Genomic DNA, 57,671 nt, shown 5'->3' on the forward strand with positions numbered 1-57,671 from the left:
TTATACTTACTTTATGTTCAATTTTCTGTATTAAAAAAGTGCTTATGGTGTCACAATCTGTCTTAAATAGAAAAACACTTTTGTACTGGAACATGTTCCTCCTGGGCAAGTTGTAGAATTGGCAACTCCAGCAGGTGTTGTACTTGCCATCATAAATTCCATGGTGTAAAATGTTTTGTCTGTAGGATCTGCCTTACTCCAGTGGTAAAGTCTGTATTCTGGCATACCTCCGGCATATACCTCCGGATCCCACCAGTTTGGAAAGTTTGTTGAATTTTGTGCGGTTGCTATTACCAAACTTGCTGAACTTCCAGAATACCCTGCCCAGTTGTTTGCGGGTAATCTTGCCTGGTTGTTTTGAGAAGACCCAAGACCTCCCCAAAAATAGGCAGTGTTTGATATAATGTCAACTGTATTAGCAGTGTCATTATTTCTTATCTGAAGATTCACATTAGAAAAAAGCATTGCTTGCGGCACAAAGCATCTTACAGAAAACTTGCCATCCGGCGTGGTTGCATCTAAAGAGTATCCTACTCTACCATTATCAGAAGTCAACATCAAAGGTCCTGAAAATGCAATTGTATTAACATCTGCTGCTTGTAATTTCCCTACCGTAACAGTACAGCTTCCTGTATAAAAAGGAACTACTGTGGAGCTAATAGGAAAATCTGTAGGAGTAGGCGTACTTACCGTAGGTGTTCCTGTCACATTAAATATCAAGAAGCCATCACCAGCTTCCAATTGCCCTGATTGCAGAGTCAGAGTCAAACCATTAACAGTAATTGGTGCCCCTGAACTATAAATTCCACCATTACCTCCCGTATAAGGTATTCTTAATACTCCCACATATGGAGTTCCCTGGATATAGGTACCGGGACTTAATGTTGCAGCAGTACAATTAAGACCAGCTATAGCAGGCGGAGTTGCCGTTGTTGAGCTCACAATACGCCACTCTGAACCATTCCAAAAATAATATCCCTGAGATAAAGCTGTCCCTGTATTAAACACCAATAATCCAACCGCATTTGCACTAGTTCCCAACTGCATTGTTGCCGAAGTAAGATTTACCCTCGGTGCCAGCATCCCTTTATCCGAAGATGTCAAATCTAATATTGCAGAAGCATCAGGAGTAACAGTACCAATTCCTGTGCTACCAGTAGGCGTAATTACTAAATCATTTGCCTGCTGAGCTTGCGACGTACTTCCTGTTGCGGGATTATCTTTTGCGCCGTCTACATGGAAAATTCCTTGTGGGTTTGTTGTATTTATTCCTACCTGCCCAAAGTAAAGTGAACTGGACAATACTGTTAAAATTACTAGAATGTTTTTTTTCATTACTTACTTGTTTTAAAAATTTTAATTTGAAAAAGAGAGAAAAGGAAATTTATAACAATTCCTTTTCCCGAGTTATATACTAAATTTGTGTCCGTAAAAAATGTCGAAGTATCAATCTTATTTTGCTTTGGAAATATTATTGTTTCCATCTTTTTGATACTACGTGTATAAGTTATTTTGGGAATCCTGTATTCTGAAATGACTCTGGCAGAAGTCATTTTTCCTTTTTCCGTTTTTTAATTACTGATTCGTAATGGGCTCATTTCACAATCTATACAATGTACTTAGATATGAACCAATGTCTATATTTAAAATCAGTTATCCTAATTATTATTTTATTAAAAACTGTTTTTTCCAAGATGCTATCGTATTTTTACTTAAATTAAAATGGGTAGCAACTCGAATATTACTCGGATTTAATCCCTGTACAAAGATCTATAGATAAGCCGTAAGATAAAAGAAAACAGAGTATACATACTGTATGCAGTCTCAAAAAGCCAAGTATACATTAGGTATACAATTCAGCACAACAATATGATTAACAAATCTTAAATAAACGCAATAAGTTCAATCACTATTTGAAAAGTAATATTTCTCGTATTTTTGTAAGTGAAAAATGTAATCATTTTATAAATTAAAGAGCTATGTAAGGTCTTTATAAACCAATCACTCAAAAACCCATTCATAAAAATGATTTAGAAAAAGATCTTCTGAGGTGTATGGGAATTAGAGAACATATTGCTGATAATGGGGTGAACAAAAAGGATTTAAAAGGTAAGAAGAAAAATATTTCTTTAATGAATCTTAATCTCCAGTTAAATCTGAAAAAATACAGCAACTAAATTCCACTTAGCAATGTAGGACGCAGTTAGATAAGCCGGAAAAAGGCTAAAAAGGCTCCGGAGTTTTCCGGAGCCATACTTTATAAGGTGATCACAGGAAAAGTTATCCCTACTTTTATCCTATGTAGAATCAACTTCATCCGAATTAAATGCTTATTACTACAGGTCAAACTGTATCCCCAGATTAGCCATTGTTCCTGCCCCTTTGATGTAGTAGCGTCCCTCATTGGTTGCACCACGTACTTCAGCATGTATCGGGTAGTAATCGGCGTTAAATAAGTTATTAACGGAGAATAAGAAAGTAAAATTGTGATATTTGTATTTCGTCTGAAAGTCAACAAGATTGTATCCGGAAATCGGATATTTACCATAGTTATATGCATCTGTAGGAAAGACATCTCTTCCTCCTAAATGCAGGTACTGCAGATAAACATTCCATTGTTTTGTCAGCTTAAAATCAACATTCAGATTAATTTTGAAAGGAGAAATTATAGAATTGTCCAGCTTATCCCTAAAGGTACCTTCATTTTTCAAATCCTGACGTCCGTCCATGTACCCTAGTACCGTACCAATAGACAACCATTGAACCGGTTTTACATTTGCCACAAATTCGACACCATAAATACGTTGAGGAACCTGGAGTAGTTCATACTTACCGGGCACGGACGTCTCTGCAAAGTTGGTTCCTTTCTTAGACGTACTATAATAACCTGTAAGCTGGTAGTCCCAAAAAGATAGCTTGCCATTGATACCCAATTCAAAATTGTTGACAACAACAGGTTTGGGGTCAATCTGGCTCAAAGGCACACCGTTACGCAATATAAGTCCCACATCACCAATAGAATACCCTTGAGAAAAGGACGCAAAAGGTTGAAGATAGCTATATTTATTATATCTGGTCGCAAGGTTAAAAACAAAAGCATCAGAATTACTGTTTTCACCGACTGTAAGTTTGCCGTTTTTTGTCAGATCCCCGACCTTAAACCGGATATTCTCATAACGAATTCCTCCTTTTAGAATCCAGTATGTACCCATGTTTAACTTACTCTGCACATAAACAGCAAAATTGTTCATATTCATGTCCGGTGTTACCAGTTCCTCTTTGAGAGTTTTCTGTACTGTATGATCCTTCAGGAGATCCAGACCGTAGATAAGAGACATCTTAGAAGAACTGCCTAGTTGAAATGGTGTGTTGAAGTTAAGTCTTGCCCCTTTGTGATCAGAATAATTCTGATTATAGGTTTCAAAAACAGTGTTCATATCTTCATAATACAGACTTAAGTTCGCTGCCGTATTTCCGTATTGTCCATCATATTTTAAATGCAGGGCTTTGTTATAAGGAGTCCCACCATTGGCAACCACATCAGATGGAATGCCAATTGCCGGTGATTGCCCAAATATACCCGTTGTGCCTGCGTATTTGCTATCCTGTAAACTGCGATAATAGTTTCCCATTAATTCTATGTGATGATTCTGAGAAAGCTGATAGCCAATTTTAGCCAGCGCATTATAAGACTTTGTTTCACCCAGCCCATAAAACGGACTTACTATTACCCCATCAGCGCTGCGAACAACACCACTGTGTCCTATCTTCCCCTGGACAACATAGTCCCATTTGCCAACCTGTCCCGAAAAAAGTTGTGCAATATTATAACCATAAGTTGCACTCGGTTTCACAAGGCTCATAGAATTATTGAGGTAAGTTGAAGAGCTGAAATTTTTATTTTTTCTAGGCTTTTTTGTAATGTAGTTGATCACTCCGCCAGCAGCTCCGTTACCGTACATGGCTGTGGCTCCGTTGATCACCTCAATATGATCTATGGCACTGGCATCAATCGTACGAAGATCTCGTCCTCCATTACGTAAAGGTGTGGATTGTGGAATACCATCAATCAGCACCAGGAAATTACGTCCGCGGATCTTGGCAATAAAATTATTCTGACTTTCTTCACTTGGAGAAATGCTGGGAACTTTCTGCATCAGGATTGAAGGCAGATTGTCATTGATCTGCCTTTGTTGATCAAGTGCTTTACCTCCAATATAAGTAATTGACGAAGGCACTTCATCAATATGCTCTGCTAATCTGCTCGCTGTAACAACAACTTCATCCAAATTATGCCCTTTTTCAAGCATGACAAATGGACTGGAAAATATAAAGGACTCTTCTGTCAGCTCAACCTCTCTGGTAATACTTTCAAATCCCGCTGAACTAAGTACCAAGTTATATTTTCCATATTCTATCCCTTCGAATCTGAAATACCCATCTTTATCAGACCTTGTTTCTCCTGCTCCAATTAGCTGAATATTGACATTAAACAAAGGTTGCCCCTGTTCATTGACAACACGGCCAGCGACAACACCATTTTGCTGAAAATGAAACAAATAAAAAGATGAAGGAGTGGGTTGAACAAAAGGTACCGCAGCAGAAACTTTAGAGGATACGGAATAAGAACAATATAATAATACGGCTGTGATCTTAGCCATATTGTATTGATTAATTTTCATTGCTTGTACTGAATAGATTTTCGAATTTTGCTGATAAATCAGCGAATGCAAAGATATATTATTTTTATTAATTCTAAATAAATAACAGGGCAAAATTGGTGAAATTTAAATGTGACGAGGACATCTTTTAAAGATCAGCAGAAAACTTCGGATAAAGGTAAAAGAGGTATCAGTTGACCGATGGACTGCGAAAGATTTATCATCAGAATATTCCTAAATCTTTGGCTATGACTAAACTTGCCCATTGGTTCAAAAAGGTGGAAGAAGCAGATTTTAAATCTTTTTTCTACCTTAAGAAAAACAATAATGATTCATTACAGGGATATTTTAAACTATTTTCATCAAAGAAGCTCCAATGCAGCAGCTGAATCCTTCAATGCCAGAATCAAAAACTTTAGAATTCAGCTCAGAGGTGTGAAGGACAGAACATTTTTTCTCTTCAGATTAACAAAATTTTTGCCTAGTCCCCAACTTTTGCGCTTGATCCTTGATCCCGAATTGCTCTTTAGAATGATGAGCAATAAAAAAGCCTTGAATCATTTAATTCAAGGCTTTTTTTGCGGAGAGTGAGGGATTCGAACCCCCGGACCTGTTACAGTCAACAGTTTTCAAGACTGCCGCAATCGACCACTCTGCCAACTCTCCTTAAACTCCGGTAGTACCGTTGTTTTCAGTGGTGCAAATATAGAAAGTTTTTTATTACTGACAAAATATTTTTTCAATAAAATTCGTATTTCTGCAACTTTGCAGAAAACTCTATTTTTACAATTTTGTCAAACACGAACATTAAGAACTCACCATCAGCTATTTATCCTTAAACAGGAAGTATCAAGCTTTAAATACTATCCGTAGTAATATTCGGTGGTGATATCTCCACTAAAAGCTGGATGCATGTCCTGTTTCTGCATATTCAGTTCAAATAATCTTTCACCATTTTTATTTCCGCCCCTTATTTTTAAGGAATACCATCCGTTTTCAAGAGAAAGCGTGACACTGTTTTCTTCACTGATGGCAGCGATATCTTTAAGATATCCAATGCCGACAATTTTTACTTCATTATTCGCCGTCTGAAATATCCAGCCTTTTGATTCTACCTCTACTTCTTCGTCATTCAGAATCTTTTCATCATTCACAGAAACCCGGAATGCATAATAATCTTCTTCTACCCCTATTATCGGAATAGCGATTCCCGACTTTGTTATTTCATCGCCATGTTCATTTTCTACGAAATATTTTAAAATATTAGTACCTGGAAGATCATGATCCTGCAGATACTGCGCTAAAAGCTGTGGACTGAATATCACGAAACCTTTAAGTTCAGAGAATATTTTTTTCATAATATATTTGAATTGGATTTGGATTACATAGTTTATACAGTATTTTTTATTCTAATGATTTAATAAACTTTACAATACTTGTTTTTATAATGACTTTAAATTCAATTAATTCTCCTGTCACCAACTAACCTCTTCAAGCCAATCAAGATACCAACGTTCAAAAGATATTGCCAAGCCATTATCATATGTGAATCATAATGTTTCTTTATAATGTCTAAGGCTTCTTGTCTAATTTTACTTTATCCAAATTATTTATCAAATTCTTGTGGAATATAAAATTTGCAGAGCCTGAATTTTATCTTTTATCGTATCTATAAATTAAATAACTGAGATATTTTTTAATCCTAACAACTCAATTCCTTCCAGGTCTACATTTTTACATTTTTCTAAAAGCAAATTTTCAATACTCTTCATTTGCTTAATGGTTTCTTTTACATGAATTAAAGAATTACAACTTTGAATAAATACTGTTTTTAATTTACTACATTTTTCAATTCCTTTAACAGAGATAAAAGTTCCCCGTATGATACGTAAAAATTCTAAGTTAACAGTTTCGCTTAGAAAAGATAAATCCTCAGTTTTTACATTTCCAATTAATAAACGATTTAGTGACTTTAAGTTTTCCCAACCTTCTAAACCTTTATAGTAGCCAATGTTAAGAATTTTCAAATTAGGTATCTTTGATAAATCAAGATTAAAATCTGTACCAGCACTCCAACGGAAATCTTCCAATCCTGACAAATTATACAAACCTGTAATGTTAGATTTTTTAGCTAAGGGAACCAGCCAATGAAAAGTTGTAATAAAATTCCTTCCCTTTAAAAAATCAAAATTTACCACTTGTTTTGTATCAATATCATCAGTCGATATACATACCTCATTAATATTATTTTTTTGGGCAAAGTCCAGACCTTCCTCAATGTGATCATAAGAAATCGTTATTCCTTTAAAATGAGATGTTTCACCAAAATCTACTTTATATTTTTCCATATAATATACTAAAATCAATTATAATTTACTTTTGCTCTTGCTTTTACATCAGCATCATAATCAGCTTGTAATTTATCTGCCAATTCTGTTGCTCTTGCTTGTAATTGAGGGTTTGCATCCCAAGTAGATTTACCACTCATATGATTATTTAAATAATCCGCCGGTACTCCAGCTCCACCAGGTCTGAAACCTGCATCTTTCATTGTTTTATACTCAACCATTTTTCCAAGATCATTATTTCCTCCTGTACTAACATGTGCTTTTCCAATAAGAGTATTATCTCCACCCATTTTACCAACTTGTGAAGTTCTTGTAGAAATGGATTGATTCATTCTTCCAATTTCACCTTTTCCTATATACTTATCCCCACTTGCAAATCCAAACAGATAAGCTCCCCCAGATCCCGCTAGACCAAAAATATCAACCCACCAGTTTATATCTTTTATATAGTTATAAAGGCTTAATCCTCCTTTTAATCCAATTGGGTCTTTAGAAATATAATTTCCACTTTCTATATCATAATAACGAAACCTGTTATAGTATAACCAAGTATCTTGGTCTTCATATTGTCCAAGCTGTCTGAAAGGAATAAAATATCTATTTCCTTTTAAGTTTTTAAGGTTTCCATAGGCATCATATTCTGTACTCCATACGGTTTGCCCTCCTTCATCAAAAGCCTGAACAGGTCTGCCTATATAGTCAGAAACAATGCAGTAACTTTCTCCATTGATAATTTTGGCACATGGTATATATGAATTTCGCTCATACACCCATGTCACCACATTCTCCACAGGTTCTTTTCCAACGCTGACATTCCCGTCATCATCTACAACCGTTACAGGAACTTCTTCTGCCTCATAGCTCCATTCATGCAGGAGAACGTTACCATCCCAAATATAACGAGTTATTTTCTTCAGACCAATTTTTGAGGTTCTTCTTCCGAGGGCATCATACTCAAAGCTTACTTCTTTGCCGTCGGGGCGTTTTACTTTGGCCAGCATTCCGTTGGCATTCCAGGAATATGCCCAGTCTCCGGCGGACCATTCCGGGTTTTGAATTTCTGTTGGAGAGTCTTCGGTTACATTGGGTAAATCGGCTCCATCCGGCAGTTTCGGGCTGTTCATCCAATCTGAAGCAATGGTTTTATAATAAGGATGCGTATTCTCCTGTTCTTCTTTACGCTCAGGTCTGGCATCGTTGATTGGCCGTTTACTTTTTAACAATAAATTTCCTTCTTCATCGTAATGGTAGAACCAGTTTTTATCACGCATCAGCTTTCCTCCTTTGTCATAGACGCGGTCAGTCTGCCGGGCACTTTCATATAAACATCCCGTAGCATCCGGATTTTTGTACTGCACTTCTCCGCTTGAATATTCTGCAGCAACAAGGCTTCCGAAAGCATCGTAATCAAATCTTGTTCTTCCGCCCGTCACCCTGTCCAGGGTATGAAGCAAGCGGTTTCCGGCTCCCCAGCCGTAGTCTTTATGGAAGGTAGTATTGGTTTTATTCACTGTTACTTTCTGACTTACCGGCATTCCGATATGGTCAAATTCAAAAATGCTTTCCACCCCGCCGGTCATTTCACGGGAATGCATCTGCCCGTTTCGGCTGATCTCAAGATTCATCTGCCAGGGTGCATGCACTTCCGGAGTAGCGGCAGTTACCGATGTAAGCTGTCCAAGATCATTATAAGAATAGTCTACTTCGGCTCCCAGACTGCTTTTCAAACCGATCAGATTTGCCAGACTGTCATATTCATACTGAATGATATGTTCACCCTGTTTTTCACTGGTGACCTGCCCTAATTTATTTCTCTGAAAAGCGACACTGCTGTTTTCATTATCTGCTTTAACCAATAATCCTGAAGTGTCATACTGATAGGCTTCCCAGGTTCCGTCGGGATAATGGGTCTGTGTTAATCTTCCGCCCAGATCATATTCATGAAAAATATCTTTTCCCTGAGGAGTCCTGGTTTGGGTAACCATTCCGTCTTTATCTCTTACAAAGAACTTTTTCTGGCCGTCAAACCCTATTTCACCAATGATATCATTATTATTATTTCTTTCAAAAGAATAGACTTCTCCTTTCTCATTGGTAATGCTCATTAAATTTTCATAAGCATCATACCCAAAAAACAACGTTTCTTCTTTTTTATGGGAAAGAGCATTCCTGCGGACCTGGCGTTTTAGGCTTCCCATCGGCGTATAGCTCATGAGCCATTCTGCACGCCCGTCGGTAGCGTACACCGGAAGATCATAGGCATCGTAACGGAGTTTTAACGGGAATTGCCCCTGCTCGTTCACTTCAACCACTCTTCCCATTTTATCCCTGTTCCAGAGGGTTCTGTTCAAAGGCCCCGGGCTGAACACCGTCAGCCTTCCATACTCATCATATTTCCAGTACTGCTCGGCTCCGGCAGTGTTGGTGAGCTGAGTAAGCTGGCCTCTCTGGTTATATTTATAATAAGTAACAATCTCTTCTCTGCTGCTGCTTTCAGGAATTCTTTCGCCGTCTGCATATTCATAGTATACCGTTTCTTCGGCAGGGTCGGTATAGCTGATCAGTTTTCCCTCTTCATCATAGCTCCATGTTTCCGAAGCTCCCGAAGGAGAGAAACGGGCAATTACCTGTCCGAATTCATTGTACTGATAATGGTATTCTTCTCCATCCGGGGTATGGAAAATTTTAATATTTCCCATTTCATCATAGGTATATCCCTGAACTCTTCCTTCAGGGGACCCCATCATTTTCAACTCGTTGTGGGCTGTATAATCGTACCAGGTTTCTCCACCTTCTCCATTTACATTTTTGTAAACCAGAAAGTTTTCATCATAATGATATTCCTCGGTTTTATTATTTTGTTTTGGATAGATAACTTCTGTGTAACCTTCCTCATCATGGTAATGAAGTCTTCCTTCCATATATCCATCCGTACCTTTGGTATGAACTACTCTTCCGTTTTTATCATATTCCCATTGATAGCTCATCCCGTTCCGGTTAGTTCTTTTCACAACATGGTTTTCTCCATCATAGTCAAACACAATGGCCTTTTTGTGAATATCCCAGACATGGGTAAGGTTGCCACGTTCATCATAATTGTATTTAACCTGCAAATCTCTTTGTTTTTTATAACAAAAGTAAACTTCTGTCACCTTTTTATATTCCGGATGAATCACAGTTTCTATACTGCAGCCACTTTTTACATCTTTTATACTTTTCAGTACAATATTCCGGGCTTCATACTCATATTCCCTGATAGTTCCGTCTCCATATTCAATACGGGTTACCTTATAAATAACTCCTTCCGAAATATGATGGAAACGTTGATATGTATAGACATCAGTTCCTTTACGAACGATCCAGATACTGTTATTGGGCCTGTACTGCCATATCTTCTGATCTCTGAAATAAGTCATTTCTTCTCCGATCTCAGGTGCAGGAATCAGCATTGCCATATTTTCGTCCGGATGCATCCAGCCTGCAAACTTATTATCCTCATCAGGAAGAATAAACAGATCATGATTATTAAAAACACCATTTCCAAGAGGTCCGAAATCATAAGGCCTGTCGCTGTGCCAGATATTTTTCCAGCTTAAAGGTGTACTGCCCTGAATTATAAAATCATCCCATTCAAAAACCATGGCACCGGTTGCAAAATTTACAGGTTCAAGGCCGTAATGACATAATTTTTTAGATAAGGCATTGGCTAATTTGAATTTATTGAAAGGTGCTTTTTTAAGAACACTGTTGTTTAGCTTTTTTAAACCGTTAGCACCAAGTTTTCCTAATTTCTTGGTTAAACTTCTCATTAAAAACATCCCGGCAAGACGCATCAGCATTTCTCCGGGTGTATAAACATGGGGTACAAAAGCGCCTCCTACCAAAACCGGTCCACCCGTATTGATCTGAATATACATGCTTGAAAAGTTATTATAGAAAGCAAAATAGGCCAGTGGATTTTTCTTTGGCTTATCAGGCATTGCGGGCAGCATTGTCATTCCGAAAGGAAATCCCATACAGGTTAATACCTGCTGAGGCTGGTTACCGCTCATTTTACTTCCCTGCGCCAGAACGGTCTGCGAACCGTAATACACTTCTCCTTCATGTGGAGCTTCCTGAGGAAAAGGAATGATGTATACCGGAATAAGCGATGTGACATGTCTGAAAGGAATGACCACTCCCATCACACTGGTTGTGGTGGTTGCTTTGTGCCTTCCATGAACATATATAGAGCCACCCAGCGGAATATTTTCAGGAAGAGAAGGCATCAGGTTTCTGGCAAATTGCGGAATCGGAATTTTAATGGTAATATAATCCATAATATCAAAAACAATCCCGATAAACGGATGAGGCAGCGGCAATGGAATAAACATGAATGAAGGTGGCGGCGGAATGAGAGTCCAGTGGATATCAATGGCCAGTACAATATCAAAATGTTTACTTGTATGCTGAATGGCTGTGGAAGGCATTGCAGGATTATTGACCTTAATCAGTTTCACTTTGCTTTCCGGAGCGGCCTTTTCTACTGTCACGGCACTGTCGCCACCTCCGCCTCCACTGCTTTTTTCCGGCTGTCCGGCATCTCCTCCCACTATAGATTTAGCCATGGAAACGGGATTCAGGGAATCGAAATTATTTTTCATTCCGTTCTTCCATCCCTGTTTGGTTTTATCCCAGCTTACCGAAGTAACATCTGTATTTACCTTCCATGAGCGGTCTGGGTTCATGTCCGGTTTTGCTACTTTAATGGGTTTTACTGTTTTTTTATTCAGATCTGCCATGATTCTTTTAATTTGAGATTACCCTGCTTTTGGTTTTTCCACGCTCACCTTCCAGTCATCACCAAAATAAGTCTTCATTTCACTGTCCAGTTTTGTTTTTTTATCAGTATCGCCTTCATATTTAAGAATAAGCATTGAGGCAACAAACCTCAGACTGCTCTGTTCTCTTGCTGAAGCATCCATCAGTTTTGCTATATCCAGACATTTTTCAAAATACCGGATCATTTTATCTTTTGTCAGCACTGTATCATTCAATGTAGCGATGATCCTGTAACACTCAATCGCCATTGCATATTCTCCTATTTTATGAGCCGTCTCTGCGGCTTTTTCAAATGCTTTTTCTGCCCTGGACTTTTTGGAGTTGCCTAACAAATGGCTTCCATAATTCATATACATCTGAACTTCCAGAGGAGTATCAGGTTCTACTTTTTCAAATATTGTCCGATAGGTATCTTCTGCCCTGTCCTTCTTCCTGTCCGCTATATATGCCTGGGTAAGCATAAAATAGGCAGAAATTTCGCCCTGTTTATTTTTTTGTTCTCCGGCGAGCTTCACCGCCTTTTTCAAGGCGTGCTCTGCTTCTTTAAATCTTTCTTTGCTTAAATGATTACTCGCTATAAGAATCTGCTGCTGGAAGTCTGTATCCGGGCTGTTCTTCTTACGGTTGGTATGAGCGGCAGTATTCTGCATTAACTGATGAATGTCTACCTCTATTCTGAAGCTGTGTGCTGAAGAGATGCCGGACAAAGTCCTGTAATGGTGATGTTCCGCCCAAACCAGTTTAATATCTTTATTTCCCGTTGCTTCACAGATCCTGCACCATTCTTTCACCCATAAAGAAAGTTCTTCGGTATCATTAATCCTGAGCGGGGCAATGTAGATATAGATTTTAGAATCCTTAATATTCGGGAAGTTTTTCTTCAATTCCAGCAAAGGATAAAAAGCTTTGTAAGCATCTGTTTTAAAACTTTCTTCCGGTTTTTTGAGATCCCATTGGGGAATATCCTCCTCACTTTTCTTCAGCATTTCATAGAACTCAGTCCATTCATCCAATAAGGTTTGTCCGAAGGAGTTCATCCCGTTAAATTCCTGATAATGGAGCAAAAAAACATCGTCTCCTTCTTCATCTTCAGAAAGCTTCGATTTGATAAATCCATCAAAAAGATCGGTTTCATGTTTTTCTCCCAAACAGATCAGCATAGGCTTTTCTTCGTTTTTTGAAACCACTTTCTGCCATTGTCTTTTTAATTTAACCAGCTCCAGATCTACGGGATTCATTAATTCAGTTTTACAGTTCCACTTACAATATTCGTCTCGCTTCCTCCACCGACATTGATTTTTCCTCCACTGCTGAGATTGGCTTCAGTATCACCTCTCATGGAAAGCGTATTGGTTCCGATATCCAGTGTATCGGATTTGATTCCGACACCTGAAGTAGGCTCACCGTCTTCAGGCCCTACTCCAACTCCGATACTCGTTGTGCCACCAACACCAATATTGACTCCCTGTACGAATATTTCTTTTCCTTTAATCTGAATATTTCCCTCTTTATCCATATAAATCGAGCTGCTTCCGCAATTCAGCGTAATGGAAATTTTGCTGTCTATGCTTATATTTCCCGCTCCATCCAGAAAAACAGAATTCTGATCTTTATCTTTTACGGTAATTCCTCCTGCATCATCCAGACTCATGGTATGTCCGCTTTTACTGCTTAAGCTTTTAATATTATTTCCGGCACCGCCGCCACCGCCAACTCCGCCATGGAACATTCCTCCCATCACAAACGGACGGTCAGGATGCTGGTGTGCAAAATTGACCACTACCTGATCTCCTTCCTCCGGAATCGCCATAAATCCACGATTTTTACTCACTTTTTCGCTGCCTCCGCCATCGGGAGTCATTACTCTGATATATTCTGTGGTAGTAGAACCATTCTGCCAGTCGAACTGCACTTTCACCCTTCCCTGGTTTAAAGGATCTGCATTGGAAATCACTTTGGCAAACTGGGCATCTGCTTTTGGAGTATGAAACTCCGGGCGGGGAATGAATCCGGTATCAGAAGCTATAGCCTCAAAAGTTCCGGTATAATATCCTCTGGCATCTACCTCATGATACATATCTGTAATCATTAATTTGGTAAAATAGGTTGTTTCGCTGCTTTCGGCTTTTCTCATTTCAATATCAGCGATACAGCCGGGATAAAGGAATGGCACTGTTGTAACTCCTGAAATAACGAAGACTTCAGCGGCTTTACTTCCGGCAGTTCCTTTCTGGGAAGTTTCCACATCCATGAAAGACACCGCTTTTATAGGCGCTACCCTCAGCGATGGAGTGGTAAATGTTTTTTCTGAAATTTCGTAGGCTCTCTTCGCAATATCTGAGGTATGATTAATCTTTGAGCTTCCTGCCGTTAATTTTTCATTTTTACTGCTGTTGTAACCGTAAAATGACGGATTCACGTGCTGTGCCTTCATTTTTATCTTGACATCACTCACACTGCTGCCATAGGTTAGCTTTACAGGTTTTTCCTGAGGTGGAAGTTTCCCGAAATGCAGTACTTCGCCATCGTAATAAAACTGTTCACCGTAGGCTTCCGCAATCCGGGCCAGATAGTTATAATGAGTTTCTTCATATTGTGAGCTGTAAGAAACATTTCCATGGGCCGCATCTACTCTGAAATCGAACGTATTTTGTCCCAGACCTTCTTTGATCACCTGGTCTGCGATACTGTTCAGGCTGATTTCCTGGGCTCCGCCAAAACTTTGAATATGGGGTGCTGCATCTAAAAGAACCGTAGGGCTGGATCCTGTAAGAACGATATTTCCCAGGCTTCCTTTTTCCTGGCTGAAACCTACTTCTGTGATGACTCCAACGAAATTTCTTTCCGGACCGTCTTCAACATCTTTATATCTGAAAATAACAGTAATTCTTTTTCCCAGAAAGTTCTGAGCTTCTTCCAGATTGTGGTTTTCGGAATTTCCCAAACTATCGTGAGCCAGCATCAGATCAAATTCATGATGTTTTACAGCACTTTGTTTTAATTGAAAATGCTTGAAATGTTTAATGACCTTTCCGTCAATTACGATTTCAAGTTTTACCACACGGTTAATTCCGGCTACCTGATTTCCGGGTATCGTACTGGCATTATAAATTCCTGAAGTTGGCTGCTTAGACCATACTTTATCTTCTACCAGTGTGGGAGGGTTGGATTGTTTAACCTGGTTCATAAACATTTGGGACCCGTTTTGAGCCATCCCTGTATAGGCCTGGGCCTGAGCCATTTTTTCTGAAGCTTTTTTAATGGTTCCACTCGATTTTTCCTGTACTTCCTGAGCAGCTTTATGAACTGCCTCATCCGTCAATGTCTGTTTAACATTCTTTACAGCTGAAATTTTATCTTTGGAAACAGGCAATTTGGGTGAATGATCGTCCTGAAACATAATGGTAATATTTGATTGATTGGGTGTCAGATTTTTTTAAGCTGAAAGTGATCCGGACCATAAAGTTCAGATCATTTCACTATCCGTGCTTCATCTGTAAAGAGGAATCCGGATATTAAGGTCGTAACAGGGTGTTAAAAGGAAAAGCACAACTATAAGTTTACTTTGTATCCCTGTTGAAATTCAGGATTTCGCCTGATTTTATTGTTGTAATATGCAGATTGTAATCATTATTAATTTTTTGTCGTTGGATTGGTGGTATTACAAAGATAAAGCGGTAATTGCTATTCAGGAAATTTTCGATGGATAATCTGAAATTTTGTCGTAGTTCTACGACTTTTCATCAATAATTCCAAAATAAATGATTAAAAAAAAGAAATAAATACCTCTATATCAAATAAATATTTAACATTTTTTAATAAATGAAAAGTATAAATTTATCACTTAAAATAGAAATAACCTAAAATATTATAATAAAAAACCAGCTGCAAAAAATAAATTTACAGCTGGCTTTATAGGTGTGAAAAACTTTTTATTGTTTTCTAAGTTCTGCTACTTTTTTCAGATAAACATCGGCCTGATCAAGAAATTCCTGATCGGTCTGCTGTATTGTCACGTGAGGAATAATCCCCTGCCCTCTCTTCTGATCAGGAAGATTTTGAGCATCCTGGATGACGTGAACAATAGAAAATCCGGTCTGGATTCCGGTATTGGGAAGTTCATACACCAATGGAAGATGGCCATTATGTTCATAATAGCCTCCTACCGTTTCTTTTCCAATCACAACAGCATTGGTATAGGATTTAATAAGGGAAGCAAGGTGTGAAGCTGCAGAAGCTACCCTTTGATCAACAAGCAGATAAAGCTGTCCTTTAAAAGTTCTTTCATTAGGCAAAACGGATGGATTCTTATCATCTGTCCAGTAATATTTTCCTTGAACACTTTTAGGATAAAGCTGTTTCAGATAGGCATTAAGGCCATGTTTATCCTGTACTCCGTTAGAGAGAAAAAGAGGAGTTATAATGAGTTTTTCCTCCAAAGGGACTTCATTGAATTGGGTGTAAGCATAGTGACTGTCACGGAAAGGTCTTTGTGCAAGATAAGAGAATACTTTTTCATAAAGAGCTCCTGTGCCTCCTGTATTTCCTCTGAGATCAATGATCAGATTCTGTATTTTTTCCTTTTCCAGAGTATCCATCATCTGATCAAGAAAAACACTGAATTTTTTATAGGCCGGATCTTCTTTTCCGGTGGCAAAATCGAATCCTCTCAAAGATAATCTGTAAATTCCTTCTCCTTCTTTGCTGAAGCTATATTTTTCAGACAGCATTTTTTTGTCAAAGGCAAGCGAATATCTTGATTCCTGAAGTTTTTTTAAACTTTCCAATGGAATTCCTTCCAGAGAAACTTCTTTTACGGCTCCATTCCATTTATATCGGATCACATAATTTTTGTGGTTTCCGAATTCCATATAAAATTTATCCAGCATTCCTCTTTCAAAACCTGTTGTTTCCTTGTAAGGCATGGAATAGCCGTCAGAAAAATAGTATTGCGAAAAACGGCTGATCATTTCTTTTGCAGGAACTCCGTTGATGGAAAGAATTTCGGCACCAAGAGGTATTGGTGCCTCTTTTGAATCCTGAAGCAGGCGTCCGTCAATATTCTTCAGAGTGATAGGCAGATATTCAGGTTTCTGGGTGAGATAATAGGAGACATGATTGGGTAAATCCGTATAATTATGGCAGCTTCCTTCAAATCCGGTAAGTCTGGCAATGATTTTATAGAAATCAAAAATATTTTTACTGTTTCTGGCTTCTGCTTCCGCCTGCTGGTAGATGCTGTCTATCTGCTTTTTGCTTCTGTACACATAGAGTCCGGAATTTGCTTTTTCCCTAATCAGACGGAATGTTCTGAGATCTTCCACAAACTGATCGGAACTGAACTGGCCGTTCAGAACAGGTACGCTTTTAGATTCAGCAATAGATACTTTTGCAATTTTACTTTTTTCAAGATAAGATTTAGCCCAGATCTTTACTTCATATTTCTTTCCTTTTTCAGGAGTAAAATACAGGCGCTCGATACTTTTTATTCCTCTGGAATCATCCTGTTCTTTCAGTTTTTTTCCATCCATGAACAAAGCAATTCCCAGATTAGCATCAGCCGACTGTACCGAAATCCATGATGGTTTGTGAGATTGTGGCGGATATTTGAGGGTGTCTCCCGGTTTAAGCTCCAGAAGAGTCTGTGCATATGCACTGTTTAAGAATAGCAAAAGAGGGAGGATAAGAGGTCTGGCCATTATTATTTTTTTGAATGGGCTAATATACAAATTAACCTCAACCGATTGAATATGCTCCGGCTATTCCCTTTCAGCACTATAGTTTCACACTCATATCCTGTACTTCTTCAGCAGAAAATCCATAGATCTGCGGGGTTTTTACATCCAGAAGGTTCAGATAGATATATAATTCTGCCCTGTGGTGGATTTCATGTTCTATCATGGCACGAAGCCATTTCCATACGGAAATTTCCTGATTGGCAGGAGTAAGGCATTTCCTGGTAAGATCCTCATCTGAAAGTCCTGCGATGATTTCAAGAGTCTGCCTGTGCATTTCATTAAAAAACTTAACGGTATCCGCATAGCCGTCAGCAAGGTCTTTACCACAACCCGGATAAGCACTTTTCTTTCCTGATATAGTTTCCCCGTACATATACCTTTCGATGGCTGCAATATGTCTTATCTGATCTCCAATGGTAAATTTTCCCGGTTTATAAGAAAAATCAATATGCTCAGGAGGAACAACTTCAATAATGCGGTTGGTTCTCTCTCTTATTTTTTCATAATAATCAATGAATGACTGTACAGTTTTTATTTCCATATCTTTTGCCTGATTTTTATATAAAGTGAATATAAGAAATCTGACTTAGTGTTTCATCATAAACCATTCAGAATAAAAAAATCCCCGATAAGTGAGACTAAAATTTGGATCCCTGGTAAATAACCTATATTTTAGTTAAAAATAACCATGATGAAAAGAGGAATCTGCTTGTGTATTATTCTATTAAGCTTTAAAAATCTTACTGCCCAGTCTGCAAAAATTGATACTGAAAAACTTCTTGAGTATTACGAAACACAACGTTATGCTGATGCAGCTACTTATCTTCAGAGTATATATCCCGGAGATACACAGGATATAAAAGCTCTGTCGCAAATAGCCTATTGTAATATGATGGCCGGAAAACTACCGGAAGCAGAAAAAAATTATCTGAAGATCAACACCATTCAACCCGACAGTGTACCCACCTTATTCAGTTTGGCCAGTATCAATTCCAGACGGGGAAATGTTTCCAATGCCAAAACGTATCTTCAACAGATTATCCGGCTGGACAGTATTAACTTCAGTGCTTATAAACAGCTTGCAGCTTATGCAGAAACTCCTGAATCCAGACTTTCTTACCTTAAAAAAGCCAATAGCCTTAATTCTGCAGATCCCGATGTTGCTTTTGATCTTTCTGCAACTTACATCAGCCTCAAACAATACCAATCAGCGTATGAGGTATTGAAAACAGCCATTGCAGCCGATACTGAGAACTTTACTTTACTGCAGGCTCTACTGCCGGCTGCCAACCAACTCCAAAAATATCCGGAAGTGATTGAAAAAGGTGAAAAGCTCCTGAAAAACCATGCTGATGTTAATGTAATGAATGATCTCGGACAGGCCTATTTTTATGTAAAGGATTATCAGAAATGTATCACGCTTTATAAAACACTGGAAGATATGGGAGTACAAAATGAAGGTACATTATATTTTATGGCCCTGAGCTATCGTGAACTGAAAGATTATAACAATGCAGCCCTCTATGCACAAAAGACTATTGACGAAGCTGTTTCAGATCACACCAACCTTTATTATGCTGCACTTGCAGGCATTTATGAAGCTAAAAACCAGTATAATGATGCTGTGACAGCTTATAAAAGAGGATTAACTTTTGGTACCAGCAATATTATTTATTACCGTTTGGGGCTTCTTTATGATCTCAATCTAAAGCAGCCTAAGAATGCCGCAACATATTATCAGATGTACCTTAAAAACAATCCTGATCAGGACAAGGAAAAAGAGCAGATTGCCTATGCAAAAGGAAGAATTCTTGCTTTAAAACAGATAGGCTCTTTATGATTATAGTCACAAGAAGAATCTCCGGTGATCCGTTAATTTTGTATAGGCAATAAACAGAATATTATGGACAATACAACGCAAAACACAGCAGAACGATTTATCCAATATCTAAACGAAGAAAATTTCGATAAGGCAGAAAGCTGTCTTGATCCTGATTTTAAATTTATAGGGGTAATGGGAAAGAGAGAAGGAGCCTCTGTTTACATCAAAGATATGAAGCAGATGAAGTTTAAGTATGAGATTCTTAAGACTTTTACTTCCGGTGAAGATGTTTGTTTCTGGTACAATATTGATATGGGAGAAAAAACAATAGAATCTTCGGGATGGTATCACATCAAGTGATGGAAAGATCCGTACTTTAAAAGTTCTGTTTGATCCGAGACCTTTATTAAAAGAGTCTTAAATCCATCCTGTTTTTTTCCTCCATGCGGTATATTCAGCGTCTTTGCTATCAATTTCCGGAATGTCCTGGACCTCGGGGATTTTATTGATATCTGATTCGGAAAGGACCCGCAGATTTACCTTTTCGCGTTCTGTATTTAACTTTTCTTTGTTTTCTACGGGATACATTATTCCGTCAGAGGTCAGCTGAGTACCATACTTTTGAGGTTTACCCTGAAAAACCTGAATTCTGTCGTATAAATAGGCTGTATGGATAGGATTAATATCATTACAATGCTTTTCCATCATAGCGTAGCTTGTTTTCATAAATTCGGGTTCGCCGATAGCATGCTGGATGATCAGCCATGCTGCATCACTAGCTTCCTCACCTACTTTTGAGATGGTAGGATAACCGATTTCTGCAATAATTTCCCGCAGCCGTTGTGCATTGGCTCTATGGATCTTTTCCATTTCGGGATGATAGCCTCCGGATAATTCTCCAGCCAGCAATAGTTTTTCTCTTACGGACAGGTCTTTGTCAGCCATTTCGATCAGTTCTTTTTCAAAAGGAAGATGGTTCATAGTTGATAATTGATAATTGATGAGTGATAATTGATGAGTGATAATTAATAGGTGATGATGATACTTTATATGAGCCTGTCAAGGATAAAACGGGCTCTGTTTTCTACTGAAATTTTCGGGACTTCTATGATATTGTAACCATATTCCTGATAAATTTCATTCATACATTCAAAGGTAAGCATAGATTTCTCGAAGGTTTGTTTTCTTTCAGGGTCATTTTCGTAAATCTCTTTCCATGGCGGCAGAATGAAAACATTGTTATGATACATCATTTCTCTTGCTTTAACCTCCATAGATTCCGGAACAGCAATATTTTCAAGTTTCATATAACCAAGTGTATCCAGTATTCCACGGTCAAAGAAAACAGGTTTTGCAGAAGTTGTCTGACTTATTCTCAGGTAGGTTTTTACGGATTCTTCGAACATCAGTTCTGCAAAAAGTTCTTTGTTAAGCCATGGAAGCCCTTCTCCACCGGAATTCATCTGTTCTTTAATGATTCTCCTTCCTTCTTCAGGTACAGTTATCATTTCACGGCGGCTTAATTCATCCAGCAAAGTTGTTTTTCCTGCTCCGGGACCTCCGGTAATGATATAGAATGTTGAAATATTCTGTTTCATGGGTTTGAATTATAGTATAAAACTTCATCATACAGCAGAATTTCATACTGCGGAGTTTATCTGTTATTTTTAATGATACTTTTATACGTGTTGATGCGGTCTTCTTCCCGGTACATATTACACAATATCAGGAGATCATCGGTATTGTACTTTTGGGCAATTTCATCTAATCTCTGGTTAACAGATTCCGGTGTTTCTATAATAATTCTGTTCAAAACTGTAAAGAATTCTTCTTCATTCTTTGTTCCCAGAATCTTCTGTTCTACCACTTCCGGAGAAAGAACCACGTTGGGGCTTTCTAATTTCCGGGACTGTAAAAACTGATAGGCCATTCCGTAAGCATTCCGTCTGGCATCTTCTATTGTATCTGCTACCGATACCGCTATGGCAACCTGCAGAGAAGGCTGGGAAAAATATTGTGTTCTGTCAAATTCTCTGAGATAAGCATCTGTATTTTCCTTTCCGTTCTCACTATTCATAAAAGCAGCGAATGAATATCCAACTCCATGCTTTGCAGCTTCCCGGGCGGAGGTCATTCCTGAGCCCAGCCACATAATTTCCGGAATATGCTGTACATGAGTCGGCTGTGCAATAAGTCCATTATAAACTCCTTCTTCGTCCTTTATGAATTGAATGATCTCTTCCAGTTTGGTTTCCATATTGGATAACACTACCGGTTTATGATTGTTCAGTGCCATGACAGCATCTTTTAATCCTCCGGGAGCTTTTCCAAGTCCAAGAATAAAACGTTCAGGATATAAAGTTGACAACATTTTGGTCCATTCCGCAATCTTATAGGCAGAATAGTTTCTCATCATGATTCCGGCAGTTCCTATTTTGATCCGGTTCGTTTTACTGAGAGCAATTGCAGCTAAAAGCTCGGGACTGGAACTTCCATAAGCTTCTACTCCATGATGTTCGGAATACATGATGCTGTGAAACCCTGTTTCTTCAGCCATTACAGCAAGCTTAAGACTGTTTTTCAATGCAGATGCCGCACTGCCGCCCATGGTGGCGGGTGACTGATCTAATATCCCTAATTTCAGCTTCATACTGTTGGATCAATTTTATGGTGAAGGTATGAAAAAAGCTTTATGTAACAGAAAATGAAGTGATATCATTCTTTAGGCGGAAAAACAATTCCCTCATCCTTAATCAGATCGTAACCAAATTTCATGATAGTTTCAATAACCGGAATGGCTTTCTCTCCTTTCTTTGTAAGACTATACTCTACTTTTGGAGGAATTACGGGAAATACTTCCCTGTGAATCATCTCTTTAGCTTCCAGCTCACGCAGCTGACTGGTGAGCATTTTATCTGTAATATGAGGAATATCCTTTTTAAGCTCGCTAAAACGGAGTGGCTTCTCCTGCAGTCTCCACAAAATCGGCATCTTCCATGTTCCGCCGATATGACTTAATGCAAATTCAATAGGAGTATAATACAGTCTTTTATCATGGAAAAATTCAGGCATAACAACGTTTTTTAGATTGACACTTTCAAAAAGGTAAGTATAGAACTAAAAGGTAAGTATATAGTTTCCTGATAGTCTATTCTGCAAATTTGCAAAAAAAATAATGAATATGAACAGAAATCTTTATGTACTGGCACTAGGTGTTTTCGGAATTACCACTACAGAGTTCGGAGTGATTGGAGTATTACCCGAACTTGCTTCCGCATTCCGGGTTTCCATTGAAAAAGCGGGATGGCTGCTGAGTGCATTTGCATTGATCGTTGCTGTTTTCGGGCCCTTCATGCTTCTTATATTGTCTTCTTTCAAAAGGAAAAGCTTATTAATTTTTTCTTTATCGGTTTTTGTTGCTGCCAATATCCTGTCTGCATTTATTACCAATTTTTATCTCCTTCTCATCGTTAGAATGATTCCTGCATTTTTTCATCCGGTATATTGGTCCATTGCTTTATCTGTCGCCGGGCAAACCTCAGATCCTGCAGAGAAATCCAGGGCTGTTAGTATTATTTTTTCCGGGCTTACACTGGCAACGGTTTTAGGAGTGCCATTGGGAACATTTATATCTGGCCTGCTTTCCTGGCAGTCCTCTTTTTTACTTACCGCTTCCATTAATGGAGTTGCTCTGGCGGGAGTATGGTTTTATCTGCCATCCATTCAGAATACGAGAGCATCTTCAGATAAATTTCCCATTAAAATATTCCGGAATAAACATCTATGGAACGGGCTTTTTCTGGCATTCTTCATCATTGCAGCCATGTATTCAACTTATGGTTATATGGCAGATTTTTTTAAGAATGTCACCCAAATGAACGGGAAACAGATCAGTATACTATTTTTTCTGTTTGGAACCGCAGGAATTGCAGGAAACAGAATTGCAGGAAAATATATGAGCAGGTTTCCGTTTCAGACTACTTTTGTGTTCCTGATTTTATTATCCGGAATCCACCTTCTGATTGGGCATTACGGAAGTTATTTTATACCGATGATTTTGATTGTAACCTTTTGGGGGCTTATTCATTCCGGAGGTTTTCTGATCAGCAATATCAATGTAACGTCCTCCTCATCAGAGACCTCTGAGTTCATCAACAGTATTTTTACTTCCTGCGGGAATTTTGCGGTTACTGCAGGTACTCTTTTGGGAGGTTTTTGGATTGACCGTTATGGTATAGAAAATGTAATGTGGTCAAGTATTGCCGGTCTTGTTCTTGCCATTATTGTACTGCTTGTTAAAAGGAACAGACATTAAGTTGTAATAAAAAGCAAAGCTTTCCATGAAATGGAAGTTTTTTTAAAACGAATAAAAATATAATAGTCTGGGAAAAATGGAAATAATATACCCCCGCTGTCCAGCAAGGGTATATTATTGTTGTATCATTGAAAAGCTTCCATATTACTCCTGCATGATCTTTTGAACTTCATTGAATTCGCTTTCAATGACAGGATCAGGCTTATAGGTTGATAACGAAACAATCACATTGGTCAACAGAGAAAGCGTAAACCCAGGAATAATTTCATACCAGTCTTTCAGCGGATGTTGCAGATAAACCCAGGCTAATACTGTGATTCCTCCTACCATCATTCCGGCAAAACCTCCCTGCCATGTTGCTTTTTTCCATAAAAGCGACAGCAGGATGAGTGGCCCGAATGCAGAACCAAAACCTGCCCATGCATTTCCCACCAGATTGAGAATACTATCCTTTGGATCCAGGGATAAAAGTACCGCAATGACGGCTACCAGTAAAACAGAAAGCCTGCTTGCTATTAATAATTGCTTAGGAGTTGCTTTTTTATTCAGAAAAGCTTTGTAAATATCTTCTGTTAATGAGCTTGAAGTCACCAATAACTGAGAGGAAATCGTACTCATTACCGCTGCAAGAATGGCTGTAAGTAGAAATCCTGCAATGAACGGATGAAATAATATACGGGAGAAATAAATGAAAATAGTTTCTGCTTCCGTCTTTGATCCGTCAAACTTCATCATGGTATTCATATCGAACTTTTGCAGATAAGCGATTCCTACCAATCCAATGGCCAAAGCTCCTGCAACAGTAAATATCATCCATGTAATCCCGATGCGTCTTGCTTTGATCAGATCTTTCGGCTTATCAATGGCCATAAAACGTACCAGAATATGCGGCTGACCGCAATATCCTAATCCCCATGCCAGTAAAGAAACAATACTTACAGTCGTTGTTCCTCTGAACAGATCCAGATATTTTGGATTTTTTGCTTCAATCAGAGAAAACGTTTCGCCCACACTTCCGATCTGGGTAATGGCTACAATCGGAACAATCACCAATGCCAAGACCATGATGGTGCCCTGCACGAAATCTGTAAGACTTACAGCCAGAAATCCACCTAAAAATGTATACAGCACTACCACCAGACTTGTCAGAAGTAAGCCCGCTGTATAATCCATTCCGAAAGCAGATTCGAATAATTTTCCTCCCGATACCATTCCCGCAGAAGTGTACAGGGTAAAAAATACCAGAATGAAAATAGACGATGTAATTTTCAGGAGCTGATTTTTATTTTTAAACCTGTTTTCAAAAAATACAGGTAACGTAATGGCATTCTGTGCCACTTCGGTATAAATTCTGAGTCTTGGGGCTACAATAATATAATTGAGGTAAGCTCCAATGGTTAGCCCTATCGCAATCCAGGAGCTTGAAATTCCGGACAAATACATCGCCCCCGGTACTCCCATCAAAAGCCATCCGCTCATATCGGCTGCGCCCGCAGACAATGCTGTTACGGCAGCTCCCATTTTCCGGCCGCCAATTAAAAATTCTTCTGAATTACTTGTTGATTTTCTATAAGAATATATGCCTATACCTATCATTAATAACAGGTACAACCCCACAGAAATCCCTTCATATACTTGCATATCATTATTTTTACGAAGCCGAATATAATGATTTTCTAATGAATGGAAAGATTTCTTCTACAGAGAGAACCCATGAATAGAGAGAGCAAAACAGCTTTTATTTTTGAACCTTTTTCCGAATCGTTCTTATTATAAAATATAGCACGAGTACAAGCATCTGAATTCCACAGAAGACAAGCATAAAGAACCACCATACCAATCCAGCTCCACCACTGCTGTCAAACAACAAATGATAATATAAGACTGAACCCCATAAACAGAAAAGGATTACATTTACTGTCCCAAACTTTCTGTTATACCTGAAAGAAGTAACAATAAGCAAAAAGCAAACTATTAAAGCTGTACGTAAAATCTGGTTATCACTCATTTGTAATCCAACTATTTTTCCCTCGTTTTAAATTTTATAACCAAGTTTTCATCTTTCAGAGGGTATCCTTCTTTAGACCTGAAACTTTTATTGGTGAGTATAAATTCATATTCTTTGCCAGGCTTTACATCTACTCCCAAGACCAACGTTTTATCATTATTTTCCATTCCTTTCACTTTGGTCATCGGCATATATTCTTTTCCTTTATCAGAAAGATTGAATGAATAGTATCCGGGAACCATTTCCTGTGAAAAAGTAATTCGGAGTTCTTTTGTATCGGCACTTACGCTCGCAGAGCCATTTTCAGGATCTATTTTTACAACATATGGCTGCTTCTTACGATATTCTTTCAAAAGATCAGCGGTTTTTTCCTTGAAAAATTTTGATTTGCTCAGGAAATCTTCAACAGCTTTATTATCATCATAATTCAGCTCAATAATATCTTTGATGGCCTGCTTTTTATCTTTTGCATTCTGGTAATACATTTTACTGATTTCATACCCCACATAATACCCTAAATCGGCTCCTTCTCCTTTTTGTCTTCCATTATAAAACCAGTTCGGAAGATTACCGCTAAACATTTCTTTTTTAAACTGAGCTTTAATTTCAGCTTCGTGAGCCATTCCGTATGAAATATATTTCCTTTTCAAAGGTTCATTCATCACAAGTTCGGCAATCAGATCACATGATCCTTCCCTGATAGCCTGATTTAAAACCCTGTTCTGATATCCGGCCTGCTGGGTATGGATGTATTCATGAATATTCAGGGAAACGATATTATCCAGAGACTGGTTGGCAAAAACCCCCTTCAACCATTCATCTTCAAATTCTGAGACCTCTGTAGTCCCTGTTCCGGTGGCAAGTTCTGCACCTACCAATACCATATTTCCGCTCACAGTTCCGCCAGAGTTAAGTGCCCCAATTGTAAAATACATTTCAGCATCTTTAAGTTCAGGATACAATTGCTTCAACCTGGCAACACCTGCTTCCAGCTCTTGGGTTTTGGTTTTTATTGTTAAGGTATTGGGTCTGACTGAATTCCAGAATTTAGGATACTTCTCAATAACTTTTACATACATACTATCGTTATAATCTCTGGCATCCATAAAAGCTTTTAAGCCCTTTGTTGCTTTACCAGTATAGAGTCGTTTGATAAGATCAAGCTTTCCGGAATAATCATTTGTTTTTTGAATACTGTCATAAGCCATCCAAAAATTATCAATATCTGAAGTAAAAATCCTTGTTGATTTCTGTGAAAAAGCACTTGCAAATACAAGCGAAAGAATAATGGTCGAAATACGCTTCATGACTGTTTTTAATACAACAATGATACATACAATTATTGTATTCTACAAATATCGCCTATCGTTTGCACACAATAGAATTAAAAGAATAACAGAAACATCCTCATCATAATAACTCCAAAAAAGTAAGGTGTAAATCTACATTTTACTCTTTATTTATATTAATTCCAAATAATTTTAATTCTTTCCATCTTTTTATCACAAATATTTAATACTTTAGCTTAATAATTTGAACGAATGGGAATAATCCTTAAACCAATTGATATTGTAGATGACATTTCACAAGAAGATTTCCGTGAAAAATATCTAAAGCCATGTAAGCCGGTGGTAATCAGAAATATGGCAAGAAAGTGGCCCGCTTATCAGAAATGGACGATGGATTACATGAAAGAAGTAGTAGGCGATGTTGAAGTTCCCCTTTATGATAGTTCCAAAGCAGATCCTGCCGCTCCTATCAATACTCCGACTACAAAAATGCCTTTTCGTGATTATGTTGATCTTATCCAGAGAGAGCCTACAGATCTGAGAATTTTCTTCTTTGATCCTATAAAATTTGCTCCGAAACTGTTAGACGATTATGTTCCGCCAAAGAATCTTATGGGTGGATTTTTAGATAAATATCCCAGTATGTTTTTCGGAGGCAAAGGGTCTGTGACTTTCCTTCACTACGATATCGACATGCCGCATATTTTCCACACCCATTTCAACGGAAGAAAGCATGTACTTCTGTTTGAATACAAATGGAAAACACGTCTGTATAAGCTTCCTTATGCTACCTATGCACTGGAAGATTATGATATTGCCAATCCTGACTTTGAAAAGTTTCCGGCTTTGAACGGTATAGAAGGCATTGAATGTTTTCTGGAACACGGAGATACATTGTTCATGCCTACAGGCTGGTGGCACTGGATGAAATATCTGGACGGATCTTTCTCTATTTCCCTGCGTGCCTGGGATAAAAGCTGGGCTGTAAAAGCACATTCCCTATGGAATCTTGCTGTTCAGCGTAATTTTGATAACTTCATGAAAGCCAGATACAAAAAAAGGTATATGGACTGGAAAGAAAGAAAAGCAGTAGAAAAAGCCCATATCGCTTTGAAAAAAGGACTGCCAAAATAAAATAAAGGTGGATGATTCGTTCAGAATCATCCACTTTTTTTATTCACTTTTGAGATGTATTGCAAAAAATAATTAAATTGCAAAACGTTCCCTTAATACAAATACACATATATGTTTGAAAAATTAATCGATAGCTTTGAGAAGCTGTGCCTGCAAATTATTATTGAAATCTTATTGGTTCCGGTAACCATATTCAAATTGTTTCAGGATCCCCGCCGATGTTATGACCTGTCTGCTCACGAGATGGAAAAAGAAGAAACTGAACGTTTTCACGATTACCTTTCTCCTATCAAACTGTCTGTTTATACCTCTGTGATTGTCTCTGTTCTTTTAATGGATTATGGTGGTGAGCATAATATTATTTCAAAGATCAAAGGGCTCAGTATGGTAGAAAAAGCGCTCTTTATATTTTTGATGAATAATATTACTGCGGTAGTATTCACCGTTGCCATATTATGGTACAAAAAAGAAAAAGTGAATACCGTCACCTTCCGGACCTTATTATTTTCTTTTATTTATACAACCGTATATACCTCTACTCCTTTTTTTATATTAATCAGCTCGGCTATGTTTCTGGGACAAACTTTGAATGTAAATGCTTACATACAAAGCCTGGACAAGATAAGTAATTATGGAACAAGAGAATATTTGTTCTTTTTCGCTTTTCTGGTTTTTATTATCATTGGAATTATCGGAATTTTCAAGCTTTTCAAAGCGTTGCATTATATTCTGAAAAATAACTTCACTTATCATCCTTATATCGTATGGTTTTTTACCTTACTTTTCTTTGTTATTCAGTTATATTATACAAAAGGATTTATTTAAAAACCAACACCTACCAGTCTGTTCATATTTTATTTACATTTGTAAAAATTTTACATTATGCCTAAGCCTCGCGAAAGAATAATAAGCACTGCTATGGTTCTCTTCCATAGACAAGGTTATAACAATACGGGCATCAATCAAATCATTGAGGAGTCTAATGTATCCAAGGCAAGCTTTTACCAGCATTTTAAATCTAAAGATGATCTTTGTATAGAATTTCTTAATAAAAGATATGATTACTGGGTGTCCGAACTTGAAAAATTCACATCTGAAGCAGAAACACTGCAGGAAAAATTCCGGAAATCCTTTGATTTTCTGATCCATATGAATGAAAGAGAAGACTTCAGGGGATGCAGCTTTCTGAATATTTTGTCGGAAATTCCTGCAGATAAGGAAGATATCCACAAGGTAATCCGGGATCATAAAATTAAACTGAGAGAATCCTTCAATGAAGATATCCAAAACGATATGATTTCAGCCCATATCTATCTTCTTTTTGAAAGTTCAATACTGACCAGCCAGCTTTACAGATCGAATGAACTGATTGAAAAATCTAAAATGATCGTAGAGGATCTCCTGAACGACTCCCATTAATCCTTCGGCCATGCATATTCCGGATCTTCATTCTTTTTTGAAAGCTGACCTTCATTTATCCACTGAAGTTACTTATCCTGCTAAAACGATCCTGCTTGAAGAGGGGAAAATTTCTGATAAGATGTTCCTGGTAAAAAAAGGAGCATTGAGAGTATTCTTCTATCAGGATGGAAAAGAACTTACCCTGGAATTTATAACAGAAAACCAGGCTGTTTCATCGTTTGACAGCTTCCTGAATAGCAATCCCAGCGATTTTGTTATTGAAACTCTGGAATCAACCACTGTTTATGAATTACACGCTGAAACTTTTCATAAACTCATGGAAAATGAGGAATTCCAGCACACTTTCCAGCCGCTTTTTTACAAACGTTTCAGTGAAATTAATAAACGGCTGATTTCTTTTATCAGAGATTCACCTCAGGAAAGGTATCAGCAGCTTCTCAAAAACAGACCGGAGCTTCTTCTACGCTTTCCACAGCATTATATTGCCTCTTATCTCGGAATCACAAGTGTTTCATTAAGCAGAATACGCAACCGTAGGTAATTTCTTTACAATTGTTATCGTTCAGTCATGAGTCTGTAAGGTAATTTTGCTTCAAAATAATAAAATTATGAAGCATTTTATCCGGCAGTTATTCAACGATGTACTGGAAAATCCGGTATTTGACGAATTATTAATTGAGAAATATTTTTCAAAAGAATACATTCAGATTGTTGATCATTCTCAGCTTACTTATGATGAATTTGTTCTTCACATCAGAAAACTGAAAGAAAAAGTGGCTGAACAAAAGCTTGATATCATCAGTCACGCTGAAAATGGGAATATCATATTTACCCACCACATAGCAAAATCCACCCTAAAAGATGGAAGTAAGGTGGTACATAAAGTATTGGCAGAATTTACCATCCGGAACCATCAGATTATACGATGTAATGAATTGACTTTGCTCGTAGAGGGAAATGCTGTTGAGAAGAATTTAGGTTCTGAAAGATAGATAAGCTCTATCCCACTATATTAACAATTCTTAAGATATTCTTAATTTTCTCTTCAACGCATTTACCAAACAGACGTTTAATTTTGCTGTTATTTTTATCTAAAATATTAAAAGTGAAGAAAATTTTTACGTCTGTTTTGTTTTGTGCCTCTATTTTTTTCTATGCGCAAAACGGTTCTTTGTCCGGAAATATCAATGATGATTCAAAGATAGCCCTGCCTGGAGCCAAGATCTCATTAAGCCCGGGAAATATATATACCACTTCGGATGAGCACGGAAACTTTGTATTTTTGAATGTTCCTCCGGGAAGTTATACCATGAAAATCGACTACCTGGGTTATGGCGTGCATGAGTATACTGTAACGGTAGAACCTGAAAAAAACACCCGTCAGAATATTATTTTTGACAAGAAAGAGACATCAATTGCAGCCATTGTAGTTTCGGGAGCGACTCTGAAAAATCAGGCAAGAGCCTTGAATAAACAAAGAAATAACGCCAATATTACCAATGTGATTTCTTCTGATCAGATCGGACGCTTTCCGGATGCCAATATCGGAGATGCTTTGAAACGTGTTCCGGGAATTACGATACAAAATGATCAGGGTGAAGCCAGAAATCTTATTATCAGAGGGCTTGCTCCCAATCTGAACTCCGTTACGCTGAATGGTGACAGGATTCCGTCTGCTGAAGGAGATAACCGTAATGTACAGATGGATCTGATTCCTTCTGATATGATTTCTACTATAGAAGTTAATAAGACTTTAACTCCGGATATGGATGCCGATGCCATCGGAGGTTCTGTCAACCTGATTACCAGAGCTTCCCCGAACGGCCAGAGAATTTCCGCAACCGTTGCCGGAGGATACAATCCCATCCGTGAAAAAGGAAATTATACCGCCGGATTTGTGTATGGAAACCGTTTTCTGGATAAGAAATTAGGTGCTGTATTCAGTTTTTCCTATAACAACAACAATTTTGGTTCGGATAATATAGAACCCGTATGGAGCCAGGCCAATGATCTTGCCCAAACGGTTTATGTAAGCAAAATGGGAGTTCGCTATTATAATGAACACCGTATCAGACACAGTTTTGATCTTAATATGGATTATGAATTCAATTCCAAAAACAAGATCTACGCTTCTGCCATGTACAACTTCAGGAATGATAAGGAAACCAGATTTGCTTTAGGATATAAAATAAAACCTGTTTATAATGCTGATGAAACTGAGATTACAGACTGGAAAGGAAGTATCACAAGACAGAATAAAGGAGGTGATGCCGATAATGATAATACCCGTCTGGAAAAACAAAAAGTTCAGAACTATGCTTTAAGAGGAGAACATTTATTAGGAGCTAAAGTGGATCTCGACTGGGCTGTCAATTACGCCATCGCCAGTGAAGATAAGCCTCATCAGCGTTATATTGAGTTTGAAAACAGCAAGATGAACTTCTCTCCGGACCTTAGCAATCCTGAGAAACCTGTGATCAACCTTCTCGCAGCAGACAATCTGGGAAGCTATAAACTGAGTGATCTCTCGGATGCCAATAACTTTACCCAGGAAAAAGAGTTGGGAGCAAAAGTGAATGTACGTTTTCCGTTTTCCGTGATTGATGGGCAAAAAGGACGTCTTCGTACCGGTTTCCGCATGCGTTTGAAGAAAAAGGAAAGAGAAAATGATTTCTATGCTTTTACACCTGTAAACAATATGGGAAGCCTTTTATCGGTGCCAACCATACACCTTAATGGTGAAAACTTCCAGCCGGGAAATTATGTTCCGGGAACATTTGTTGATCCTTCTTTCCTTGGCGGATTGGATTTATTCAATCCAACCTTATTTAACGGTAAGCTGAAACCTGAAAAGTATCTTTCCAGCAACTACAATGCAAAGGAGCAGATCTATGCAGGTTATATCCGTTGGGATCAGGACTTTAATGATAAACTATCGATGATCGTTGGAGCCCGTATTGAAACAACCCAGATTGATTACACCGGAAATTATGTCATGAATGAGAAGGATTTGGTAGGGCAAATCAATAATACCAATACATATACCAATGTCCTTCCGAATATTTCCTTCAAATATGTTCCGGTGCAGGATCTTGTACTTCGTGCAGCATTTACTACCGCTCTTGCCCGCCCTAACTATTATTCTTTAGTTCCTTATCTGAATGTTATTTCGGAAGATGAAATTGTTGCAGCAGGAAATCCGAATCTGAAGGCAACCTATGCCTACAATTTTGATTTCATGGCAGAGAAATATTTCAAGTCTGTAGGGATTCTTTCCGGAGGTGTTTTCTATAAAAATCTTAACGATTTCATTTATACGTATTCCAAAAGAAATTATACCGCGAACGACTTTGCCAATGATTTTGCGGGACAAACCAACCCAATTCCGGCCGGAGAAAGCAACTGGAAATTTACCCAGCAGCGTAATGGTGACAATGTAGATATTTATGGGTTTGAAGTTGCTCTACAAAGACAGCTTGATTTCATTCCCGGAGCTTTCTGGAAAGGACTTGGAGTGTATGTCAACTATACTTACACTAAATCCAAAGCAAAAGGAATTACTAATGAAGAAGGCATTGAAAGAACAGATGTAGGGTTTCCTGGAGCTGCCCCTCATATGTTCAACGGATCTTTATCATGGGAAAACAAACGTTTTTCAGCAAGAATCTCCATGAATTATGCTTCTCATTATATTGATGAGCTTGGTGGCAAGGCATTTGATGACCGTTATTATGACAAACAGTTTTTCCTTGATGCCAATGCTTCCTACAAGATTACCAGCCAGATCAGAGTTTTTGCAGAAGCCAATAATCTGACGAACCAGCCGTTAAGATACTACCAGGGAATCCCAAGCAGAACCGCACAGGCTGAATATTACAGACCAAGGTTTACAATGGGAGTGAAATTTGATTTTTAAAATAAACATGAAAAACCTACATTATATACTGGCTCTTTCAGTTCTTCCTTTTGTGATCAGCTGCAAAGGGCAGAAAGAAGCCATAGAAAAATTAAAACCTGCTGTTATCACAGAAACAGTGGTTCATGATACGGACGATCCTGCCATATGGATCAATCCTCAGGATGCTTCAAAAAGTATAATCATCGGCACAGATAAAGATACGGATGGAGGTTTGTACGCCTTTGATCTTAACGGGAAAATCATCCATAAAGTATTAGGATTGAAGCGCCCCAACAATGTTGATCTTGAATATGGTTTTATTTTAAATGGAAAGAAAACAGACATCGCTGCCGTAACGGAAAGGGAAACGAACAAAGTAAAATTATATTCGCTTCCTGAACTGAAAGAAGTGGGAGAAATCTCTGTATTTGAAGGAGAAACGGAACGTGGTCCGATGGGAGTTTCCATGTATAAAAATCCGCAGACAGAAGAAATATTTGTCATTGCCGGAAGAAAATCTGGTCCAGGTGATGGCTACCTTTGGCAATATAAACTTTCTGAGAAAAATGGGTCTGTCACAGGAGAAGTTGTCCGTAAATTTGGAAAATACAGCGGTTTGAAAGAGATTGAAAGCATTGCTGTAGATGATGAAATGGGCTATATCTATTATTCTGATGAACAGTTTGGAGTTCATAAATATTATGCTGATCCGGGTAAAGGTAATGAGGAATTAGCTGTTTTCGGAAAAGGCGATTTTAAATCTGATGTGGAAGGAATTTCCATCTATCCCACTGATAAAGGAAAAGGTTATATTCTGGTTTCGAACCAGCAAAATGATACCTTCAATGTCTACTTAAGAGAAGACCAATCAAAGGGCAGAATTGCAGAAATTCCTGTTTCTACATTAGAAAGTGATGGTTCTGAAGTGACCCATGTTAACTTGGGTCCAAAATTCCCGAAAGGCGTTTTTGTTGCGATGAGCAATGGCCGAGTATTTCATTATTATGACTGGAGAGTGATTGAAAAAGCCATTAAATCTGCGGTAAAGGCTGGAAAATAAAAGAATTTTGAACCATTAAGGCTGATGGTTTTAAGAGTATTAAGTTGAGTTACAAGTATGAGATTGCTTCACTTTTGGTTCGCAATGACAGGTTGCCCATCTTGATACTCTTCATTTTTTCATTCTTCTTAATGGTTTATCATCTTAAAAGTTTTTCAACGCAAAGTTGATTCTAAAGGTAGCAATATTTTAGGAAGCTAAGAAAGAGTTGATTTGCAATCAACCGATGAAGCTGGTGTTTATCTATAAGCTTTTTAAGCAGCTTGCTGCAGCTCTTTGCTGCCTTAGAAATAAGAAAGCTTAATTTTTTAACTTTGCGTTTTAAAAAAATCCATCTAAGTAAAGCCCATCTTTTTTCATTATTCTTAATAGTTTATCATCTTAAAAGTTTTTCAACGCAAAGCTGATTTTAAGGGTAGCAATATTTTAGGAAGCTAAGAAAGAGTTGATTTGCAATCAACCGATGAAGCTGGTGTTTATCTATAAGCTTTTTAAGCAGCTTGCTGCAGCTCTTTGATACCTTAGAAATAAGAAAGCTTAATTTTTTAACTTTGCGTTTTAAAAAAATCCATCTAAGTAAAGCCCATCTTTTTTCAGTTTTCTTAATGGTTTATCATCTTAAAAGTTTTTTAACGCAAAGTTGATTCTAAGGGTAGCAATATTTTAGGAAGCTAAGAAAGAGTTGATTTGCAATCAACCGATGAAGCTGTGGTGTTTATCTATAAGCTTTTTAAGCAGCTTGCTGCAGCTCTTTGATACCTTAGAAATAAGAAAGCTTAATTTTTTAACTTTGCGTTTTAAAAAAATCCATCAAAGTAGAGCCCATCTTTTTTCATTCTTCTCAATGGTTTATCATCTTAAAAGTTTTTCAACCAAAAGTTGATTCTAAAGGTAGCAATATTTTAGGAAGCTAAGAAAGAGTTGATTTGCAATCAACCGATGAAGCTGTGGTGTTTATCTATAAGCTTTTTAAGCAGCTTGCTGCAGCTCTTTGCTGCCTTAGAAATAAGAAAGCTTAATTTTTTAACTTTGCGTTTTAAAAAAATCCATCTAAGTAAAGCCCATCTTTTTTCATTATTCTTAATAGTTTATCATCTTAAAAGTTTTTCAACCAAAAGTTGATTCTAAAGGTAGCAATATTTTAGGAAGCTAAGAAAGAGTTGATTTGCAATCAACCGATGAAGCTGGTGTTTATCTATAAGCTTTTTAAGCAGCTTGCTGAAGCTCTTTGCTACCTTAGAAATAAGAAAGCTTAATTTTTTAACTTTGCGTTTTAAAAAAATCCATCAAAGTAAAGCCCATCTTTTTTCAGTTTTCTTAATGGTTTATCATCTTAAAAGTTTTTCAACGCAAAGTTGATTCTAAGGGTAGCAATATTTTAGGAAGCTAAGAAAGAGTTGATTTGCAATCAACCGATGAAGCTGGTGTTTATCTATAAGCTTTTTAAGCAGCTTGCTACAGCTCTTTGCTACCTTAAAAGTAAAAAATTATCTCTTAAACTTTGCGTTAAAATTTAATTCCATTCTTATAAACTAAAGCTCATTCTAATACGCTTTATTTTTCATTCCTTTCACTGAATATGTTTCCTCAAAAACTCTGCAGTGAATGATGTTTTATTTTTCAAAAGATCCACCGGAGTTCCTTCAAACAATACTTCACCTCCAAATTTTCCTGCGCCCGGTCCCATATCAATAATCCAGTCTGCCTGGGAAATAATATCAAGATTGTGTTCGATAACAATCAGCGTATTATTCTGATCTGCAAGACCATTAAAAAACGCAAGCAGTTTTTGGGTATCGCTTGGATGTAGCCCTGTGCTCGGTTCATCAAGAATAATGATCTGATTGGTATTTTTCAGTTCTCTTGTGAGTTTCAGGCGCTGTCTTTCGCCTCCGGAAAAGCTGTCCAGTCTTTGCCCCAATGTCAGATAATCAAGACCTAATTGTATCAGCAGATCAAAATTTCTGAGCACCAATTCTTCCTTAAAAAAATCAGCAGCCTCAGAAACCGTCATGCTCATGACTTCTGCAATTGTTTTTCCGTTGTAGGCATATTGCAGTACATCAGGATCAAATCCCGATCCGCCGCAAACCTCGCATGGCTGCTCAATATCATCCATAAAAGCCAGATCAATCTTTTCTATTCCCAAACCTTTACAATTTTTACAGGCTCCATCACTGTTTCTGCTGAACAGTCTATCAGAAACATGATTGGATTGTGCAAAAAGCTTACGTACACTATCTGATATTCCGAGATAAGTAAGCAAATTGGAGCGGGCACTTGCAGCGAACAAAGATTGATCAATAATAGTTACATCCGGATAGAGTTCCGGGAGCATACGATTTATCAGGGTACTTTTGCCGGATCCTGCAACACCGGTTACGACTGTTATTATCCCGGTGGGAATATTTACCGTCACATTTTTAAGATTATATCTGTTGGCATTTTTAATTTCCAGATAGCCATCAGGTTTTCTGAATTCTTGTTTGATGGAAGGTTTCTTTGCGAAATAAGAACCTGTTTTACCTTTCGATTTTTTTAAATCTTTAAATGTCCCGTCATAGATCACTTCTCCTCCATTTCTTCCTGAACCAGGGCCTATATCAATCACCCTGTCCGCCATTCTGATCAGATCCGGATCATGCTCAACGATTAAAACAGAGTTTCCTTTGTCTCTGATCTGCTGAATAATAGTGATGATATTCTGCAGATCCTTCGGATGAAGTCCAATACTGGGTTCATCAAAAATATACAACAGATCTACCAGGCTGTTTCCCAGACTCCGAACCATTTTTATACGCTGAGATTCTCCTCCGGAAAGCGTATTGGTACTTCTGTCAAGAGTCAGATACTGTAATCCGATCGTGATGATATTCTGCAGCTTTACGGAAAGCTCCTTAATAATAACTTCATAGGCACCGGAGTCCAGAGAACTGATAAATTCCAGCAATTCATCTACAGAAAGCGCCATACAGTCTGCGATATTCATTCCCTGAATTTTACAGGACAGGATTTTTTCATTCAGACGTTTTCCCTGGCAAGACGGGCACGTTTTGGTAATCACAATATTCTTCAGAGCATCTTTTCTTGTAATGTTTTCTTTAGAATCTTTTTTTAAAAATGCTTTTTCAATTCTTGGAACAATGCCTTCGTATTTTACCGTTTTTCCCCATTCTTTATGTGGATGTTGAGGTTTGTGCTCCGGTGCATACAGCAAAGTTTCCCATTCTTTATCGGTGAAATCCTTTAATTTTTTATCATTATCGAAATAACCGGACAAAGTATATCTTGTTAAACGCCATCCACCAGGCTGGAAAGTCGGAAACCGGATGGCGCCTTCATGTAAGGATTTTTCACGATCAATCAAAGTATTTACATTCAAAGTCTGAACAAATCCCAATCCTTCACATTCAGGACACATTCCCTGCGGGTGATTGAATGAAAATACATTGGAATATCCTACAAACGGCTCTCCCATTCTGGAAAACAAAAGTCTTAAAGAAGCAGACACATCCGCTGCCGTTCCTACCGTAGATCTGGCATTTCCGCCTAACTGTTTTTGATTGATAATGATTGGAACATTAAGGTTTTCAATTTTATCGACATCCGGAAGGCCATAATGCTGCAATCGGTTTCTGATAAAGCTGTTCTGGGTCTCGTTAATCTGTCTTTGTGCTTCAGCCCCAATCGTTTCAAAGACCAAAGATGATTTTCCCGATCCCGATACTCCCGTAAAAACCACGATCCTGTACTTTGGAATTTTTATGGAAATATTTTTGAGATTATTCTGACGGGCGTTCGTAATTTCTATATTTTCCATGATAAAAATACTTAACTTTGTTAATATTTAACTAAGTTAAGCATATTTGTAATGAAACCCATTGAAAAAGAATTTTTTAACACATTTACTGATTTCCAATGCCTTATTCTGGCTCACATGAACCGGGGTGATATTAACGGAGTCACCGCAGCCCATTATAATATTATTGAATTTATTTTAAGAAAAGGAACAGCCACAGGGGGAGAAATATCGTCAGCATTTAATATCAGTCAGGCTGCCATTTCGAAACAGTTGAAATTTTTGATCACTCATGATTTTATTATCAGAAAACAGGAGGAAAAAGATCACAGGAAATTTAATCTTTCGGTCACCGACAAAGGACGATTTATCATAGAAAATTCGGAAACATTCCGTAAGAATATTACACGGCAGACAGCTTCTATACTCACTTCTAAAGAACTCGAAAATTTTAATTATCTGCTGGGTAAAGTTTTGAATAATATAAAACTGTAGTATCCATAGTTACTTATACGTCCCGAATAACCTGTCCCAGATTGAAGTATAAAATCCAAAGTTTTTACTTTCATCCAAATGGTGCTGGTTATGAAACCTGGTTGTTCCCACAAAAAAGCGGTCAAAAGACACCGGAAAAAATTCTCTGTTCAGATGCCCTATCGTTCCCCAGATCAGATTAAGCAAAAGATAGATGGAAATCGAAATGACAGAGAAATCATATCCTATGAGTATAACCAGCATCATTAGTCCAAACCTTATGGTTTCCAAAGGATCCAGAACAAAAAGGCTCAAAAAATTGGTACTGACATGCTGATGATGTTTTCCATGGAGCATTTTATAGATGAAGGGTAAATGTGCCGTAAAATGGAAGAGATACATCAAAAAATCCATCAAAAGAAGTAAAACAGCAACTTCCGCTGTTATGCCAATTACTGATTCTGTATGTCCCAGCACAATCCATCCTTTTTTCCATAAAAAAGCTCCGAGTAACATGACAAAGCTGTTACACAATATTGTAAGCAGACTAAGATAAAAATCGGATCCGGTGACAGGATGATTCTTCTCCTGCAGCTGACTTTTACGACAAGTCTTCTCGATAAAAATATATAAACCTATGGAAAACAGGTAGAGGAAAATATTGGCAATCAGGCTGAATATCATCCATTGCAGCCAGGAAAACTGCCAAAATACCTGTAAATAACCGGAAAGTTCTGTCTGAGTAAAATTCATAAGTCTTTCATCCTTCTGCTTGATGTCATAAAGGTATGAATTTCACCGTAAAATCAACCGATAAAGTACATTCCGGGCTTTATTTCTGTCTTGCCTTTCTTCTGAGCTCCCTCAGTCTTGACGTGAGCTTTTTTCTCAAATCGTTATGATAGGCCCGGTAGTTTTTGATGCTGTTTTCCAGATTTTTCTTGTTAAGCAAATACTCTTCGTACAGATGTCCCAGTTCTGAAATTTGGGTAATCACCTCCGAAGGCTGGCTTTCAGGATCTTCCGCAGCTTCTATCAGCAGACGGTAATATTCAATACGGCTGGTCAGGTTCATGTGAAGTTTTGGTTCTATTCCCTGCATGATTTTATGATTTTATTGTGTTTTTAAATAGATAAAAGGCAAAATATCTTATTCTTTTACTATTCGATATATTATTTTTTTACTATTAAATAAATCTTTTAAATTTTTTCTTGAACCATTAAGATGGTATTAAGGTGTTAAGATTATGAAGACAAGCTTCGTATTAACTTTACTTTATTTCTTCAAGCTTCTTAATGGTTTAAAATATTGACATTCATTTTCTTTCTTTGTCTTTTCCATTCAAATTATTTTTCCATCATTACGGGAGGTACATCACTTTGAAATAAAATTTTGATATTTCCATTCTTTTCATGACCCGCTGATTTGAAATAACCACCGTTAAGTGCAGAAGAAATAAGGGTTTCATTGGGATCTCCCAAAGGTAATAATGGCAGTCCGGCAAATTCATTGACATTGCTCTGCGGGGAAATTCCACTACTGTATTCTCCGGCTCCGCTGGCATTAAAGACTTTATAGATCACCGGATGAATCTGCCAGGAAATTTTTCTGGGTTTACGCTTGTCTTCCACTACAAATCCGGCCATATCTTTCCCCAGCGTAATATCCCCTATCTGAATCACCTGCATATAAGGTTTGAGATTATTCACAACAATCTCAGCAGCAGATGCCGTACTGTTCGATGTGAGGATATATACTTTCTGTAATCCCAGCGCATTCGCACGCAACGTTGCAAAGTCCAACGCTTTGGGATCATAGGCAATTTGCTGGGCAAATGTTCTTTTTACTTCCCCTCCGTTTTTATTTCCTTTAAAAATGATGAACGGCGAGGCGGATGATAGTCCTGAAGGAATCAGTGAACACAGTGCTGCGGCAGATGACACCGAGCCTCCATAATTGTATCGAAGATCCAGAATTAATTCCTTTACTCCGGCGGCCTTCAATTCCCCAAACTTTTGATATAGCGTCTGCGTCATTCCGTCAGGGAAATCATAGATGTAGAGATAGCCCACTTTTTTTCCGTTTTTCTCAAAAATTTTCGATAAAACAGGCTGTTCAAAAGAGAAACCATAATAAACGGTAATATTTTTTTCATCCGTAACGCCTCCGTTTTGCCACTTTCCAACGGTAAGCTCTACAACGGTCTGATCTTTAATGGATGAAGCCATTGCTTCGGCATTTGCGGCTGTCATTGCTATTCCATTCACTTTGGTAATGATCATTCCCCTTTCCAGCCCTGCATTGAAAGCCGGGGAATTTTGAAGCACCAGCTTCACTACAGTAACCACTTCATTATTAGCAAGCTGAACAATGGTATAATCAAAACCGTACATATTCCTTATCGAACGTGGATAAGAAGAAGAATCTTCCGTATTCACCATGAAAGAAAACCGGTCCTTTGAAGACAATAGGCTTTTAAAAAAATCTTTTACAGGAAGCTTATAATCCGGCTTTGCAGGCATCTCATCTGCCCAGTAATAGTATCTTTTCATACTGTCCTGAACCCACAGATTCACGGATTCTGTACTTCCTTCCGGAAATACGGGTGCGCTTTCGTCGTTATTATTGGTACACGAAATAAGAAGGACTGCGGCCGCAATACATTGAAGTTTTAAAAAGCTTTTCATACGCAAATCACAGATATTCTGCTATATCGATATCTCCTTTTACCACCCATTCTCCATTTTCCATTTTTTCCTGAAGAACAATCATATTAGCGCCTGTATGTTGTTTTAATTTCACCTGAATCATTTTTGATCCCGCATAAGGCTCTGTCGTTCCCGGTTTGTATAATTCAAGATATATGGGAGCTGTCGAGCTGAAAAAACTATAGATTTTCACTGCCGTAAAGTTGTCTTTTCCAATATTGTCAAACTCGGCAAGCACGACTCCGTTTTCTCTTTTCAAAATACCTTTTGTCTCTTTCAGAGAGGTTCCGGAAAATTCACCCAGGTTGGGAAAAATAAATTCAAAACCTACTTTTCCCAGATTTACCTGGGGTTTTACGGCATAGGTCTGCAGATAGATTCCGGGGAGATTAAAGAAATACAGGTTTTTATAATCATTTATATTGTCATAGGTAATATTGTATTTTGCAATTTCAGCGCCTGTTTCATAATTATAGACAGACAATTTATTGATTTCTCCCTGATCCAGTACAAACTGAAGCCGGGTTTCTATTTTATTGGTGTAAGATGTTTTTCCATCAATAGATACAGGCTGTCCGTTCAACCTCAGCTGAAGTACATCAGGTTTGGAAAATCCCTTGATATTAACGTCTCCTGGTTTCTGTACTTTATCATACAGCTCCATCGTATTATTGTCCGTACATGAAAACAGTACAGTGAAAAACAGTAGTAATGCGAAGATTTTGTTCATCTTTCTTCAATTATTTCTTGTAAAACTTTAAAATATTGCCCGGCCCATGGGCCGGGCAATATATAATTATAAAAAAACTAGTTGGATATGTTCCGGATAGCTTTTTTCAAAGACTCTCCGTTATTTATTTAAAATTTCATGGTGTTCCTAAAATCAGATTCCAAGGGGATAGAATGATTATTTTTTAATAAACTTCAGCCTTTCCGTAATCTTTCCATCTGTAATTTCTGCGATATACGCTCCCGATATAAGGATTGCTGTATTAATCGCTTTAGAATACTGAGTGGTTAATACTTTTTGTCCCGCTGCATTGTAAATATTCACTACAGTTGTATTTTCTTTCAATGCCGGATTAAGCTGCATCTGTAAAGATTCTCTAACCGGATTTTCTGCTATTTGTGTTACAATTTTGTTTCTTTTTACATCCTTAGTTCCCAAAGATGGTGTATTAAAAATTCCTATTTCATCAATATTGATGTTCTGGACATTATTTCCGCTCGTTTTTCTGTTTGACCACATTCCGATATAAATCTTTTTCCCTGCAAAAGCAGAAAGATCTACAAGGGATTCTACAAACTGGGTAAGATCTGCCGGAAAAGGATTTGCTGAGTCACCTACCTGTATTTTATAGATACTCTGAACATCATTTCCGTCTGCATCTACGGTCATCGCCTGAAAGTCTGATAATGTCGGAACTTCTTTCTGCGGTGTGCTTACATAGATAAAAAGTTCTCTGGCAACAATCGTGTGAGTAGATCTCTGTCTCCCGATATAAGCGGCCAGCGTAATGGTTCCTGCAATATTGGTAAGGTCAATCTGAGGAGAAATAATCCAGTCATTTTCTGTGGTAAATCCGTTAGCATTTCCAGTTGGAACCAAATTGATAGAATGGCGTAGAACACCTGCAGTTCCATAGGCCAAGGTAGTTCCGTTGTGATAAATGTTCTGCCCCTGTACCCATCCGTTGCCATTGTTGTTCAGGTCATGAAAAGTCCAGCCCTGAAGATCGGCAGGAGTATCAAACGAATTTCCCCATACCAGAGACTGTGCTGCAGCCAGGTGGGATAAAAACAGAACAGATGATAAAATTATTTTTTTCATAATGCTGATGATTAAAATTTTTGAAGTAAAAGCAAGGAATCAGCATGTGCTGTTCCCTGCTTTTTAAAGTTTTTATTATTCTACAATGGAGAAGTTGTATTTTGTCCAAAGTCCCTGGAAGTTTCCACAGTTTCTTGGAGAAACATTCCAACCACCTTCGTTGAAGAAAGGCTGGCTCATACCCCATAGAGATGCTGGAGTACCAGTCGCCAGGTTAGCTGCAGGAATTCCTGCTGTACCTGTACCTGTAACTGAAGTAGTAAATCCGTGAACCTGGATGGTGCTGTATGCTGAAGCTGAAGAAAGTTCAGAACCTGTACCTTCTACTTTGATACCCACAGGGTAACCTGTAACGACAGCGTTATTTAATGTTAATCTTCCGTGTCTTCTGATGTGGATACCGTTTTCATATAAAACGCCTTTAGAAGAGTTCTTGGCACCGATAATAGTAAGATTGTTGATCACCGGATGAGTCAACAATGTTGTAGAAGAACCTTCTGCGTTGTTATCAAGCTCGATCCCGTTAGAATCCGGGCTTGCTCCGCTAAGACTGTGTGTAGAGTTGTAATCTGCCAAAGCTAATGCACAAGTAATTGTTCCTGTATATCCGTTATCGAAGTCGAAGTTATCGTCATCAGCAGCAAAAGAAACAAGGTTTGAAGCGTTTACAGTTCCTCCGAAGAATTCAAAAGAGTCATCTTTTCCAAAAGAAACCTGAATATGATCTAAAGTAGTTCCGTTTCCAACTCCTCCTAACGTAAGACCGTTGATTTCGTTACCTGAATTCGGAGCTAAAAGATCATATCCTGCAAACTCGATACGAACATATTTTAATGTTCCTCCGTTGTGAGAAGCATTGGTACCTCCGTAATAGAAATCAGGACCGGATAATCCTTCAATTGTTTTTGTGAATGGAGTGTTTGTAGGCGCATCACCCAATATAACAACACCTCCGAAGTCACCAGGAGCAGCAGTTGTATCTTCGTTTCCGTCTAACAATTTGTAGCTGGTGAAAATAATGGGCTGAGCTTCTGTACCCGCTGCATTGATTTTTCCTGTTTTAGCAATTACCAAAACTCCGGTAGCTGTATTGTTTGCGCTTGGCTTGGCTTTAATGAATGTACCAGGCTGAATGGTTAATGTAGCACCATTTTTTACAGTTACAATTCCATCTAATTCAACTACTCCACTCCATGTAGTATTTGAAGTAATAGCACCACTTACGGTAGTTACCGGAAGAGCAGAAGCTGTAAGGTACTCAGCAGAAGTAGATTTCATTTCGAACGGAGAAGATGAATCTGCCAGTTGATCATTTTGACAAGCTGTAAGAGATAATGCTGCCACTGCAATTAGAGTTAGTCTTTTCATTGTTATAATTTTTAATAAATCCGGTTGTGTTATTTTTATACCAGATCAGTTTTTTATTCAGGAATATCCTCCTCTCTATTCCTTCGATTTGTTTTTTGGTGTTCATCCCATCGCTGCAGGAGGAGCTGCATTGCGGGCGTTCCCATGAAAATCGTTAATGCCTGGGAAAAGCTGTTAACGTCCGGTTTTCTCAGAACTGTACTGCTGTGCGCATCATCAGTATTCTTCAGTTTTTGATCAGGTTCCCGAAACCTGTACGTTTCTATCATTAAGATATCTTTCTATTGTTGTACTGGGCATATTCACTTTCTAAAACATATAGTTTACACTTAGGCTGAACATTCTTCCGCTGTAAGCCCGAAACATAATCTTATCAATATTCTTATCGTATCTGTCTGTTGCACCGGGTAAAAGTCCCCAGGCTTCTCGTTCCGTTCCGATGGCACTACCCAATCCAAGCGGTATTGAGTAGGAATTGTAATTGTTATAGTATTCTTTCACCCTGTTGAATAAGTTTCTTGCATTGAATTTTAATTCAAGGTTTTTATTGCGAAGAAATTTATAGGAGATCTGTGCGTCTGCTACAGCATAAGGACGCTGTATTTCTTCTCCCTTGTAAGCATACCCGACGGTAATGTACTGGTCACCTTTTGCATTGTATAAAAAGCTCAGTCCCAAGCGGTCGCCATCATAGGTCAATCCAAGGTTATAGGCATATGGAGTCTGCCCGTACAACGGACGTTTTACTTCATAGGTTTCATCATTGTCCCCTGTTTTATAGATATCCTTAAAAGCTATTACTTTCGTATGATTATAGGTAAAGTTTCCGCTTATGAAAAGTTTTTCCAGAAAAGTTCCTTCTGCAATAAATCCTAAATTCTTTCTGACTTCTGCTTCAACTCCGGCCAGCTTTGCATTTTTTGAATTACCGTTATAGAGATACAGATTTCCTTCACTGGAAATATGCCCTTCACGTTCTATGGGTCTGTCTATATTTTTATAGTAAAGTCCTGCGGAAAATATTTCTCCAAGGCCGGGAAACCATTCAAATTTGAAATCATAATTATTAATAACAGAAGAGGTCATTTCTGTATTATAAATCAAACCGTTGGCCACCGGATCGAAATAAGGAAGCCCCGTTCTTTCATTAAACTGCGGACGGATAACAGATTTATTATAGGCAAGCCTGAAATTGATTTTATTGGTAGGGCTGTAGGTAAAATTTGCAGAAGGCATCCATTGCCATGGTTTATCCTCAATGGCTGCTCTTTCAACATTCTTTGTATCAGTTGGGTCCAATTGCTGTGAGATAAGATCATATTTAAAGTATTCTGCACGAAGTCCCCAAACTAATCTTAATTTCTTCCAACGGTTATCAAACATCACAAAAACCGCATGCTGTTTTACTTCTCCTTCATATTGATCATTTTTATACAATGCCTTGGTTTCCCATCCGATACCTCCCGGTACATATTGAGATCCATTGAACCAATCCGCAAGGGTACCATACATCGTCAGGTAATTTTTTTCGCTATTCGGAACATCCCGGTTCTCATCTACCCTTAAGAAGAACTTCTGCTGCTGGTTGGTGTTATTCTTTAATGTTCCTGCATATCCTGTCTTCACCGTATTTTTAAAATTTCCTGTATCCAGATCCCATTTCACTGAAGCTCCGTAATTGTAATCGGTTTCTTTGTTGGCGATATATCCTCTGTAGAAATTTCCGCCGGTATTATAAATTTTATGATAGGTCAGAATTTCACTTCCAATAAAATCATAAAGGGTCAGATATTGGGTATAATCTTTCGTATCAGACGTTATGCCCGTTCTTGCTGCAAACCAGCTGACTTCAGTATTGCCTATTTTGTGATTCCCTTCCAGTTTATTTTGCAAAAGGGTCTGAAAGATGGGATAATTGGTATTATCAGTATAAGGTCTGTCTAAGTTTTTGATCTGAGCCGGATCATTATTGGGGATGACACCGTTATAAAAATAATTATAGGCTAGTTCTGCATTGGATGCCATGGCACTACCAGTGGTATATTCATTCCAACCTGTAACTCTTGTTAATGTATTATCAAAAATATGGGTATATGAATTCCGGAATGAAATTCTGTTTTTTCCCAGCTGGAGTCCAAAATTGAGCATCCCTGCCAACGTAGAGTTATAATTATAGGAAGCTCCTTTGTTTTTGAAATTATAAAATGGTATCGGAGCTACTCCCTTTGTTTCCCAATCCGCGACATAAGGTCCGGTAGTATCCAGCCAGTTTCCTCTTCCCGTATGGTCAATATCCAGTTTATTCTGTTCATTTCTGATGACAAATGCTCCGGCAAATCCCCATTTATTATTGTTTTTAAGAGCATATGTTCTTCCTAATGCCAGCTGTATATTAGATCCCATATCACCTCTGGTTTTATAGGTGCTGAAATTGTCATTGGTAAACTGCCTGGACTGTTCAAAAAACCTTGGATCTGTCCAGTTCATCGGCTCCAGTCCTTTGGGAAAATCTCTTGTTCCGTCATCATATCCGAAATAATCGTACTTTCCCCGCTTGCGGGTCAGAAATTCTTTGAAGGCCGACTGATCGTTATATGAAGTTCCTAATGTAACGGTTGTAAAGTTTTCATTGGGAATATCCTTGGTTCTCACTTCTACGTAACCTCCGGCAAAGCTGGCATTCATATCAGGAGTGGCAGATTTGCTTACCACCACACTTTCTACCATTGCCGTAGGAATGATATCAAATGAAAAGTTCTGATTATACGCTTCCGTGCTGGGTAGGTTGATTCCGTCCATGGCCGCGGTGTTCCAACGTTCTCCCATGGATCTTACCACTACATATTTATTATCAATGGTGGTAATTCCTGTTACCCTTTTCAAAGTTCCTCCCACATCGCTGTCGGGTGTCTTGGAAATCTGTTCCGCTGAAATACCATCACTCATCTGGGCTGCTTTCTTCTGCTGGGCAAGAAGTCCCGCCTGAGTATCTGCTTTACGGGCTGCCGTAATCACAACTTCTTTGATATCTGTAATTTTATCGGAAGCTTTGTTTAAAGCAAATGAGACAGAACTGGTTTCGTTATTGATAACAGACAATTTTTCAACTCTCAGCGTATTATATCTGGGAGCTTTTATGGTCAGATTATAAGTTCCGGAAGGAAGATCTATGGTAAAATCTCCGTTATTGTCTGTTACCACAGTTTTCTGAGCAATATTAACTTGTGCTCCGGTAACGGGATTTCCCACCTCATCCACTATTTTACCGGAAATACGTCCCTTTCCCGGTACGGAAATATTTGAACTTTCATATTTTATCGAAATAAGATCACCATGCAGTCGGTATATAACGGGAAGCCCGTTGGTAATGTCCTTCAGACAGTTGTTGACAGAAGTATTTTCGCATTTCACTCCTTTTACCTTCAGCTCTTTAATATCCACTTTGGAATAAGCCAGTCTCATCCCCGTTTTTCCTGCAAATTCTTCTAAAACTTCAATCAACGGTCTGTTGGCAGGTACAGAAAATGTCACTTTCTGAACCAGCTCCTGAGCTTCTGCGGCTACAGTAAAAAATAAGGCTGCTATGGTAATCCCACATTTCAAACTTTTCATACTTAATAGTGTTCTCTTGATTATGATTATTTATTTTTTATAATGATTTATTTCTTAAGGATATAGGTGTTTTCTTTTTTCTGTACTTCCAGTCCCAGGATGAAAGCCAGCGATTCAATATTTTCTCCGACCGTCCCTCCCGTGAAATCAGCAGTAATCTTTTTATCTTCAGCTTCCTTAGGATATTGAACCTTTGTATGATAATTGCTTTCCAGGACTGCTACTACTTCCTTTAAAGGAACATCGTTAAAACTCAGAGACAATATTGACGCAATTCTGCCTGCTGAATTTTTTACAGGTTTCAGTGAAATAACTGCCGTAGTATGAGCAACTCCGAAGTTGGTCCACTTCTGATTAGGCTTAAGGAAAGAAACCGGAACCCCGGGAGTGGATACAGCCACCTTTCCTTCGTAAAGATCAACCGCTTTTTTCTTACCTGACTGTGAAATCTTAAATACCGTTCCCAATACTTTGGTACTGAAGCCATCCGCACGAACGATGAATGGATGTTTTTTAGATTTTGCCACAGAGAATATCGCATCTCCTTTTAAATCCACGACTCTGGTGGACGCAGGAAAAGATTTTTCGACAGTAAGTTCTGCACCTGGTAAGAGCGTAACTACAGATCCATCTTCAAGGTGAACAATACGGTTTCCGGATTTTGCAAGATACACATCTGGCTTAATAAATAAGGTGTACGTAAAAACTCCGCCCAATGACAAAAGCAGAATAATAACTGCTGCAATTTTATAAAGATGTGTTCTAAAACTTTTTGCTGACGGGATAGACACAATATCTTTTTGAGAAAAGTAATTTTCCAGTCCGGATAATACCCTTTCTCTGGATTCTTTAAGATGCACAATATCCAGATCTTTTTCTGCAAGATTTTTCCACTGTTTTAAAAGTTCATTTTCTTTTTCAGAAATTGAGTCTTCCGAAACTTCCCGTTCCCAAAGTCTGAAAACAAAGGCTTCAATATTTTTATATGGTAAAAGTTTTTTCATAGGGGTCTTTCATGTATTCACAGATACTTCTATCTATAAGACAGTGAAAATGAAAAACTTCCCCGGGGCATTCTTAACGTTATATTCACATTACAATCAAATTGTTAATAATTTTCGTCATATTTCACATTTACTCAACATTAACGTTCAATTTTCGGCCTGTTTTTCAGAAATATTTAATCTTATCACACCCAAAGTTCACAAAAAGTTAATTTTCCTTTAGGTAATTTTGTATCACAATATGAGCCCAACAGACTATATATTATTAAAGAAAATAAAATCAGGCGACCGCCCTGCATTTATGCTGCTGTATGACCGGTATTGGGATAGTCTGTACCGCTTTGTTTATGTACGGACACGGGATAAGGAAGTTTCTGAAGAAATCCTCCAGAACCTGTGGATGAAGATTCTTGAGAATACGGATGCCATACAAACCGATGATACAGAAAGTGCCAAAGGCTACCTTCTCCGTCATCTTCATTACCGGATTATTGATTTTTATAACAGCTACAAAAAAGCGCCACCTACGCTGAGTATTGACGAGTTTGATATTCCGAATGAAATAGAAATAGCAGATTCCGAGTATTTTGAAATTCTTGAAGAAAATGAGATCAGTGCTTTATTGACTATGATTGATGAAGTCGTTTCCCAGCTTCCCCCAACGGAACAGCAGGTATACGATATGAGAATCAGGAAAAATATGTCTGTGAATGAAACAGCAGAAGCGCTGGGACTCAGCAATAAAACAGTAAGTAATAAATTAAGCAAAGCTTTGGGAGAAATCCGTGAACAGCTTAATCCGGAGTATAAGTCGTCTAAAAAGCTGGTTTCTATTCTGTTGTTGATGGAGGTTTTGACGAGGTATTGAGGTTGAGATACGGGGTTATGAGGTTCGGGATACGAGATACGAGATGCGGAGGTTCCTCAATAGTCAATTTGCTGCGTAGTCAATGGTCAATTTTTATACCACCTTTTAAATTCACAGCGGAGCGGATTCACCATTCACCTTTCACTTTAATGTCAATAGTAAATTTGCTACGCAGTCAATAGTCCATTTTGTAACATCATTTAACATTCACAGCGAAGCGGATTGACTATTCACTATTGACTACTCATCAAATAACGGCAGAAAAACTGTATTAAAATCCAGGATTTTAAAATCGGCAAGGTTTGAATCTATACTTTCATCATTATTGGTAAAAATGATGGTCTGCATTCCGGCTTCTTTTGCCGCCTTTAATCCTGACTGACTGTCTTCAATAGCAATACAGTGTTCCGGGGAAACTCCAAGATTTTTTGCAGAAGTAAGATATACGGCAGGATGAGGTTTTCCCTGAGTTTCAAACTCTGATGAGTGAATGGTATCAAACAGGTCATGAACCTGAAGCTTTTCAAGCACCGCATGGGCTACCCGTAAAGGAGCATTGGTAGCCAGCCCTATTTTGTAGTCTTTGTTCTTAAGATTTTTAATAAACTTCTCTACACCAGACATGGTACAGTTTTCAATTTGTATCATTTCGATTACTCTTGTAACCACTTTATTTTCCAGATCACAGGCATCAAAATTTTCCCAGGGAAATCTTTTATACCAGAATTCGGTTACTTCCTGAGTCGTCATATATTTGGTTTGTGCCGCAAGATCATCCGTAACCTGCACTCCATAGGATGAAAATACATCCAGTTCTGCCTGGGTCCAGAATTTTTCTGAGTCTACCAGAACACCGTCCATATCAAATATTACTGCTTTTAAAGCCATTTTGAATGATAAATTATAAGCGATGAATGATTAATTATTGGCTGATTTTATACACACAACGCTGCCCTCCGGAAATAATATGATCTATTCTTTCCACTGTATACTTCTTTCCTATCAGGGATTGGAAATTGGATAGCTCTGCACGGCAGAAACCCTGGCATTCTGTTGCTGCAGCGCATATCGGACAATGATTTTCAATCAGATAATAGTCTTCCCCTTCTTTTTTCCATTCCGCCATATAGCCTTCATCACTACGTACTTTTGAAAGAGATTCGAGGCGCTGTTCCAGTGATTCTGCCTTTGAAAGTACTTTTTCATAACGCTCATGGGTATTTTTTTCCCGGTCACTGATTAATAAATCCAGAGCATTTTCACCCAACAGGTTTTTTACGGATTTCAAAATCTGAACCGTAACATCCGCATGGGTATCCGGAAACTGAGCCAATCCTTTCTCTGTTAGAGTATAGTACGTAGATGGACGCCCAACCCCTTCGCTCTTCACCGAAGACCGGATCAATCCTTCCTGAGCAAGATTCAGTAAATGTTTTCTTGCCCCTTCTTTGGTGATCGACAATTCTTCAGCAATAAGAAGTGATGTAGCCTCACCTCTCATCTTTAAAAACATCAGAATACGATCCGCAGCCGGCTTCTTCATTTGACAATATTTAGGTTGTTTTATTTTTCAACAACAAATATAGTCATTTTCTATAACCTTATAAAATCAAGGATAAAATAAAGATTTACAACATTTTACTTCTACTCACCAGAAAATAAATAAAACAACCATAAAGTTGTTTTATTTAAATATATTTCTACCTTTGTGAGACATTAATCAAAAAAATAAATACAATGACTCCATTTACATTACCACAGTTACCTTATGCTTACGATGCTTTGGCGCCTTATATAGATAAAGAAACGATGACCATTCACCATCAGAAACATCATCAGGCTTATGTAGATAATCTGAATGCAGCACTGGCACAAACCAATGAAACCAATCCCGACCTTGATTCATTACTGCAAAGAATAAGTGAATACAGTCCTGCTGTCAGAAATAATGGTGGCGGCCACTATAACCATTCTTTATTCTGGGAAATTATTTCTCCACAACCCAAGCTGAATCCTGAAGGCATGCTTCATGACGATATCACAGCCACTTTCGGAAGCCTCGACAATCTAAAAGCAGAAATGAAGAAGACAGGTTTGTCGCAATTTGGTTCAGGATGGGTATGGCTTTTTGTAAAATTCAACGGCTCATTGGCCATCAGTTCTACTCCTAATCAGGATAATCCGATGATGGATATTCTTTCCACCAACAGAGGTTTTCCGATTCTTGGAATAGATGTCTGGGAACATGCCTATTATCTGAATTATCAAAATAAACGCGCAGATTATTTGGATGCTTTCTGGTCTGTACTGGATTGGTCTGCTGTTGAAGGAAAATATGAAGAAGCCTTGTCAAAAGTAAGATAAATAATACTGAAAGTAAACGAATTATGACTGAGGAAAATTTTATCAATAAAGCAAAGGCTTCAGGCATTATTGCTCTTGACCTTTCAGATTACAAACCTACTACGGACATTGTAGAACTGGATATCAAAGAACATCTTTTTATGGGAATGATTGTTAAGGAGAAAGAATTTAAAGAATCAATTGCTGCGGTGGATTTTTCTGTTTACAATGAAAAAGCAGTAGCGATCATCTGTTCTACGGATGCTATTATTCCACCCTGGGCTTATATGCTGATTATGGAAAAATTGTCTCCTTACGCTTCTTATGCTGATTTAAACAATGCAGAAACTGTTCTGCTGGATCTATGGAAACGCCGTCTCATCTATGCTGATCTGAAACAGTATAAAAATCAGAAAGTGGTTGTCCGCGCAAGTACTCATCATGATCCTTCATTGTATTTATTAGCAGCAGGATTACTGAAACCGCTGGTAAAAACACTGATGTATGGTGAAATAGGGTTACCCAAAGTAATTTTTAAACATTAAAAAATGAAAGCAATCATATTCAACGGATCGCTGGAAAGAAGAACCTTATCTACTTCCGGACTGATTTCGGATTATTTTTCTGAACACCTGAAAATGTTGGGAATTCAGACTGATATTTTTACACTTGCTGACTCCGGCATTCCTCTATTCGATGTCACACTTACCAAAACTCCTTTGGCCGTAGAGCGTATGGCTCAAATGTTTACAGATGCTGATCTGCATATCTGGCTGGCTCCGCTTTATCACGGCAGCATTCCGGGAGTAATGAAAAACTGTCTGGACTGGCTTGAAGTAACCGCCAACCGGTACGAGCCTTATCTCACAGATAAAACTGTAGGGCTGGTATGCTGGGCTGATGGTCTCCAGGCCATGCAGGGAATTAACGCCATGGATTCTATAGCCAAATCATTGCGTGCCTGGCCGTTGCCATTCAGTGTTCCGATTGTCAGGTCTTCATTATTTAAGGCAGAACAACCCTCTCAGATTTCGGATCTGTATTCCGGTAAGTTTGATAAGCTTATCAGCATTGCAGCTTCTAAAAAAATAACCATTATTGACTAAGTACTGGCAGAAATCACTGCATATTAATGATTTAAAATAAAAAATAGCACACTTTATGCTGCTTATTTTCAAAGAACAGTGTTGAACTGCTGTAATTAAGTTTAGCGGGGATTTCCGAACTGTTCAACGTTGACGAAATCCCTTTTTTAAACCCTTTAAATTCAAACAATATGGCTATAAAAATAACAGATGCCTGTATCAACTGTGGAGCCTGCGAACCGGAATGCCCCAACTCAGCCATTTACGAAGGTGCTATTGACTGGCGCTGGAAAGACAAAACCAAACTTTCAGGACATATCATATTTCCTGACGGTACGGAAGGTGATGCCGATGCTTATCATCAGGCAGTCTCGGATGAAGTGTATTATATTGTATCCGGAAAATGTACGGAGTGTAAAGGGTTTCATGAGGAACCTCAATGTAAGGCGGTATGCCCTGTAGACTGCTGTGTAGATGACCCTGATCATCGGGAAACTGAAGAAATATTATTAAACCGGCAAAAATTTATGCACAGTGCCTAAGTACCCGATTGAGTCGTCTGATAAACGCTATGAAGCAAGAAAGCGACTAAAAAATTTGTATCTTTTATATTTAATTTTCAATGGAGGCGGGCTTTAGCCCGCCTTCTTATATTTTCTTTCCCATCAGCTTTCGCATACACTTATTTTTTCTTTAATCTCGGTGTAAATTTTTTGAGTAAAAGGAGTTTCTACAGCTGTTTCAGCGCCATATTTCAATACAGCACCTGCAAACAATTCCAGCTCATTATCCTTTTTTCCGGAATTAATATCAAGCTGTAAGGAAGTTGGAGTCTCAAAAGGAAATGTTGAGGCTTTTTCAAATGTTTTAGCGATGATATCTTCCTGAAGATAGATTCCTTTCTTATCAGCGATCTGTTTGATTTCTTTCATAATTTCAGCCGCTTCTTTCTGCTGCTGTTCATCGGTACATACAGTTCCAATAGATGAATTATGCTTTGCTGTTACCAATCCGAAGCTGGCAATAAAAATAAATTTCGTCCAGATATCTGATAATGAATTATCTTTAAAATCAAAGTCGATTTTACTTTCACTCAATAGCTCTGTAATCCATTCTACAGGGGCAGAAAAATGCTCAGGATCTCTTCCCACAATCATTTTTCCGGCTTTTCCTTTATGTTCCACTACTCCTCTTTCTTTAATATGGGAAGCTACGTAGATACAGGTTGGAAGAATAGTGTGTTCCGGAATTATTTTACGGATTCTGTCATAAATATCTGCTCCGTTCATCATCGGAAGCAATACAGTATCTTTATTAATAACTTCCTGCAACTGTTTACAGACATTTTCAAGATCGTACTCTTTTACACAGATCAAAACCAGGTCAGGATTTTTGATCTCACTGATATTCTGCAGGATATCATCAGGACGGGTCTGAGAATTGGAATGCTCGGGAGATAACAAAGTCAAGCCGTTTTCTTTCACTTTCTCATACGTTGCTCCACGGGCAACAAAAGAAATGGTATATTTTTCCGTGGTTTCATTATTCTGATTTATTTTAAATCCAAAATAACCGCCTACACCACCTAATCCTACTACAACAATATGTTTTTTGTTCATGAAATTATTTTTAAGCAAAGATGAGCGATGATTCCTGAACTATCACTTGACAAATGAAAAGAAATTACAATTTATGAATATCCCTTCTGATCCTGCTCAAGGAACTGTCCTTGATCCCAAGGTAAGAAGCAATCACCTTCAAAGGAACATGCTGAAAAATATCGGGATCTTTTTTCATCAGGTTAAAATATCTCGTGGAAGCCTTCTGACTCGCCATTTCGATGAGCCGGTCATGGATCGTATAATAATTAAGAACAAAAAGAAGCCTGCTGAACTCTCTGAATTCAGGAATATTATGAAAATTATGCTGTACGTTTTCCAATCCGGTCTCCCAAAAGACACATTCGGTGATCGTCTGATATATTTCTTTGGTAGGCTGCTGTCTGAAAAAAGACAGAAAATCATTAACGAAGCAGGGAGCTGTATAAATATTGGTGGTAATCTCCTCATTATCTTCATTCAGGATATAAGACCGCACATAGCCTTTTTCCAGGAAGTAGGTTTTGGTACTGATCGTATCTTTATCCAGCAAAACAGTATTTGCTTTTACCTCAAAATGACTGAATTTTTCAGTAATTTTTTCAACTACTTCAGCTTGGATACTGAATAAGGAATGGAAGTAGGCATTAAGTGATGATTTGTTCATAAAATAAAAGCTGCAGCATATTTGTTTTTAAATCTCTCCCGACAAAAATAGCATTTATAACCTATTAAATAAACTATATTCTTTTTTAATAGATCAGATGTATTTTGTAATTTTCTTCTTTAAAAGACATAAGACATTACTATGGAGAATGACTTCACTTACCTTTTCATCGAACCTGATAAAGAGATTGCAGATTTCGTTGAAAATCTGGGCACTTTTCAGAACCTTTCGGATGAAGCTAAGGAAGTGGTTATCATTCCGGATGGAAGAATTGATTTATTTTTTTCACAGTCGGCTTCAGAACCTTTTCATGTTACGCTTCTCGGATTGGAAACCTATCCTGAGCAAAGGTTTATAGCTCCCCGTATGACTACTTTTGTTGTAAGTTTCAAACCTCTTGCAGTTGAATACATTCTGAATACCTCCATTGCTGATTTATTGAATATCGGAAAAGAGCTTTCTCCTGATTTCTGGAATTTTAAAGCCTATGATATAAAGGATTTCAGCCATTGCTGTACGAAAGCAACCCAAAAAATAAAAGAACTGCTCCCACTGAAAGTAGATGAAAGAAAACGAAAACTTTTTGAGCTGGTATATGCCTCAAAAGGAGAAATGAGCGTGCAGGAACTTTCTGAAAAAACAGGCTGGAGCAGCAGACAGATTAACCGGTACTTTACCAAACAACTTGGCCTGTCATTAAAAGCCTACTCTACTATTTTACGTTTCAGAGCATCATTGGAACATATTGCCCAAGGGAGGCTTTTCCCGGAACTCAATTATACAGACCAGAACCATTTCATCAAAGAAGTAAAGAAATTTTCCGGGGTTGCTCCCAAAGAATTATCCAGAAATGAAAACGACCGATTTGTACTATTATCCGTGTTGAAAGGAAGATAAATTTGCCATGTAAAATTTAAATCAACAATGCTGATAGACAATAAATCAATAGCAATCGTTGGTGGCGGTCCGGCAGGACTTACACTGGCAAGACTTTTACAATTGAAAGGTGCAGATGTAAAAGTATATGAAAGAGACTTCAACAAAAATGCACGCGTAAAGGGTTCTCCACTCGATATGCATGAAGATTCAGGTTTGGCAGCCATCCGTAAAGCGGAACTTCTGGAAGAGTTTAAACAGGTTTTCCGTCCCGGAGCAGACAGAACACTGATCATGAATGAAAAGGCAGAAATATTTTTTAATGATCACGAAACGAAACCTGAAGAGGATTTTGGTCATGAACATTTCCGTCCTGAAATAGACCGAGGCCCGTTACGAAATATGCTGTTAGAATCTTTGCATCCTGAAACGGTAATCTGGGACAGTCATTTTCTTTCTATGGAACCACAGAATGAAGGCTGGCTGCTTCATTTTAAAAACGGGAAGTCAGTGTACGCTGACATTGTCATTGCTTCAGATGGTGCCAATTCTAAAATCCGTCCTTATCTCAATAATAATAAACCTGTTTATTCAGGAATCATAATGCTGGAAGGAAATGTTGCAAAAGAAAATGCACCTCAGATTGATACTTTGATCAAAGGGGGAAAAATAATGGCATTCGGAAATTCTCAAAATATTTTAATGGGACAAAAAGGCAATGGAGATCTCGGGTTCTATGCAAGCTTTAAAGCCGATGAAAACTGGCCTTCCGCCAGCGGTCTTGATTTTTCCGATCAAGCGCAGATGCTGAAATGGTTCAAAACAGAATATTCCGAATGGGCTTCTATCTGGGAAGAATTGTTTGAAAATGCAATAACTCCTTTTATTCCACGCCTGATTTACTCTATGCCCTTGGATCAG

48 protein-coding genes and 1 tRNA gene (1 of these 49 only partly in view) are annotated in these 57,671 nt (G+C 38.1%); 19 read left to right on the forward strand and 30 right to left on the reverse strand.

The window, feature by feature from the left end; all coding sequences use genetic code 11:
• Window positions 1-42: 42 nt before the first annotated feature.
• Window positions 43-1,335 carry a phage tail-like protein gene (locus AC5YGI_RS15405; RefSeq protein WP_330746040.1) on the reverse strand — a complete coding sequence of 431 codons (1,293 nt, stop codon included), beginning with the start codon at window positions 1,333-1,335 and terminating at the stop codon, window positions 43-45.
• 1,001 nt (window positions 1,336-2,336) lie between these two features.
• Window positions 2,337-4,661 (reverse strand): TonB-dependent receptor, encoded by a 2,325-nt coding sequence (locus tag AC5YGI_RS15410; RefSeq protein ID WP_330746039.1) that lies wholly within the window; start codon window positions 4,659-4,661, stop codon window positions 2,337-2,339.
• A 258-nt stretch (window positions 4,662-4,919) separates the two neighbouring features.
• Between AC5YGI_RS15410 and AC5YGI_RS15415 the strand changes: the two genes are divergently transcribed.
• Entirely contained in the window at window positions 4,920-5,252 is a 333-nt protein-coding gene (locus tag AC5YGI_RS15415) for a transposase (RefSeq protein WP_496168929.1), read from the forward strand.
• On the opposite strand, the gene AC5YGI_RS15420 is transcribed toward AC5YGI_RS15415, so the two are convergent.
• From AC5YGI_RS15420 to AC5YGI_RS15455, 8 genes are all read right to left on the reverse strand, one after another.
• Window positions 5,243-5,327: transfer RNA gene (locus tag AC5YGI_RS15420), tRNA-Ser, on the reverse strand. The genes AC5YGI_RS15415 and AC5YGI_RS15420 overlap by 10 nt on opposite strands.
• A gap of 197 nt (window positions 5,328-5,524) precedes the next feature.
• Window positions 5,525-6,019: a hypothetical protein gene (locus AC5YGI_RS15425; protein WP_446106151.1), complete on the reverse strand. Its 495-nt coding sequence runs from the start codon at window positions 6,017-6,019 to the stop codon at window positions 5,525-5,527.
• A gap of 318 nt (window positions 6,020-6,337) precedes the next feature.
• Entirely contained in the window at window positions 6,338-7,009 is a 672-nt protein-coding gene (locus AC5YGI_RS15430) for a hypothetical protein (RefSeq protein ID WP_227941541.1), read from the reverse strand.
• Window positions 7,010-7,023: 14 nt separating this feature from the next.
• Window positions 7,024-11,790: an RHS repeat-associated core domain-containing protein gene (locus AC5YGI_RS15435; protein ID WP_496168930.1), complete on the reverse strand. Its 4,767-nt coding sequence runs from the start codon at window positions 11,788-11,790 to the stop codon at window positions 7,024-7,026.
• Window positions 11,791-11,808: 18 nt separating this feature from the next.
• Window positions 11,809-13,068, reverse strand: coding sequence for a tetratricopeptide repeat protein (locus tag AC5YGI_RS15440; RefSeq protein ID WP_330746022.1), 1,260 nt, complete (start codon window positions 13,066-13,068; stop codon window positions 11,809-11,811).
• A complete protein-coding gene (locus AC5YGI_RS15445) occupies window positions 13,068-15,230 on the reverse strand; it encodes a type VI secretion system Vgr family protein (protein ID WP_330746021.1) in 2,163 nt (720 codons plus the stop codon). Before AC5YGI_RS15445 ends, AC5YGI_RS15440 begins: the two co-directional genes overlap by 1 nt.
• Window positions 15,231-15,762: 532 nt before the next feature.
• On the reverse strand, window positions 15,763-17,529 hold the full coding sequence (locus tag AC5YGI_RS15450; protein WP_496168931.1) for a S41 family peptidase: 1,767 nt from the start codon (window positions 17,527-17,529) through the stop codon (window positions 15,763-15,765).
• Window positions 17,530-17,605: 76 nt separating this feature from the next.
• Window positions 17,606-18,109 carry a DinB family protein gene (locus AC5YGI_RS15455; protein WP_496168932.1) on the reverse strand — a complete coding sequence of 168 codons (504 nt, stop codon included), beginning with the start codon at window positions 18,107-18,109 and terminating at the stop codon, window positions 17,606-17,608.
• A 147-nt stretch (window positions 18,110-18,256) separates the two neighbouring features.
• Here AC5YGI_RS15455 and AC5YGI_RS15460 point away from each other — a divergent pair, with 147 nt between their 5' ends.
• Together AC5YGI_RS15460 and AC5YGI_RS15465 are read left to right on the forward strand one after the other, a co-directional pair.
• Complete coding sequence (locus AC5YGI_RS15460; RefSeq protein WP_496168934.1) at window positions 18,257-19,408, forward strand: tetratricopeptide repeat protein; 1,152 nt, start codon at window positions 18,257-18,259, stop codon at window positions 19,406-19,408.
• 63 nt (window positions 19,409-19,471) lie between these two features.
• A complete protein-coding gene (locus AC5YGI_RS15465) occupies window positions 19,472-19,750 on the forward strand; it encodes a nuclear transport factor 2 family protein (protein ID WP_496168935.1) in 279 nt (92 codons plus the stop codon).
• A 57-nt stretch (window positions 19,751-19,807) separates the two neighbouring features.
• Here AC5YGI_RS15465 and AC5YGI_RS15470 read toward each other — a convergent pair whose 3' ends face one another.
• From AC5YGI_RS15470 to AC5YGI_RS15485, 4 genes are all read right to left on the reverse strand, one after another.
• Window positions 19,808-20,371: a DUF6624 domain-containing protein gene (locus tag AC5YGI_RS15470; RefSeq protein ID WP_496168936.1), complete on the reverse strand. Its 564-nt coding sequence runs from the start codon at window positions 20,369-20,371 to the stop codon at window positions 19,808-19,810.
• Between the two features lie 65 nt (window positions 20,372-20,436).
• The gene (locus AC5YGI_RS15475) at window positions 20,437-20,988 is read right to left on the reverse strand and encodes an AAA family ATPase (RefSeq protein ID WP_496168937.1); all 552 of its coding nucleotides are present in this window, start codon (window positions 20,986-20,988) and stop codon (window positions 20,437-20,439) included.
• Window positions 20,989-21,044: 56 nt separating this feature from the next.
• The gene (locus AC5YGI_RS15480; protein WP_496168938.1) at window positions 21,045-22,040 is read right to left on the reverse strand and encodes an MsnO8 family LLM class oxidoreductase; all 996 of its coding nucleotides are present in this window, start codon (window positions 22,038-22,040) and stop codon (window positions 21,045-21,047) included.
• Between the two features lie 65 nt (window positions 22,041-22,105).
• On the reverse strand, window positions 22,106-22,462 hold the full coding sequence (locus AC5YGI_RS15485) for a winged helix-turn-helix transcriptional regulator (protein WP_110009755.1): 357 nt from the start codon (window positions 22,460-22,462) through the stop codon (window positions 22,106-22,108).
• 109 nt (window positions 22,463-22,571) lie between these two features.
• Between AC5YGI_RS15485 and AC5YGI_RS15490 the strand changes: the two genes are divergently transcribed.
• Complete coding sequence (locus tag AC5YGI_RS15490) at window positions 22,572-23,705, forward strand: MFS transporter (RefSeq protein ID WP_496168940.1); 1,134 nt, start codon at window positions 22,572-22,574, stop codon at window positions 23,703-23,705.
• Window positions 23,706-23,849: 144 nt separating this feature from the next.
• Here AC5YGI_RS15490 and putP read toward each other — a convergent pair whose 3' ends face one another.
• Window positions 23,850-25,346, reverse strand: a complete 1,497-nt coding sequence (gene putP / locus AC5YGI_RS15495) for a sodium/proline symporter PutP (RefSeq protein WP_496168941.1) — start codon at window positions 25,344-25,346, stop codon at window positions 23,850-23,852.
• A 378-nt stretch (window positions 25,347-25,724) separates the two neighbouring features.
• A complete protein-coding gene (locus tag AC5YGI_RS15500) occupies window positions 25,725-27,020 on the reverse strand; it encodes an Ig-like domain-containing protein (protein ID WP_496168943.1) in 1,296 nt (431 codons plus the stop codon).
• Window positions 27,021-27,254: 234 nt separating this feature from the next.
• On the opposite strand from AC5YGI_RS15500, the gene AC5YGI_RS15505 reads away from it, so the two are divergent.
• From AC5YGI_RS15505 to AC5YGI_RS15535, 7 genes are all read left to right on the forward strand, one after another.
• Window positions 27,255-28,136 (forward strand): cupin-like domain-containing protein, encoded by an 882-nt coding sequence (locus tag AC5YGI_RS15505; protein WP_330746010.1) that lies wholly within the window; start codon window positions 27,255-27,257, stop codon window positions 28,134-28,136.
• Window positions 28,137-28,247: 111 nt separating this feature from the next.
• Window positions 28,248-28,961: a hypothetical protein gene (locus AC5YGI_RS15510; protein WP_446106163.1), complete on the forward strand. Its 714-nt coding sequence runs from the start codon at window positions 28,248-28,250 to the stop codon at window positions 28,959-28,961.
• Between the two features lie 57 nt (window positions 28,962-29,018).
• Entirely contained in the window at window positions 29,019-29,555 is a 537-nt protein-coding gene (locus AC5YGI_RS15515; RefSeq protein WP_330746008.1) for a TetR/AcrR family transcriptional regulator, read from the forward strand.
• A 10-nt stretch (window positions 29,556-29,565) separates the two neighbouring features.
• Window positions 29,566-30,099 (forward strand): Crp/Fnr family transcriptional regulator, encoded by a 534-nt coding sequence (locus AC5YGI_RS15520; protein WP_446106164.1) that lies wholly within the window; start codon window positions 29,566-29,568, stop codon window positions 30,097-30,099.
• A gap of 67 nt (window positions 30,100-30,166) precedes the next feature.
• On the forward strand, window positions 30,167-30,550 hold the full coding sequence (locus AC5YGI_RS15525; RefSeq protein WP_446106165.1) for a hypothetical protein: 384 nt from the start codon (window positions 30,167-30,169) through the stop codon (window positions 30,548-30,550).
• Between the two features lie 113 nt (window positions 30,551-30,663).
• Window positions 30,664-33,474 carry a TonB-dependent receptor gene (locus AC5YGI_RS15530; protein ID WP_446106166.1) on the forward strand — a complete coding sequence of 937 codons (2,811 nt, stop codon included), beginning with the start codon at window positions 30,664-30,666 and terminating at the stop codon, window positions 33,472-33,474.
• A gap of 7 nt (window positions 33,475-33,481) precedes the next feature.
• Complete coding sequence (locus tag AC5YGI_RS15535) at window positions 33,482-34,516, forward strand: phytase (protein ID WP_496168944.1); 1,035 nt, start codon at window positions 33,482-33,484, stop codon at window positions 34,514-34,516.
• Window positions 34,517-36,086: 1,570 nt separating this feature from the next.
• Here AC5YGI_RS15535 and AC5YGI_RS15540 read toward each other — a convergent pair.
• A complete protein-coding gene (locus AC5YGI_RS15540; protein WP_496168945.1) occupies window positions 36,087-38,336 on the reverse strand; it encodes an ATP-binding cassette domain-containing protein in 2,250 nt (749 codons plus the stop codon).
• Window positions 38,337-38,387: 51 nt separating this feature from the next.
• Between AC5YGI_RS15540 and AC5YGI_RS15545 the strand changes: the two genes are divergently transcribed.
• On the forward strand, window positions 38,388-38,810 hold the full coding sequence (locus AC5YGI_RS15545) for a MarR family winged helix-turn-helix transcriptional regulator (protein WP_330746003.1): 423 nt from the start codon (window positions 38,388-38,390) through the stop codon (window positions 38,808-38,810).
• Between the two features lie 9 nt (window positions 38,811-38,819).
• Here the strand turns inward: AC5YGI_RS15545 and AC5YGI_RS15550 are convergent, their stop codons facing one another.
• The 9 genes from AC5YGI_RS15550 to AC5YGI_RS15590 all read right to left on the reverse strand — a co-directional run bounded on the left by AC5YGI_RS15550 (window position 38,820) and on the right by AC5YGI_RS15590 (window position 49,313).
• Window positions 38,820-39,542 carry a sterol desaturase family protein gene (locus AC5YGI_RS15550; protein ID WP_496168946.1) on the reverse strand — a complete coding sequence of 241 codons (723 nt, stop codon included), beginning with the start codon at window positions 39,540-39,542 and terminating at the stop codon, window positions 38,820-38,822.
• 79 nt (window positions 39,543-39,621) lie between these two features.
• Window positions 39,622-39,891, reverse strand: a complete 270-nt coding sequence (locus AC5YGI_RS15555; RefSeq protein WP_062670440.1) for a hypothetical protein — start codon at window positions 39,889-39,891, stop codon at window positions 39,622-39,624.
• 245 nt (window positions 39,892-40,136) lie between these two features.
• Entirely contained in the window at window positions 40,137-41,477 is a 1,341-nt protein-coding gene (locus AC5YGI_RS15560) for a S41 family peptidase (RefSeq protein ID WP_496168947.1), read from the reverse strand.
• Window positions 41,478-41,484: 7 nt separating this feature from the next.
• Window positions 41,485-42,228, reverse strand: a complete 744-nt coding sequence (locus AC5YGI_RS15565) for a hypothetical protein (protein ID WP_330745999.1) — start codon at window positions 42,226-42,228, stop codon at window positions 41,485-41,487.
• Window positions 42,229-42,405: 177 nt separating this feature from the next.
• Window positions 42,406-43,329 (reverse strand): T9SS-dependent choice-of-anchor J family protein, encoded by a 924-nt coding sequence (locus AC5YGI_RS15570; RefSeq protein ID WP_330745998.1) that lies wholly within the window; start codon window positions 43,327-43,329, stop codon window positions 42,406-42,408.
• Between the two features lie 75 nt (window positions 43,330-43,404).
• Window positions 43,405-44,697: a beta-helix domain-containing protein gene (locus tag AC5YGI_RS15575; RefSeq protein ID WP_227941570.1), complete on the reverse strand. Its 1,293-nt coding sequence runs from the start codon at window positions 44,695-44,697 to the stop codon at window positions 43,405-43,407.
• Window positions 44,698-44,750: 53 nt separating this feature from the next.
• Window positions 44,751-44,966, reverse strand: coding sequence for a hypothetical protein (locus tag AC5YGI_RS15580; protein WP_330745997.1), 216 nt, complete (start codon window positions 44,964-44,966; stop codon window positions 44,751-44,753).
• Window positions 44,967-45,006: 40 nt separating this feature from the next.
• Window positions 45,007-48,309 carry a TonB-dependent receptor gene (locus AC5YGI_RS15585; RefSeq protein WP_330745996.1) on the reverse strand — a complete coding sequence of 1,101 codons (3,303 nt, stop codon included), beginning with the start codon at window positions 48,307-48,309 and terminating at the stop codon, window positions 45,007-45,009.
• A gap of 47 nt (window positions 48,310-48,356) precedes the next feature.
• Complete coding sequence (locus tag AC5YGI_RS15590; protein WP_330745995.1) at window positions 48,357-49,313, reverse strand: FecR family protein; 957 nt, start codon at window positions 49,311-49,313, stop codon at window positions 48,357-48,359.
• A 241-nt stretch (window positions 49,314-49,554) separates the two neighbouring features.
• Here AC5YGI_RS15590 and AC5YGI_RS15595 point away from each other — a divergent pair, with 241 nt between their 5' ends.
• A complete protein-coding gene (locus AC5YGI_RS15595; RefSeq protein WP_330745994.1) occupies window positions 49,555-50,181 on the forward strand; it encodes an RNA polymerase sigma factor in 627 nt (208 codons plus the stop codon).
• A gap of 240 nt (window positions 50,182-50,421) precedes the next feature.
• On the opposite strand, the gene hxpB is transcribed toward AC5YGI_RS15595, so the two are convergent.
• Both hxpB and AC5YGI_RS15605 read right to left on the reverse strand, forming a co-directional pair.
• On the reverse strand, window positions 50,422-51,069 hold the full coding sequence (gene hxpB, locus AC5YGI_RS15600; RefSeq protein ID WP_496168948.1) for a hexitol phosphatase HxpB: 648 nt from the start codon (window positions 51,067-51,069) through the stop codon (window positions 50,422-50,424).
• A 34-nt stretch (window positions 51,070-51,103) separates the two neighbouring features.
• Window positions 51,104-51,724: a helix-turn-helix transcriptional regulator gene (locus tag AC5YGI_RS15605; RefSeq protein ID WP_330745992.1), complete on the reverse strand. Its 621-nt coding sequence runs from the start codon at window positions 51,722-51,724 to the stop codon at window positions 51,104-51,106.
• A gap of 194 nt (window positions 51,725-51,918) precedes the next feature.
• On the opposite strand from AC5YGI_RS15605, the gene AC5YGI_RS15610 reads away from it, so the two are divergent.
• The 4 genes from AC5YGI_RS15610 to AC5YGI_RS15625 all read left to right on the forward strand — a co-directional run bounded on the left by AC5YGI_RS15610 (window position 51,919) and on the right by AC5YGI_RS15625 (window position 54,151).
• Window positions 51,919-52,545 carry a superoxide dismutase gene (locus AC5YGI_RS15610; protein WP_330745991.1) on the forward strand — a complete coding sequence of 209 codons (627 nt, stop codon included), beginning with the start codon at window positions 51,919-51,921 and terminating at the stop codon, window positions 52,543-52,545.
• Window positions 52,546-52,568: 23 nt separating this feature from the next.
• Window positions 52,569-53,069: a DUF2480 family protein gene (locus AC5YGI_RS15615; protein ID WP_330745990.1), complete on the forward strand. Its 501-nt coding sequence runs from the start codon at window positions 52,569-52,571 to the stop codon at window positions 53,067-53,069.
• Between the two features lie 3 nt (window positions 53,070-53,072).
• Window positions 53,073-53,630 carry an NADPH-dependent FMN reductase gene (locus tag AC5YGI_RS15620; protein WP_330745989.1) on the forward strand — a complete coding sequence of 186 codons (558 nt, stop codon included), beginning with the start codon at window positions 53,073-53,075 and terminating at the stop codon, window positions 53,628-53,630.
• A gap of 170 nt (window positions 53,631-53,800) precedes the next feature.
• Window positions 53,801-54,151 (forward strand): 4Fe-4S dicluster domain-containing protein, encoded by a 351-nt coding sequence (locus AC5YGI_RS15625; RefSeq protein ID WP_110009729.1) that lies wholly within the window; start codon window positions 53,801-53,803, stop codon window positions 54,149-54,151.
• Window positions 54,152-54,274: 123 nt separating this feature from the next.
• On the opposite strand, the gene AC5YGI_RS15630 is transcribed toward AC5YGI_RS15625, so the two are convergent.
• A complete protein-coding gene (locus AC5YGI_RS15630) occupies window positions 54,275-55,228 on the reverse strand; it encodes a ketopantoate reductase family protein (RefSeq protein ID WP_330745988.1) in 954 nt (317 codons plus the stop codon).
• A 64-nt stretch (window positions 55,229-55,292) separates the two neighbouring features.
• The gene (locus AC5YGI_RS15635) at window positions 55,293-55,874 is read right to left on the reverse strand and encodes a Crp/Fnr family transcriptional regulator (protein ID WP_110009727.1); all 582 of its coding nucleotides are present in this window, start codon (window positions 55,872-55,874) and stop codon (window positions 55,293-55,295) included.
• Between the two features lie 141 nt (window positions 55,875-56,015).
• Here AC5YGI_RS15635 and AC5YGI_RS15640 point away from each other — a divergent pair, with 141 nt between their 5' ends.
• Window positions 56,016-56,771, forward strand: coding sequence for a helix-turn-helix domain-containing protein (locus AC5YGI_RS15640; protein WP_330745987.1), 756 nt, complete (start codon window positions 56,016-56,018; stop codon window positions 56,769-56,771).
• A gap of 27 nt (window positions 56,772-56,798) precedes the next feature.
• A protein-coding gene (locus AC5YGI_RS15645; RefSeq protein ID WP_330745986.1) for an FAD-dependent oxidoreductase crosses the window boundary here: on the forward strand, window positions 56,799-57,671 show its 5' portion. The gene runs 294 nt beyond the window's last position; the window shows 873 of its 1,167 coding nt (coding positions 1-873); its start codon is at window positions 56,799-56,801; the stop codon falls past the right edge of the window.

This window comes from Chryseobacterium sp. CS3K3.1 (assembly GCF_059515165.1).

What these genes read in the sequence shown, in the direction of transcription:
- AC5YGI_RS15405 (WP_330746040.1), bottom strand. Translation starts at nt 1,335, where the DNA reads ATGAAAAAAAACATTCTAGTAATTTTAACAGTATTGTCCAGTTCACTT.
- AC5YGI_RS15410 (WP_330746039.1), bottom strand. Translation starts at nt 4,661, where the DNA reads ATGGCTAAGATCACAGCCGTATTATTATATTGTTCTTATTCCGTATCC.
- AC5YGI_RS15425 (WP_446106151.1), bottom strand. Translation starts at nt 6,019, where the DNA reads ATGAAAAAAATATTCTCTGAACTTAAAGGTTTCGTGATATTCAGTCCA.
- AC5YGI_RS15430 (WP_227941541.1), bottom strand. Translation starts at nt 7,009, where the DNA reads ATGGAAAAATATAAAGTAGATTTTGGTGAAACATCTCATTTTAAAGGA.
- AC5YGI_RS15435 (WP_496168930.1), bottom strand. Translation starts at nt 11,790, where the DNA reads ATGGCAGATCTGAATAAAAAAACAGTAAAACCCATTAAAGTAGCAAAA.
- AC5YGI_RS15440 (WP_330746022.1), bottom strand. Translation starts at nt 13,068, where the DNA reads ATGAATCCCGTAGATCTGGAGCTGGTTAAATTAAAAAGACAATGGCAG.
- AC5YGI_RS15445 (WP_330746021.1), bottom strand. Translation starts at nt 15,230, where the DNA reads ATGTTTCAGGACGATCATTCACCCAAATTGCCTGTTTCCAAAGATAAA.
- AC5YGI_RS15450 (WP_496168931.1), bottom strand. Translation starts at nt 17,529, where the DNA reads ATGGCCAGACCTCTTATCCTCCCTCTTTTGCTATTCTTAAACAGTGCA.
- AC5YGI_RS15455 (WP_496168932.1), bottom strand. Translation starts at nt 18,109, where the DNA reads ATGGAAATAAAAACTGTACAGTCATTCATTGATTATTATGAAAAAATA.
- AC5YGI_RS15460 (WP_496168934.1), top strand. Translation starts at nt 18,257, where the DNA reads ATGATGAAAAGAGGAATCTGCTTGTGTATTATTCTATTAAGCTTTAAA.
- AC5YGI_RS15465 (WP_496168935.1), top strand. Translation starts at nt 19,472, where the DNA reads ATGGACAATACAACGCAAAACACAGCAGAACGATTTATCCAATATCTA.
- AC5YGI_RS15470 (WP_496168936.1), bottom strand. Translation starts at nt 20,371, where the DNA reads ATGAACCATCTTCCTTTTGAAAAAGAACTGATCGAAATGGCTGACAAA.
- AC5YGI_RS15475 (WP_496168937.1), bottom strand. Translation starts at nt 20,988, where the DNA reads ATGAAACAGAATATTTCAACATTCTATATCATTACCGGAGGTCCCGGA.
- AC5YGI_RS15480 (WP_496168938.1), bottom strand. Translation starts at nt 22,040, where the DNA reads ATGAAGCTGAAATTAGGGATATTAGATCAGTCACCCGCCACCATGGGC.
- AC5YGI_RS15485 (WP_110009755.1), bottom strand. Translation starts at nt 22,462, where the DNA reads ATGCCTGAATTTTTCCATGATAAAAGACTGTATTATACTCCTATTGAA.
- AC5YGI_RS15490 (WP_496168940.1), top strand. Translation starts at nt 22,572, where the DNA reads ATGAACAGAAATCTTTATGTACTGGCACTAGGTGTTTTCGGAATTACC.
- putP (WP_496168941.1), bottom strand. Translation starts at nt 25,346, where the DNA reads ATGCAAGTATATGAAGGGATTTCTGTGGGGTTGTACCTGTTATTAATG.
- AC5YGI_RS15500 (WP_496168943.1), bottom strand. Translation starts at nt 27,020, where the DNA reads ATGAAGCGTATTTCGACCATTATTCTTTCGCTTGTATTTGCAAGTGCT.
- AC5YGI_RS15505 (WP_330746010.1), top strand. Translation starts at nt 27,255, where the DNA reads ATGGGAATAATCCTTAAACCAATTGATATTGTAGATGACATTTCACAA.
- AC5YGI_RS15510 (WP_446106163.1), top strand. Translation starts at nt 28,248, where the DNA reads ATGTTTGAAAAATTAATCGATAGCTTTGAGAAGCTGTGCCTGCAAATT.
- AC5YGI_RS15515 (WP_330746008.1), top strand. Translation starts at nt 29,019, where the DNA reads ATGCCTAAGCCTCGCGAAAGAATAATAAGCACTGCTATGGTTCTCTTC.
- AC5YGI_RS15520 (WP_446106164.1), top strand. Translation starts at nt 29,566, where the DNA reads ATGCATATTCCGGATCTTCATTCTTTTTTGAAAGCTGACCTTCATTTA.
- AC5YGI_RS15525 (WP_446106165.1), top strand. Translation starts at nt 30,167, where the DNA reads ATGAAGCATTTTATCCGGCAGTTATTCAACGATGTACTGGAAAATCCG.
- AC5YGI_RS15535 (WP_496168944.1), top strand. Translation starts at nt 33,482, where the DNA reads ATGAAAAACCTACATTATATACTGGCTCTTTCAGTTCTTCCTTTTGTG.
- AC5YGI_RS15540 (WP_496168945.1), bottom strand. Translation starts at nt 38,336, where the DNA reads ATGGAAAATATAGAAATTACGAACGCCCGTCAGAATAATCTCAAAAAT.
- AC5YGI_RS15545 (WP_330746003.1), top strand. Translation starts at nt 38,388, where the DNA reads ATGAAACCCATTGAAAAAGAATTTTTTAACACATTTACTGATTTCCAA.
- AC5YGI_RS15550 (WP_496168946.1), bottom strand. Translation starts at nt 39,542, where the DNA reads ATGAATTTTACTCAGACAGAACTTTCCGGTTATTTACAGGTATTTTGG.
- AC5YGI_RS15555 (WP_062670440.1), bottom strand. Translation starts at nt 39,891, where the DNA reads ATGCAGGGAATAGAACCAAAACTTCACATGAACCTGACCAGCCGTATT.
- AC5YGI_RS15560 (WP_496168947.1), bottom strand. Translation starts at nt 41,477, where the DNA reads ATGAAAAGCTTTTTAAAACTTCAATGTATTGCGGCCGCAGTCCTTCTT.
- AC5YGI_RS15565 (WP_330745999.1), bottom strand. Translation starts at nt 42,228, where the DNA reads ATGAACAAAATCTTCGCATTACTACTGTTTTTCACTGTACTGTTTTCA.
- AC5YGI_RS15570 (WP_330745998.1), bottom strand. Translation starts at nt 43,329, where the DNA reads ATGAAAAAAATAATTTTATCATCTGTTCTGTTTTTATCCCACCTGGCT.
- AC5YGI_RS15575 (WP_227941570.1), bottom strand. Translation starts at nt 44,697, where the DNA reads ATGAAAAGACTAACTCTAATTGCAGTGGCAGCATTATCTCTTACAGCT.
- AC5YGI_RS15580 (WP_330745997.1), bottom strand. Translation starts at nt 44,966, where the DNA reads ATGATAGAAACGTACAGGTTTCGGGAACCTGATCAAAAACTGAAGAAT.
- AC5YGI_RS15585 (WP_330745996.1), bottom strand. Translation starts at nt 48,309, where the DNA reads ATGAAAAGTTTGAAATGTGGGATTACCATAGCAGCCTTATTTTTTACT.
- AC5YGI_RS15590 (WP_330745995.1), bottom strand. Translation starts at nt 49,313, where the DNA reads ATGAAAAAACTTTTACCATATAAAAATATTGAAGCCTTTGTTTTCAGA.
- AC5YGI_RS15595 (WP_330745994.1), top strand. Translation starts at nt 49,555, where the DNA reads ATGAGCCCAACAGACTATATATTATTAAAGAAAATAAAATCAGGCGAC.
- hxpB (WP_496168948.1), bottom strand. Translation starts at nt 51,069, where the DNA reads ATGGCTTTAAAAGCAGTAATATTTGATATGGACGGTGTTCTGGTAGAC.
- AC5YGI_RS15605 (WP_330745992.1), bottom strand. Translation starts at nt 51,724, where the DNA reads ATGAAGAAGCCGGCTGCGGATCGTATTCTGATGTTTTTAAAGATGAGA.
- AC5YGI_RS15610 (WP_330745991.1), top strand. Translation starts at nt 51,919, where the DNA reads ATGACTCCATTTACATTACCACAGTTACCTTATGCTTACGATGCTTTG.
- AC5YGI_RS15615 (WP_330745990.1), top strand. Translation starts at nt 52,569, where the DNA reads ATGACTGAGGAAAATTTTATCAATAAAGCAAAGGCTTCAGGCATTATT.
- AC5YGI_RS15620 (WP_330745989.1), top strand. Translation starts at nt 53,073, where the DNA reads ATGAAAGCAATCATATTCAACGGATCGCTGGAAAGAAGAACCTTATCT.
- AC5YGI_RS15625 (WP_110009729.1), top strand. Translation starts at nt 53,801, where the DNA reads ATGGCTATAAAAATAACAGATGCCTGTATCAACTGTGGAGCCTGCGAA.
- AC5YGI_RS15630 (WP_330745988.1), bottom strand. Translation starts at nt 55,228, where the DNA reads ATGAACAAAAAACATATTGTTGTAGTAGGATTAGGTGGTGTAGGCGGT.
- AC5YGI_RS15635 (WP_110009727.1), bottom strand. Translation starts at nt 55,874, where the DNA reads ATGAACAAATCATCACTTAATGCCTACTTCCATTCCTTATTCAGTATC.
- AC5YGI_RS15640 (WP_330745987.1), top strand. Translation starts at nt 56,016, where the DNA reads ATGGAGAATGACTTCACTTACCTTTTCATCGAACCTGATAAAGAGATT.